We start from the raw sequence: 57043 nt of genomic DNA, 5'->3' as shown, positions 1-57043 counted from the left end.
AAGCATTTGCTAAATTGAAATTCACCTCCATAGCTTCTCCATCACATTTACAGGCGGTACATCGGTACTGTAAAATTTGCAGCCAGATGAAAGTGAGACATCAACCATAAAAAAGTCTGGGTCAATGTCAAACACTGCTCTAGCAGGTACATCCCAACAGTGGCGAAACAGTCCAACCCGTAATTTAATCTCTGCTTTCAGGGTATTAACTCTACCTAGTACTCCATAGATGCGAAAGCCAGATTCGTCAGCATTATCAGTGGTAGAGAAAAAGGCAGGTAAGGAACCGTGAGAATGGATATCTACAGCCGCTTTCTGGTGGGAAGAGTCACTCCCAGAATGAGTTGGCTGGCAGCTAGTTGGAGTTTGAATTTGTTCTGGGACTTGTAAATCCCAGCCTGCATCAGTACAGTGGAGATGAAAGAGAATTTCATGAAATTGATTGCCAGCTTGATAACTCGACCGCCACATTTCCAGTAGTAGCGGTTTGGGAATTAAGGGAGTGACTTTGAGATAAGGTGTTAGGTGAGGTAGCCCTTTGATAGTTTGGGAACACAAGCAAATAGGCATTAATACCTCTATGCCAGGACGAATGGCTCTAGCAAAGATGCCATTTCCGGCATAAAGGTACTCTAGTCCACTGCTGGTGTGTGTTGGCAGAGATGAAGTTGTGACAATTTTGTAACCAATAATACCTTCAAGCAATGGGTTCATCAAGGATTTCCTGTACAAGCATAGCGACACTTTTTTGATTGCCGATAGGCACAAGGTCAGATACAGGATAGGTTGCGCGTCTACATCTTTTGTGCAGTTTTAGGAGTTGCTGGCGAACATCCTTGCGGTATTTTTGTGATTTACTTATTGTTAAATGGTTGGTGAAAATACTGGAAATAAACAAATTCCAAGCATGGTTAATTGATACACCATTAGCAGCAGGTGGTTCGTTCACTCCCCAGCAAACCTGTCCAGAACTGTAGACATTGGGTAGTGGCACATGAAAAGCTGGTGCTTGAGGAGTAAACTCCTGTTCTTGAATTGCCCAAACCCAATATTTTAATCCCTTGCCCACAAACACCATTGCAGGTAGTGGAACGGTTAAAGATCCAAGTTCATCGCAATTGATTGTATGAGTGGCTGGTGGGATAAATTTTACCAAATATGTGTCTGTACTGCCCGTACCCCAGCGCACAATTCCTGGTTCCATCCAACCAGTATCAATTGGTTCATTGCTAAAAGCAATTCTCAGGGCTGCCGGTGAGATACATTTGTAAATATGAGCATCGGCAATTTCTTTGTCTCGGTGATGAAAGATGTAAATGCCATCCAAAAACAGCAATTCTGCTTGAATTACTGGAGATTTTCGGGGAGGGTCTGCCAAAATTGCTCGTAGAATTTCGCTGGATAGAATTGCTGTGGATGTAACGTCGATTAATGTGGTTTCAATGCTTGTTTCCATAATTTTAGTAGGATTTGAGCATGAGGTTTTAAGTCTGCTTCTAGCCAATCAATTAAGTTGGCTGCACAGTTCAGCATTCGGTTTGCTTGCTGCCATTTTCTGGTCAGTAAATCAATAGATGCTTTTGACCAAGGTAAAGAGGTGCAGTCAGGTTGGTAGTAATAATCGTCTGCGTACTCATCCAACCAAAGGTTTTTAGTTTCATGATCTAGCAGCTTTAAAGTTAAAGGCAGAAACTTTAAAGGATTATCTAAGTGATGACACTGCCGTTTGAGTTTTTTGTAGTCAATTTTGTCTGGGTGGTCGATGTCACTGTACGCAATTTCGTGAATTGCAAATTCACTATCAAACCAATCGCTACCTTCTGGGTGTATTTCATCAAGCCAACGGCGACTGTCATGGCTAAAGGGTAAAAGTAGTTGCCAACCATCTTTGAGATGTTCAATTTCTCCATCCATTGTCCAGTCAATACCCATTGGGGTAATAGGAATGCTATGCAATCTTTGTTCGTAGGCTGTTTCTACAGTCCAGTGGGATAACGGAAATAGATGAGTGTAAATCAGTACAATGAATTCCAGTTCTCTAGGACTATGGCAATCTACATCTGTCGGTGGGTAAATAGTGGCTTGGCTGGCTTTCCATTCGGTAGGGAAGTAGTGCTGATACAGTGCTAGTAAGGAGTAAATGTTGAGTTGGGTTTCCAGATATTCAAGTGATTCTGTGGCATCTAAGGTAAATTGGCACTGATAAAGACTATAAATTGCCTCTGCCATACTGAGGGGTACGAGGTAAGACATATTTTAGTGCAACTCGTTATTCATGGGGGTCGGAATTGAAAAACAAAGAGACAGAGGTAGGGTATGGGGTCTACTTCAGTCGAAATGCAAACTGCTGTAATTTGGACAATAATTTACCCCTCAAGTCAATTTCCAACCCCTTTTGTCAGCACTCAAAAACCTTCAGGGATAACGCTAGATGTGGAAGTGTAGGCTATTAGGGATTTTAGGGTTTGGTTGAGTGACTCAGAAAATTCTGTCCCAGATGCGATCGCTTCTTCAATCTGGACTGATAGTTGTCCTGCATTTTGCCAGTCAATTCCAGTGATGATCTGACGTTGACGCATTTGGTAGCACATTTGGACTGCGGGGTTGATTTCTTCAGGAGCCACTATCAGGGAATCTAGAGAAGAAGCACCTTTCTTACCGGGTTTCTTGATGATGTGAATGGGTTCTCCTGGTTGACGCTCAATGTCTGCGTTTGCCAGTTCAGCGCAAAGAGGAGTAAAGGCATCCCGTAGTAATTGGTCGTCAATGGCGATCGCTTCTGGAATCCAGTGTTGTTGACCTTCGTAGATAACAAGTAATTTGTTACTATTTGTAGTAGTCATGGCATTTAAAAAAGTGAAATTTGCGTAGTATTACTTGCTGGTTTAGTAGTATCTGATCTAGCAGTTTCAGTGCGTACTGGAGTCTGGGTAGTGGGTTTATTGGTTTTGACAGTTTTAGTCTGGGCTATATTCCGGCGAATTTGGCGATTAGGAAAATCGGCTTTCAGTTCATCCAGTAATTGAACAATTGCAGGGGGTAAATCACCGAGTTCTTCTTGATTGAGCATGGTAACTACAGGGAAATCACCGTGACTACTGGCAGCAATCATTACAGGTCTATCTCCTGTTTGTTCTGTAGGTAGTAGGGTGATAACGATTTGAACTTTGCATTGCTCGAAAATAAATGGTTCTAGTTGATTTACCTTGTTGGTAGCAGATGTTTCTATGTCATCGTCGTCTAACTCATGAGAGTCGATTTCATCTTCGGCGTAGCTATTTTCATCACTTACTGGTTCTAAAAGTTGCAAGAAGTTAGGTTTACCTGCACGCAAGCGTTCCCTGTCAAATAGCAATCCTAAAGCTTGGAACTGTTCTTCAGCAGTGGTTTTTCCCTGTTGTTCTGAAATGTAAGATTTTAAGGTTTCAGAAGTAACAGTGAGATTGGCTTTGACAATGGCCTGTTCTGGTGTTAGCCATTTTGTAGTCATAGCTTTTTTAGCCTTGTTAACTGGTGTGCAAGCGGTTGTGGCGGTAGCCAGAAGTAGAAACTGTTTTTGAGAGTAGGGTACTGCTAGACTAAAACATATCCCCTTTGCTTTTCTCGACTGAGCCATGTCTACGGTAATTACCCAATCCCTGACTCTGGAGGAGTTTCTCAAGCTACCAGAAACAAAGCCTGCAAGCGTTTACATTAATGGTGAGATTATTCAAAAACCAATGCCAAAAGGGAAGCATAGGCGATTACAGTTAAGGTTGTGCAACAGTATCAACGATGTTGCCGAAAGCCTTCATGTTGCTTATGCCTTTCCAGAACTGCGCTGTAGTTTTGGTATCCGTTCAATAGTACCTGATGTAGCGGTTTTCAACTGGTCGCGTATTCCCTTTGCTGCTGATGGGGAAGCACCCAATGATTTTTTGCTTTCTCCAGACTGGACAATTGAAATTCTTTCTCCCGAACAAAGTTCAAATCGAGTTACAGGCAATATTCTCTATTGCTTAGATCATGGTTGCCAATTAGGTTGGTTAATAGACCCAGAAGATCGTTCCATTTTGGTCTTCCGTCCAAATCAGCAACCAGAACTTTTGCAGGGTGATGAGCGTTTGCCAGTGTTAGCCGGGATAGACTTGGAGTTAAGTGTAGCTCAGGTGTTTGGTTGGCTAAAAATGAGCAGTTAGAGAAACAGCTAAAACAAGTTCTCCACAAATTTTTGATGACGTAAAAACAGGAGTTTCAGCCATCGTGAATCAGGAGTATTCACCATTGGTTTAAGAGCGTAGATGCTTATAAGGCTTGTCGCCAAACATCGCTTGCTTCTGAGCTAGGGGTATCGCCTGAAATGCTAACTAATAGGTTGTTTTGCTCCCTCTCTGTATTTACCTGAAATGTCCGCTTGTCTTGACTTCTAAAAACTTTTTGGTTGACGTAGAAGTAGCAGCCAACAAAACAGTAAAATTTCTGCTGTTGGCTGATAAATTAGTTAAAGCTATTGCTAAGTTAAAAGCGAGTCTTTGAAGTCTTGAATTGCCGTTGCTGTCAAAGCATAAATAACTCGACGCTTACGCATGATGTGAGTACCATCTACAGGAATACCTTTCTTCCAAGCAGCAATGATAGCTTTCTTGTCTGCTGAGTAAACAGTCTTTTCTCTGCGGTATTTTGGAGACAATTGTTCTGCATCTATCAGCACCTCACAACTTGGCGGATTTTCTTGAATTGTGATGCGAAGTGAATTACCAATCATTTGCTCAGGTAGAATTCCTGCGGCAGTTTGTTCTAAAATAGTTTCATCTAATTTTTGTCGCCAGCGTTCTAGTCTTAACAGTGCTGATTGATGTACAGCTTTTAGATGTTCTAGTCGTTGCTTAATAGCCGCTATTTCAGCATCCAGTTGCAATGCTAATTCTGCTTGGATATCAACAACTTCTTCTTGAACTTCCTGAGTTTCCCAAATAGCGGTGATGATAGCAGCTTCCTCTTCAGGAGTCTGGCAATTGGTTAGTTGTTCCCAGAGATGAGCAGCAGTTTGGGAAAGTCCTGCTAAGGATTGTTGAGCGAGTGCTAAATTCATGACTACCACTCCTCACAAGCTTGGTAGTATTCATATTCAGCTTCAATCTGTTCTAAGATAGCTATAGTGCCTGAATCTAAATTAGTATTGAAAGATAAATTGGAAATGACCTTTTGTGGAGGTTGAAGATTTTGATTAGCAGCAATAGTTGAGTCAGCCGAAGTTAAAGTTATTGTCAGTGTTTGCATAAATGTTGCTTGCTTAATGCCAGAAACCGTGGCGCGATAGCGCGTCTGGAGAGTGACAATATTCACACAAGGATTTTGCCCTTTTACGGACGTTTAAGCGAACAAAATTGTTGATGACCACAATTAAGAAGCAAGTTTAGCGTTGATAAAACTGAAGATTTTTTCTAATTCTAATAACCCAGCTAATTCTGCTTGTTCATCTGGATTGAGTAAGTTTTCTTTATTTTTTTCTAATAGTTCCTCTAAACCTATTTGTAATTCTTCAGTAAAAGAAAAAGGACGAAACTGATCAGAAAGATTAAGTTTTATTCCATTTGGTAGCCAAGATGAAGGCTGTTTCATTAATTCTTTCATGGGTATCTCCATTAATGGTGAATAATATTATTATGCACTTGGTCAGTAGCTGAGATGAGTTTTCTTGATTACAATTAAGGTTGATACTTGCGAATAAAAACTGTTAAACACGAGCAGCCTGATAACTACTAATGTCTACTGGCTATTACCCGGTTATTCTTTATCCACCCCTAGCAAGGCGGTTTGCTAACGGTGATCGAGGAAAGGGGTATCTAAAAGCGTTGTTTCAAGGATGCGTTGCATCCCCAGATGGGAATGGTACAGCCAAGCAAGGTGTGAGCGAAAAGGAGTTTTTTCGCCATTTACTGTGTACGTTTCTAGAGAATCTTATCTGTCAAGCGGTGGAATTTGAAATTCCTGGTTCGTCTCGACGTTACTCAGCCGATTTTATCCTTTACCATCAATCTTCTGGGTTAGCTCTCGATATTGAGATTGATGAACCTTATACTGGAGATACAGGTAAACCTCACCACTGCATTGATGTTGATGACGATAAAATCCGTAACCGTTTTTTCTTAGAGCGCAATTGGGGTGTGGTGAGATTTGCAGAAGTTCAGGTGGTGCGTCATCCTTGGAGCTGTTGTAAGACGATCGCTCAAATCATCGCTAGATTAACTGGAGATGATAGCGTGTTCATATTATTACAAAGATTGGCTGATGTCCCTTTACAAAAACAGTGGACAAAGCGTGAGGCTAGGCTGATGGCTAAGAACAATTATCGTCAGTCTTATTTACCAAAAATGGTAAAGTAAAGTCAGAAATAATTAAAACAAAAGGTAATAAGTCAGAAAGTATCATAGGATAGTTGATTTATTATGTCTTTTAAATATAATCAAGAATAAATTTCCGTATTGCTGGAATCAGGGGATGGAGTTTGATATATTGAAATCTCAAACTCCTTATCCCCTTTGCTTCTCTACGCCTCTGCATGAGATAAATTATCCCGCGATTATGCACCGCCTAAATTTCTTGTATATTTGAACTTAATGAAGTTGTCTTATCTGCTAATCTTTTGTAATTAAAGATTATGTCATTACCTGAATTATTGGAATTACCTTGTAAACCAATCAATACTTCTATTGTGTTACTATTATATCCACAATAAGTGGGAGGTTGTTGACTAAGTTTTGAGAAAATCTCCTGTAATGTTTTCCATGCAGATTGAATCCGAATCATTTTCGTTACTGATTTACCAATATGGATAACTATTAGTAATTCATACTTGTCTTGATTATCAAATTTACACATTTTTTCCCATTCATTGGGTGTAATCCGAATCACATCATTATAATTAGGATTAATTGTTTTGATTTCTACAAATAATTCACTGTTTGCTTTAACACATCGAAAATCATAACCAGTTCCATCTGGCTGTTTGGAAACAGTATAACCAAGTCTTTGGTAAAACGACTCAGCTTGATCTTCACCAAATCTACCCCAATCTTCTGGTTCGTTTCCAAGACCTTGATCTTTTTGGTAGCTTGAAATGATACTACTTGTTTCTTGATTTTCTCCAGCAGGAGCGTTATCGTCCGAATCTTTTGGAATAATTGTTGTATTAGCTTCTATGTCCGGAGATGGATCAGGAATATCAAAACCGCCTTCTCTGAGATAACTAACTATTTCATCCAGAGGATCATCTAAGAAATCTAATAACTTTTCACTACTAATTTTTTTCTCATCTAATTCCAACGCTTTGATGAGGTATTCCCCAATTCTGGTATTTTTTCTGCTATTCCACCGACCAACATAAAAAATTCCATCACTACCATAAAAATTAGAAAATGGTTCTTCATAGCCTATATCTTTGATAGAATAATAAAGCGTACTAGGATTACTAATAGTAAGTTTATCTAAAGCAATAAGAATTTTTTTGCTTTGCTCATCAACTAATTGTGGAATAGTAGAGTTCACTAAGTAAACACTAATATAGTAAACTCTCGCGCGTATTAATCGCGGTAAAATTTCACAGACTTTATTTTCATCATAATAACCCTGAGCATTTTGGATTTTTTTAACATTAAAAGTAGACAATAAATATTCAAAAGCACTATAATTACTCAAACTTTCTGGAAACTTAACCAGTCGATGATTCCGCTTATAAGGTAAACCCAGTGCTGAATCTATGTAATACAATTTATTAATAGAATGGAGTTGATCATCACAAGCAAGCAGTTTACCTGTTTTACTCCATTGATTAATCAAAACTTTATCTTCATCGTTTATTGTTTGCACAATTTTAGATAATTGTTCATAAACTAATACTAATTTTTTAGTATCTCTCTCTTGTACAAAATTAGCATTTATATTGTCTAGTATTTGCAGACACGCTTTAATATCTAGTGTTCTCTTAATTCCCAAAAATAATTCTATTTTACTCGTAAGTTCTATTGCTGATATAGGTAAATCACAGTTAATTAAATTATCTTTCAGAGACGATGAGTAAACGTCTGAAGGTTTACGACATTGTTTATCTATACAAGGAATTGATGGATATTGGGTAACTAAAAATTTGAATAAAGAAGAAACTTTTCGTGTATTGTACGAACTAATCCAAATTTTGGAGTCAGCTTCTAAATTCATCCTATCCCAATTTTGCTTTAAATATAACCATAATTTATAAGCAAAGTTATAGGTTTGAATATAATCCTCAATATCACTAACTTCAAGTAAGTTCTCCAAATCATAATTATCAGCATAATCCACTTTAATAAATCTTAAATATGCTTTACTTAAATCATCAGCAAATATAAAAGACGAGCGTTGAATATATCTCAAGACTCTAATTTCTTCTGCAACTTGAATTTTCAGAAAAAACTGTTTCCATGCTTCTGCATTGTTTTCTGTAATATACTGAGGACTAATAATTTTATAAAAGCCTGTTTGAGCAAACAAACTTTCTAAATCTTGTTTAGGATGATAAGCGTTAGATAGATAGCATTGATTTGCTGGTACAAGTTGACCGTTTTTTACTAAAGTTGGTATTTCAGATAATTTTTCAAAATCATCTTGACTTAGCTCACGATAATAATTAAATATTTCTGTAGTAATTTGAAGAACATTACTATTATTAATTAGCTCTTTATTATCTTTTATTAAAGCAATTTTTTTCTTGACCAGTTCAATTCTATTAATTTCCTGCACACCAATATTAAGTAAAAATTGTCTCCACATCTCTGGCGATTCATTATTAATACAATATTCATGGCTTACAAGATTAGGTAATTTAAACTCTTGAAGAAAATCTGATGCTTCAAAAGCATTTGTATAAAAAACTGATAAATTGCAATCTGCAACTCGTTTTAAACCATCGTTAGTCAGCAGTAAAAAATTACTAAGTTTATGTTTCATTTCAGTGTTTATTGTCTGGTTATAAAGCACACTAAACATAAATCTACCAATTTGTATAGTATTAAGATTATTAATTTGATAATTATCAATCAGAGGAATAATAAAATTTTTAATAATTTCTAAGCCATCTGGTTTAACAATATTAATTTTTAGTAAGAATTGTCTCCAAGCGGTAATATCTTTCTCATATTCACAGTAATTAGATACAATAAATTTTAAATTATGTTTTTCATTTAAATTATTAGCTATGGATTCTAAAGGGTACTTTGGCTGATAGTAATCAGACAAATAACAACCAGAGGCTACAGCAGGATAATATTTATCTACTATTCTATAAAGGAGTTTGAGATTACTGAATTTTTGATATTCAATATCCGTAAATTGATGGCGGTATTGAAAAATAAAACGAATATGATTAACATGCTCATTGATTGTATTAGTTATAGGTTCATATTTATTTTTCCTAATTCTTTCTTGAATAACTTCTATAGGATTGAAATCTTTTACTCCCAGTGACAGTAAAGAGTCACGCAGATCGCTATGTTGCTGACTGTCTTGATCTAGCTTGGGGTAAACAAAAGCAAAATTATCAAAGCTTAATAATTTTTTACATTCTAGTAATGGTTGAAAATATACAGGTTGGTCATAACTAGATGCTATTAGGTTCCCATTTTCAGCCCAAATAATTGGTAATTTTATTTCTTTTATCTTAATTCCGTATTTCTTATTTTTTAAATGAATAATAATTGTAATATATTCTTCTAAAGAATCATAATAATATCTTTTTAGCAAGGTTACGAGCTTATTAAAATCGAATATTTCAACACCTAATGATTGTAATTTATGAGAATTTTTTAATGAACTGCTTACAAACTTCTTCTGAATATTTAATATAGACTTTATCTTTTCAAGATTAATAATTTCAGTAATACCTGTATCGTCAATGATAGCTTCACTTACTTTTAGTAGTTTGTCTGTTTCATCTGATGGGATAAACGCAATATTTTCTATTCCTTGAGCCAATCCATGATTAAAACTAGTTGACAATTTTTCTGTACTATTTAATTGATGAGGTATTAAGTCAGTAATGTAGTTTTTGTACTCTGGATAAGAATTACATATCCAAGCTAACACTTCAAAAAAGTAGTAGCCTATTTGTTGAAAGACAAAACCATTCCAGTCACTATCTTTACGTATACCTTCACGATTAGCTGTTGTCAGAAAATCTGCATTAACTAATAGCGGAAATTGATAATCTTTAACATTGGTAGGTAAATAAGTAAATAATACTGATTCTTGAGAAGGTAGGGAAAGTAATTTATTACTATCCAACTTAGCAGCAAAACTTAGTTTGGTTCTGATTGCTTCCTGTAATTTTTTAGGTACTGTTTGATCAGTTTGTATTCTATTCCTGACATCTTCAGGAACAATAAATTCAAAATCTTTACTTAACCACTGACTTTTGATACTGCCATTGTATACTATTTGACTGAGATTATAATTTCTATTTAATTGAAGACTAATTTTTAATCCTGAACTTAATCCTGATACGTCAATCAAATTTATATGACGCAAAAATAGCATAAATCTAGGCTCAGAAAAAAGCTCTCTGATCCTTTCTTTATATTCCTTGATTTTATCAATTCCTACATGAAGTGCTATTGCTACAGGATTTGTATAAAAATCGCTATATTTTCTAATTTCTAGTGGTAATTCATTGTTGTCTGTCCATATTGGTTTAATTTGCCACGGCAATTCTTCAGGATTTACATAATAGTTTTTATCATATCTAAATTGATAGTTACCAGAAAATACATAAACGCAATCTGCATCTGTAAAAACAGATTTAAAACCTATTCCTTTATAACCAGTTTTCGAGGAATCATTAGATTTAGTACTATCCCCAATACTAGAAATTGCTTCAACTTCTCTTTGACTAAAATGTTTCCCATCGTGAAGAATAAGTAAATGCTCTTGTAAGATAACAAAATGAGTTTTTACTATACCTGAATCTCCTGGAAAGTCATCTGCATTCTGTAAAATTTCAAATATAAAACGCTCTGTCTCTGTATATAAATCCCCAGCAATTTTTTTCAATGCTCTAGCCAAATCTAAAGCATCTTTGGGTGTACTACCCGTATTGTTAAACAGATATTCAAGCCATTTACGAGGATTATCAATTTCAATAATTTCCTGGATTATATCCGTTTGAATCAAAAACCGATTGTTTTTATTTTGGCGTTCTTTTAGGGATGATAAACAAAATCTAAATTCATAATAAGTTCCTTCCTCTAAATCATCCCGATGGACATATACACTAACTTTACCTAATCGCTGCGGGTATAATAAAAGTTTACCGTCTTTATTTTTAACATTATTAAAAAAACCAAAAGGTTTGCTCTTAACTCTTGTATATTGTCCCATCAGTATTGGTTCTGACAATCTCCAATCTTGGAGAAGTTGTTGCATAAGATTATCATCATCTTGACTAAAGGGTGTTGTGATCTGGTTGTTTGTCATAATCTATGCTATTGGGTGAGTTATAACGGTTCCCAACCTAGTGAGGCACGTTTTCAAAGCTACTAACCTCGGTAAACAAGATTTGGGTGTACCTCAGTTGCCTAGGAAACGCTATAGTCAGAACCGATATACTGAATATAGCAAGCTTTTTGAGATAGATTTATATCTTTAAATAACCGTAAATTAAACTATAATGCCTAGAAAGGTTTAGTTGCATCCTAAGCATTGCAAGTCTTTTAGACCATGAAACAGCCCTGTATGTAAAAAGCTATTGGGTCTTTGAATTTACTAAAGAGTATCTATTTAAAACTCGCTTTAACTCATTTCCGGTTTTTTAGTACCGTTTTTTTGCTTTGCGCCGTAATTTCCACTGACGTATGCTCATAGCGATAGAGCCAAAGTCCCGACTGGCAAAGGCTGTTGTTTTATTCGCACTGTGCCAAATTGTATCCGCCTCAGTTGGTTCAAGTGGAGGTTTACAGCGATCGCAATATCGGTCAAATAGTTGGCGTGGTTCGGGATGATAAGCGATTCGGTTTCTAGTGAGTAAATTAGATGTACCTAGTAGGTTACGAGCTAATTTGTAGCCAGAATTGTTTCTGTTTCCCTCAGATTCGCCATAAGTTAGTAAAGTGCGATCGCTCAAAGTTAAACAGATAGACAAAGGAACAGACACTCCGCTAGCGCGTAGTTGTTTAAGAGATGAGCAATTATCTCTGGTTGTAGCCTGTGTTACTGTCCCTCGTCGGCAATGCAAGGTTGGGCGAGGTGCAGTAATAGAATGTTGCAGTAACGCTGTTTGTGGGTCGATAACTTCTCCATTTTTCGCTTTTGTGAGAAGCTGCACCCACTTGCGCCAACGTTGCTCAGAAAGTTCGTAGGGAAATAAGGCTGTAGAATCAAATGCGGTTTCTAGTTCTTCCAGGTTGTACTGACAGTTTGACCAATGCTCTAGGGTAATGGGTATAGTTGCACTCAATATTCCATCCACCACCCGTCTGCGAAGCATACCTGGCAGTCTCATGGAACGAGCTAAGTTGCAAATAGCTGGATCTGCGTTTTGGATAATCGTCAGTTGGCGATTGAGATACAGCCATTCAGCAGGATTCAAGAAATGGCTGCATTTAAAGTAAACGTGCAGGGATTTCCCACCTGTATAAACTACGGCGGCGGGTTCCAAGTTGATTTCGTCCTTTAAGCGATCTACAGCTTGTCGCTGCTTACTCAATGCCAAATCATCAATTTCGTAGAATAAACATTGGCATTGACTAACGTGCTGATTGCTGATTCCCTTGTCTGGTTGGTTGGGGTAAAAGCTGACTGTAGCACCAAGAGATGACATTTTAAATGCCAATGCCCAACCATCAGCATAGCGTTTAGGTGTCAATCGCCAGCAAGTGTTGCCCTGTTTGTCTCGACCTCCATAAGTGCAACAGTAGAGTTGAAATCCTTGCTGGGTGATTTTACCGCAGAGAATGTAGTGGGAGTAGACAAATTGACCATTGCGACAGTAGTTATTCCAGTCTTTAGGTATCATTTCTGGGGGCAAGTCCCAAGAAATCCTGAGCCAAATTTTGGTTCCGGTGGTAAAGCCTATTTGTCTAAGAAATTTAATCGTTGTTTCTCTGGGATTTAAGGTCATGGCAGTTACGCCTAGAGAGTTTATCCCTCTCTAAGTGGCGTTAGCTGCGCTAGAACTAACTTTTCCACATTTTACTTACATAAATTTTCGCCTGAAACCTTTGATTGGCTTGGGTCACTCAGAAAAATTAGATTTGCTGCTGATGAGCAATAAGTTCCTCTAGTTGAGTTATTCTCGCTTGCAATGCCGCCACTTCTTGTTCAGAATAGCGAATAGGAATGTGCTGTGGACAGTTCCAATTCCAAGCTTCAATGTGAAACAGAATCACTCGTTCCACTTCTGCTTCATAGTTAGGAAGTTTCAGGCTTTCAATTAGTTCGCTATCATCTTCTACATACATAGCCCGCCCCCAAATTTTCAACCGTCGGCGATGGCGATAATCCATCAAAAACAAAAAAGCTTTATCATTTTCGTCAAGATTACCAACGGTAACATATTGAACATTGCCTTTGAAGTCAGCAAATCCTAAAGTCTTTTCATCTACAGCTTTCAAAAACCCAGGTTGTCCACCACGAAATTGAATGTAGGGATAACCATTAGAACCGACGGTTCCCAAATAAAAACCATCCATTTGGGCGATAAATTCCTCAATTTCTGGTGTGATGGTATCGTTAGAAGGCCCATTTTGCTCAAATCGAGCATAGGTCTGCCGTGAGCCACGTTGTTCTTGAGCAACTTTGACAGCAGGCGTGAAAGCAATTTGCGTAAATTTACGTGCCATATAACTCTTTATTTTTACATATCTAAAAACAGGGGAAGATAGAGAAAAGACAGAGGAGAAGAGAAGGGAAAAAATTCCTCTGACTCTCTACCTTCTCCATCTAAACTGGGTGTTATTTGCCTATACCAAGGCAGGTGCTGCAATTCCTTGCATTCCTATAAAACCGGGAAGGGTCTTAACTCGCTCAATCCATGCCAGAATATGAGGATAAGAGTCAAGAACAATTTTGCCATCTGGTGCTAAGGCAACATAGGGGAATACTGCTATATCTGCAATAGTTATCCGCTCGAACTCTAACCATTGGCGATCGCGCAAATGTTGGTTAAGTTGTGTAAGAATAAACTCTGCTTTTTGGTTAGCTCTGTCAATATCAATACTGGTGGCATTAAACAGATAGTACAAACGAGCCGATTCTGGCCCCTGACGCACTTCACCCGCAGTTGTAGATAGCCAACGTACAACCTGACTAAGTGAGACAGCATCCAGTGGCAACCATTGTTCACCACCATAAAAACGAGCCAAATAAACCAAAATTGCCTGTGCGTCTTTTATAATTGTGTCGCCATCCACTAATACGGGAACTTGACCGAAGGGATTAAGCGACTGAAATTCAGAGGCTTTGTGTTCCCCCTTCAGCAAATCGACCTTAATCCATTCATGTTCAATGCCCAATAGTGATAGCAAGAGCTTGACCTTATAGCTGTTACCAGAGAGTTCGTGACCATAAAGCTTAATCATTGGTTAATCCTCAATATTCTGTAAAAAGAAGCACTGTTAGGTTAAAAATTAGCGGTCTAACGGGAATAAGAACGACAGCAATCAGAGATAGTCACGGCAAGTTGATTTCTCCCGTTGTCAACTGACACCTCTTGCGATTCGAGATGCTGCATAGACATCCCTGCAAATTAAGGAATTGGTACAGTTATTTTGTACCAAGCGTTCGGTACAAAATAACTGTACCAATCGTTCGGTATAATGTCAAGAGATGAGATTTCAATTTCTGTAAATGGCAAAAGATACTTATATTCCCTGCTTGCTACAACTGTTTCGACAGTATGGTTACGATGGGGCGACTTTATCGAAAATTTCACAAGCGACAGGTTTGGGGAAAGCCAGTCTTTACCATCACTTCCCCGGTGGGAAGGATGAAATGGTGACGGCGGTGTTGGATTTTATGGAATGTTGGTTGGAGGAACACATTTTACAGATACTTCGCGGTGGAGGGGATGGGCTCACTCGGTTGACTAAGATGTGTGAGCAGATTAACGAGCTATATGAAGGCGGACAACAACCCTGTATGTGTGCCATATTGTTGATGGGGTCAGCACGAGATATCTTTCATACCAAGGTGCAAACACTATTACGAACCTGGATTGATGAAATAGCAACTGTTTTGAGGGTAGCCGGATTAGATGAGACGCTGGCTCATGAGCGTGGGGAAGATGCTGCTATTGCCATTCAAGGCGCTCTGATTGTGGCGCAGGGTTTGGATGATGTGGCTCCTTTTGTCCGTGTGATGAAACAATTGCCACAACAACTGTGCCAAGATTTGTAGGAGAGTACCTGCGGGTGCTGGCTGTTCCTTAGTCGATGGGATGGTGTTTCTTTTAATGATAACTGATATCAAAGTTCCCAACCTTGAAGCTCTGGGATTCGCCTTTGGTTGGGTTGCAAGTGATTGTTAGTTAGCATCCCATTCCAACCAGCTTCACCGGGAGAAACTTGTTTGGCTTGGGGTAGTTCAGCCAGTATCTCAGCTATCAAGTCCTCAACTTTCTCATTATCTTTAAAAGCGATGACTACTGCATCGATCGCTCGCAAAAATTCTAGAGGTATTTGCTGGCTATCGCCTACACTCCAATACAATGTAGGTTTGCGCTTTTCTTTGTCAACAGTTGATTCTAAGGCAATGACAGAGAGAACTTCAATCGGGTCACTTAGTAGCACTGCTCTTTCTAGTGTGGCATCTGTAGCAATCCAAAAACTACCATTTTTCGTAGCTTCAGAGTTCAGGGGAATAGCGCTGAAGTTACCTGTTGGTTCTAGCTGCTTGGCAAGAGTTGGAAGATCATCGAGTGTGCGTTCCACAAATATTGCTTGACCTGTTTGACTTGCATAGAGCCAACCCTTTTCATACAGTTCTGTGAGCAGAGAATTGGGTAAATTGTACTGCTGGCTTAACTTTAGGCGTATTTGCTCCCAGTTTGTTGGTTCTGGTATAGGCAAGGAGTTTGTTTGAGTAACTGCTGGTATAGGATTTTCAACAGTTTGCTCCATGAGTTTCTGGATACGTTTGTCATCCTGTTTTGGAGGTACTGCTGGTATAGGATTTTCAACAGCTTGTTCCATGAGTTTCTGGATGCGTTTGTCATCCCGCTTGGGACTGTAGTTTACACCTCGATGCTTTTGTAAACCAGGAAAGGTGTATGCTTTACCCAGATGCGTACCACTAAAAGCCACACCATCAAGTTGATAACTAATGCCTTTGACAATGCCTGTGCGAGTATAACCAACACGGACATTAATACCTTGTTGTTGCGTTTGCTCTATTAACTCTGGCATAGTGGGATGGTCGTGTGTTGCTTGGTCGAGCGATCGCTGAAGTTTGACCCTAACGCTTTCCTCTCCAGTTCTGGCAATGTGCCTACGTTCGCCAGTAGTTGGACTATGCTTATCTTTTTCCCAACTTGGTTGCACCGATTGTAAATTGTATTCGTGCTCCAACTTACGAATTACCGTTTCACTTCTGCGATCGTCCCAGCTATCAGAAACTGTAGTCCCATCTAATTGAATGCGACTGGCAGCAATATGTATGTGTTCATGAGTCCGGTCAGTATGCCGCACTACGACATATTGGTTCATATCAAAACCCATTGCTTGCAGATACTTATGGGCGATTTCATCCCAAGTATCATCATCTAAACTCTCTTTATGGGCCAAACTGAGAGAAGCGTGATAAACAGCCCTGCTCACCTTCGGGTTTAATCTTCGAGATATACCAAATTCAGCTGCTAGTTCGCGTGGGTTTGTTCCTTCCATATTCCCACCGATTTGTCTTGCTCCATCTTTGCCAAAGAGGTAGTTTAGCAGTCCCCGAAAACTTTTACCTTTGATGTGCTTGCCAATCATCCTTCATCTTGTAAATCAGTGATTAAATCAATTTCAGCAATCTCTCGCCGTACCTGTTTCACCAAATCTCTTACCTGTGACAACAATGCTCTATCTACGACTACAGGTTCTCCCATGAGTACTGAAGTATTGATTGCTTTAGCTATTTGGTTGAGATTGTTACCTATTTTCCCCAACTCCCAGTAAGTTTGGCCTGCAACTTTGGTGACACGCCTGGGCAATCTATTTTTCAGAGTCTTGGCACGAAACAACTCACTCATAGTGAGATTATTTTCATCTGCCATTAGCTGTGCTTTCTCGTATTCTGCCAAAGTCAGTCTAATGTCTATCCTGTGTGAGCGTTTTTGTCGCATTATTGATGCATTAGTCATTAGCTGTTTTAAGTTTGACGACTGCACTATCATTTGTCATTGACCAAGCGGTTACTTCCGATTCTGGTTCGATGCCAAGATGCGACGCAAGATAATGGAATACGCTGCAATAGCTTTGGTTGAGTACTAAGGAAGTCAAGATAGCGCTAGGGGCATCTCGATATAGCGAAAGCGATCGCCTACGGCAAGGCGTAGCACATCCCGCAATTAAAAAGCTAATCCGCCCAAACCTTGCAGAAATTTTCTAGGCTAAACTTTTACAGAGAATTTTCGTATCGTCTTCCCCTCTGTCACGGTGGTTGACCTACTGAGGTAGGGGAACCGTGAAAGGAGGGCAAGTTTGTTGCCGCACCTGGGGGGTGCGTTTTTTCTCAAGAGAAAAAATGTCCGGACAGCAACATAGCTTGCTACTCACCAAAGGTTTTTTTGGGCTACTCGAATCAACTGTTAGATGAATATGTAATGGATCGCTGATGGATTTGTATTGGATCTCTCATGGCATAATCTTTGTCAATTGTTAAGCATTGTTGCAAATAAAAATTATACTTACAATACGTATGTCAGACAAATGGATCTGTATTGGATCAATATTGTCACTGTAATGGATCTGCAATGGCTCGTTCGTGGATCTGGCATGGATCTGTTATGGCACACTTTTCTAAATCGAATTTCTTAGCAGAAAAGTAACGACTTAATTAACAGCAGCGAAAAAAGAATAACCAACTGGATAAAATTTGCCTTCAATAAAATGGTCAGTAGAGTGATGTTCACAGCCAATATTTGCATTTAAGTTAAAAGCAGCTTTTATGGATAATCACAACCACAGTCAATGTCAAACTTGATAGTCAGTTTTGACCCTGGTGCTTCCTTGACCAAGATTGTTTACGAACTAGCAACTGAAGGCAAACCACATTTGATGACAATGGAACCAGAGATGCTGAAGTTGCCTCAAAGTTCGATTGACGCTTATATGTCGAGTCGCAAGGGTCTAGAATCTCCTAAACCAGCAGATGAAGCCTGGGTGTCAAGTCCTGCAAATGGTGATACACAATGTACGGTAGTTGGATTCCTGGCACGGCAGTTTTCAGCATCTGCCAGACTCGATAAGCTCAAGTACGAAACCTCAATTCACAAAGCCTTAGCGGTTATTGGTGCGATCGCTCAACACAACAAATTGCCTAACAGGTTTTCACTATCACTGACCTCACTACTGCCCTATGGTGAATATCAAAATCGCCAAGCATTTGAGCAACAGTTACAATCTGCACTCAAGGATTTTAGGTTTCGGGGTCAAAGATTGCGAGTGAAACTGGAGAAATTCGAGTGCTTACCCGAAGGTGCGGGATTGGCAATGATTCGCCAACGCCAGAATGGTAAAGAATGGTTCAATGCCCAAACCATCGCAGTGCTAATGTTCGGGCATCGCAATACCAGTCTTCTATTATTTGAACGGGGTAAGATGACGGCGGGTTACACCAATGGGCTGGGCTTTCACCAAATGGTAAAGCGAGTGATTGAGCGCACATCTGGACAGGATGCCACTGCTTTGACCTCTGCCTCTATGCAGCCGGTTCAGATATCACGGCTGATAACCAAGCAATTCGCACTCTAGTCAAAAGCAGAGAACCTAAAAATCTTGATTATGAATTGCAGATGATTGTTAATGCCATTGCTACTGCTAAAGCTGAGTATTGGTCTAGGCTTTACGATTGGCTGGAATCAACTTTACCTGCGGTGAACGAGGTGATTTTGAGTGGTGGCGCAGCATTGTACTTAGAGCAAGAGTTACAAGATTGTTTTCAAGAAATTTCAACTTATTGGGGTGCTGACTTACAGCAACAGGTACAAGAAGTATTCAAGGATAAAAGTAATGATTATTGCCGTACTTTCCGAGAGCAGGAAGCTTTGTCGTTTAGGTTGATTGATGCGTTTGGTTTGTTTATGCGGTTTAGAGCGCAAATGGAGAAGGTAGCATGACTACAAATAAAAAACAATCCAAAAATAATGACAATAATAGACAGCCCAATAGTAGCGGTAGTCGCAGGCTATCTGAAGGAACTGATACTAACAGACAAAGACAATATAAAAATTTGACTCTTCGGCTTCGTGCTTACTCAAATACTGTTGATGCAAAGCTAATTATATATTTGCAAAAAGGAAATGGAGTTAGTACTAGAAAAGAGATCGTGTTACAGGCATTACGAATGTGTTGGTTGCCTTTAGCATATCAAGCTCAAGCAAATGCGGATGTACAAATTAGTGATAAAGAGGTGCGTCAGGTAGGGTTAATTTGTTGTCATGCCCTGGAGCAACATTTGGCTTATTTGCGAATGGAACTAGGATTACCGCATAAATCAAGTGATGTTTTGCCTGTACCTCTCAGCACTATGACCAATCCTCAAACGCTTGCTACTATGTTCGGGCTAGAAATTGGTAATAGCGGTGGTATTGATGATCAGAATAATAGTAATGCTAGCGCTAAAGGTAAAACTAAAGGCAATGGCAGTAGTAATAGTGACAACCAGCCAAAACACAAAATAGATTCTGATTCCTTCATTCCTGGTGAGGGGTCTTTCTATGATGACACAGACAATATGTTTGAGAATATTTAAGTATTCATTAATGCACATTTAGTAAAATTACAAAGGAGATTTCAGATGGCAGCAATTCATTTCATGGATGGTGAAAAAGGTGGAGTTGGCAAGTCTTTGTTTGCACGCGTTATGGTGCAATACTGCATTGACAATCAACTATCTTATGAGTTGGTAGAAGCAGATCAAAGTAATCCAGATGTGGGCGCATTTTACCCAGATAATCATAAAACAGCAGTTTTTAGTGAATCAGAACGTAAAGCTTACGATGCTGATGAAATTTTTAATTTAGCACTAACAACTTCTGTCATTGTCAATTTACCTGCTCAAGTATACCCAGCAGTCACTGATTGGATTGAGCGGAATCAAATCCTAGAACTTACTGGGAAAAATAAGGTCAAAATATATAAGTGGTTTGTTTGTAGTGGTGGATATGACAGCGTTCAATTATTTATGCAATCTCTCGAACGCTTTGAGAACAAGATTAAGCACATATTTGTACGCAATTATGGTTTATGCGATGACTGGAAACATGTAGATGGACGTAAGAATTTACAGGAATTAATCAAAGCTTATAAAGTAGCTGTCATCAATTTTCCCAAATTCAGCTATCGAGAGCGGGATATCCTTGATGCAAATCAGATAAATTTTTCTGCGGCTAGAGATTATGGAGAGTTAGGTGTATTGGGTAAGCAGCGATTACACAATTTTCTCAAAAGAACTTCTGAGGAAATTGAGAAAGCTAAAATTTGGAACCCTCCGGCAGCTTCAATTACTTCCCCCATAGAAAAAGTTGATGATGCTAATGTTAACGGCAAAGTTACTACCAAGAAGTAATCTAATTCAGGAGTGCTGTTCATGGATAGCGGGGCGTTTAGCCCGTGCAATTAATTTTACTTTTTTACTCAACACTCGTTACTCAGCACTCAGCACTGTTTCAGTGACATCTCCCACCATCAAATCAAATTACCAAATGAGCGTATGGTACGAGGGCGCAAATTAGCTAAAAGCAAATACAGATATGAGTAATTCTCACACTGAAGAACTTGATTTAGACGATGAGTTTTTGGATTCAGTAGCTGCTAGAGGCAAAGGACTGAGCCAAATTCCTTACCCAACTTTACTAGATTTAGCCATTCGAGGTAAAGATGATTCATTTAAAGCTAGGGTTTGGGAAATTGTAGTCCAAACCGGACTAGACCCTGATGACCCAGCATTTCTGATGATGATTGCTACTGGCAGGCTACAAGTGCTATTGGAAGACAATCCCAAAGAAATGGAAGCAATGTTTGACCTGTGGCAAACGCAGCTTTATGACCATCTCCAGACATATGAAAAGGCAGCAGTAAAAGGTCAGCAAAAAGCGATCGCTCAGGCTGTGACGGGATTAATTAGGCGTACTGAATTTGAGCGTGCTATTCATTCAGTTCCCTCTTTAATTGCTGCGGGAATACTGCTATTAATTGCAGCTGGAGTAGGCGGACTGGTAAGTGTAGGTGGAATATCCTGGTATCAATCTAGTCATCTAGATCCTGCTGGGCCACGCCAACTCACACAAGCCCAAGCCAATGCTTTGGAATGGGCAACCAGTAATGAAGGTAAGTTTGCTCACAACCTAATGCAATGGAATCAAGATTTGCTGAGTCGTGACCAAAACGGTCAACTTACTTGTGCTAAAGATGTCAAGCGTTTGGGGGTAACACTGGAAATTGGAGCAAGTAGCAGAAAAGCCTCATCCGGGTTCTGCACGTTATGGACATCACCTAGCAATCAGCGCAAGTTTGTATCTAAGTTAAAAAATTAGTTGTCAATTTCTCAATCGTAGAAGAGGATTCAGCAGATGTTTACCCGCAAAGTTAACTGGCTTTGGCTGCTGGTAATAGGAGGTATAGTTACAGCTTGTACCCCTACTACTGTAAATGTCAGTGGCAAGGATGAGAGGAATACGACTCAAGCTCAAGCTCAAACTGTGCCTAATTATCCACCGATGTATGATGTGGATGTTAAAGTTTGTGGCAACATCATTGCCCCGCTAAAAGATGGAAAACGTTGTGTCAATCAACAATTGCGTTTGTGGGGGCCAGTAGGAGAGGCAAAATTAGTTCGTGCTGGTATTTCTCTGCCATCAGTTTCTAGCGTAGAGCATAAATTAGCGATCGCCTCGAAAGGCTGTTATCCTGTTTATTCCCAACCTGACCAACAGCAGTTTTATTGGGCTAATTCCATTATTCAAGTCAACAGGGGAGATACTGCACCCACAGTCGAAGTCAAGCCAACTCAACTTTCAAACCAGCAGATTTATGAGTTAATGACTAGTAAACTTTCCAGTCGGACAATTACAACATTTGGTGGAGTGGGGTGCGAAGCTGCATCTTTGGTCAAATAAAGCTTTTACGGTTAAGGGTGGGCGGGCAAAAAAGTTACCCCACATTTTAGTGGGGCTACTGTGAGAACCAGCAGGTAATTATGAAGCTTCAGCCCATCTAGCTGTACGTTGTTGTTTATGAGCTTTGCGCCGCTCCCGTACTGCATCCAAATCTTTCAGTCCATACAGACGTTTGGCGTATGCTAGTAGTTCATTGATGGGAGTTTCGCTATAATCCTGGCGAAACTGAATGTTATGTTCGTTCCAATCAAACTCTTGCTGATTAAAACGTGCTTGAGCAGCAAGTTCTCTGCCTGATTCCTCACGTAAAACTTCTAGTACCATTAATCGCACTTTATCCTGATATCCTATTACTTGATCCAACGCTTTTGTTTGTTGCTGATTACGAGTCATTTGATTATCCTTTGATTAACGAATTAATACATCTCACCTAGACAGCATCGACAGATGCCTTCTGAGTTAGAGTTCACTTTTAAATCTCTTGAATTCAGCAGCAATCGCTGCCTTCAATTCTGTTTTTTGTCTGCGGGTGGGCGGGAAATAAAAATGCCCCGAATTAGATAATTCAGGGCATTGTAATTAATCGTCAATTTCTATATCTTCGTCATCTTCATCTTGTTCAAAATCGTCATTTATCAAGTCATCAGAGTTGCTACTTAAACCATTGAGTCCGTCCATGCGTTTAGACCGAGCAGCTTTATGAGAAGCACGTCTATCTCGAATTTCATCAAGATTATTCAAGCCGTAAAGTTTGCGGGCATAATTCACCAGTTCTTTTAATGGTGTATTTACATAGTCCTTACGGAATTGGGAATTGTGTTTGTCCCAATCAAACTCTTGTTCGTTAAATCTCGCTGCTGCTGCTAATTCTCTTCCTGATTCTTCCCGCAATACTTCAATTACCATCAGGTGTACTTTTTCCTGATAAGTCATTACTCGTTCTAAAGCAGGAATATGCCTTTCAATTTTGCGTGATGCTTTAGCAGTTTTGCGAACGTTAGCGTTAACCATGAGAATTACTCCTTGATATTTAGTATTTTTCTCATATAAACAGCATCGAAAGATGCAATTCGCTCCAATTTTAATTCTTTATTCGGCAAAAAAATAACCTGTATTGTTTGAGGCAATACAGGGTTGTTTTGGGTTATTATTCTGTCAATTACTGAGAATAATTCGGAATTATTTACTCGTCTTCATCTTCTTCATCTAATTCGTCATCTTCATCTAAATCTTCGTCTAGTTCATCTTCGATATCCTCCTCATCTTCATCCACGTCTTCGTCTAGTTCATCATCTAAATCGTCAAGTTCTTCCTCTTCTTGTTCTTGGAAAGAATTACGACGTTCCAGAGATGCGCGGTTGAATTCAACTAAATCTGCTATTGCTTGCTCTGGGTCAGTGCTGATAGTGTCATACAGCATACTCATGAAAATTGCCACTACTTCTGGTGCATATTTGAGTGCATCTGGTTGTCCAAATAATTTAGTAAATAATTTGGTATTCCATTTCTGCCAATCAAACTTTTTGTTACCACCTTTCTTTTTGACTTGGGCTGCAATATCAAGTCCGAGTTTTTCACGCGCTGCATGACCGATTTTTGTGGAAACACGCGAATCCCGTAGTTGTAATTTAACGCCGTATTCCTTGAAGATTAGGTTCCGCAATTCCTTCAACAATGCTAATGCCTCTTCTTGCGGTGAAGCATTCGCTACCTTTGATTTAGTTGTAGCGGATGTGCCATTGGTTTTGGCAGATGTTTTGGCATTAGCTACGTTGCGATTGTTGTTATTGGTTCTAGCTTTAGCGATTCCTTCGGAGCGTTTTGCGTAAGCCATTTTACAGCTTCCTTTAATAAAGTGAATTTTTCACCTCCTTGCCGCAATCGCGGCTTTCACATCCATTTCATTTCAATTTTTTTGCGATTTCAAACCTGTCTTTGCTGCGACGATAAATTTATGCTTTTAAGAGATAAAGAAGCGGACTAGGAGCAGTTTCCGAAATTAACGCTGTGATGGAGGCGATGCCTGCGGCGGGCGTAGCCATCGCTCTTTTTCACGTCAGAAATATAGCCAACCCGTGAGTGATAACTATCCATGTGGCTAAAGCACCAGTAATAAATTTGCTCTACAAGGGGAAAGTAAGTTGTTAAAGTAAGGTTTATGAAATTGATAACAGACTGGCCTGCTCTAGCTAACCAAAATACTCCAATTGTGGCTGTGGAGTATCATACGCCTGACATAATCCAGATATTGCAGCAGTTTTACCATTGGGGTCAAGAGCGTTCTTTGTCAGTCTTTGTTTGGAATCCTGGTTACTGTGGACTACAGCAATTAATTAAGCATCAAGGTCAGTACATCTTACAGCCAACTGACAGGGGTAAAGACGGAGATATTATTCAGTATCTTCTGGAGGAATATCAACCAGGCATTTATTTACTAGAGGGAGTTCTAAATGAGGGTGATGGTAGCAAAATAAGTCAAAAATTTAGCTATCAATTACTAAATGCCTGTCATCAAGCTCTCTGGAGTCAACAACATCATTACTGGGTGTTATTAGAAACTTACGTTCAACTATCTCTAGAATTACAGCCTTTTATTCCTGTGCTATCAAATCCACTTCCAGATCAACAGCAGGTGCAGATAGTTGTGGAGCAGTTTTGTGATACCTGGGTTGGGCGTAGTCATCCCCGGCTTCAGCAGTTTGCTGAGTGCGATCTGCTGAAAGCAGCAGCGCTTCGCTATCGCCTACGCCGCGCCGTAACCGATCGCAATTCTTGGTTAAAGACAACAGAAAAAACATCAGCGCTGCAATTGCTCTTTCGTGCCTGTCAGGGTTTACCCATAGGCGAGATCAATATGCTACTACAGCAATGTTTAGGTTTTGCAGAGCAGCTTGAGGAAATCGCCCAATTAGTCCTAGAGCATAAAGTTAGTAAACTGCGGGGTCGGGGTTTAGAGTACATTGCTCAACCGGATGTACCTTCAGCCGGGGGATTAGATTTATTGGAGAAAAGGTTGGAAACTATTACCTGTCTACTTCAACCTAAAGCAAAGCAATATGGATTAAAGTTTCCCACTGGGATGCTCTTATGGGGGCCACCGGGTACTGGTAAAAGTCTCTCTGCCAAGTTAGCAGCTAAGAAAATGGGATTGCCATTGTTAGCTGCTAATTGGGGTGTACTACTGGGCGATCGTCATCCCGACAGAGCATTAAAGGAGTTTATTGCTTTGGTGACTTCCCTTTCTCCCTGCGTACTCTACTGGGACGACTTTGATAAAGGCTTTGCTGGCTGGGACTCCAATACAGATGGAGGTGTGGCACGGCGGCTATCTGCTGCTTTGTTGACTTGGATGCAAGAGCATCAAGAGCCAGTTTATACCATTGCTACTGTCAATCGCTTGTCAATGCTACCTGCGGAATTAGTTCGCCGTTTTGATGATATCTTTTTTGTGGACTTACCCCATGAAGGGGCAAGATATGAAGTTTTCAATCTACATCTAGCTAAGTATTTTCCAGCGTTTCGAGACAATAACTCACCTTGGAGCGATGAGCAATGGCGTAGACTGTTGGCTGAATATCGCATTTGCAGTCCGGCAGAAATTGGTAATGCAGTCCGTCGTTGTGCTGAAGAGGCTTTTTATCAAGGTAGACCAGGGGAAATTGAGTTTGAGGATTTGCTGAAACAGCGACAAGAATTTACACCAGCTATGGAGCGAGAGTCAGAACAGATGCAGGCAATTCGCAATCAGGCTATTTATGCTAAACCTGTAGCTAGTCAGGATGTTTCTCGATTTGCTTATCAGCATCGGGAGTTATTTGGGTGAGTCGAATGTAATTTTTGAAATTCAGCTTGTGTCGGATTTTAAAATGCCGATGGTAGAAGTATGGTTGGGATTATTGCTGGGTGGGTTTACATTAGAACAACGTGGTAATTTTTATCACAACAAAAATGTCTTGGTGAAAAGCTCTCTAACTTCGACTGGTGACATCCTTGGGCGCTGACTCTAAGACTACAGCACGAGCTGATCAACCTCACGGGAGCCCTATATTTCCCTTACAAATCAAAATCAAGACTGAAGGTTTGGTCATCAGAATCCTCTGGTTTAGAGTCTGTAGATAGCTCTTTAGTCGGCTGAATAAGTTGGTTTGACTCAGTATTAATCGGGGTGAAAGCTACTTGTTGGGTAGGGAATGTACCCTTTCTGAAAGCAAAATAACAATCAATGATAAAGTAAAGCGTCTCCAGGTAACTTTTACCTAATTGCTGTGATTCTGCAAATATCCGCTCCCGGTAGCTATCTTTGATCCGAACTTTTTCCGGTGTCAAGTCAAGTTTTTCTGTCATTGTTATAGCTTCCCAGATGTGGTTATTGGATTCTTGCTCATAATGGTTTTTGCCATTTCTAGAAGCCCAAAAACATTAGCTTCCACTGGATTGTCCAAAATTTTGAAACCGTTCTTTTCTAAAAGCTTCTTAAATCCTGGTAACAGACACCCTCCACCTATCGCCCAAATTTCATCCCCTTGGTGCTTGGCATCAAGTGTCAAATTCACCACTTTCTTCAAGTATTTTTCATACCAATCTTTCAAACAAGCACTATATATATCTTTAATATCGATGTCACGGCTGTACTTGGTATGTCCCATTTCCAGACAAAATCGGATTTTGGAGGCATCCCCGATTTTTCCCCCATTTAGATGTTTCATTTTTTGAGAAATATCATCGATGAGAACTTCTACACCGATGGGATAGGCGGTGTGAACTTCTCGTTTACCCTGGTTGTAACGAGAATACAAAGTCGTACCATTGCCAAAGTCTAAAATGGTTAATTTTTTCGGTAGTTGATGCCCAAACAATGCACCCATCCCCTCTAGCACAACTTTCAGCACTTCTACTTTCACTTCTGATTGTTTACCAGCAAGTATCGGCTGATATTCTCCATTTAGTACTTTTTGCAATTCATCAGCCAGGCCAACATCATGTAAGCTGACAACTAATTTTAAGTGCCAAGCCTTACGGTGTGGCAGATGTGCCAACGCACCGAATAATGTCAGCAACGCATTATTGACTTTGTTTTCATTGTTATCCGTGTTGCGGTCAAAATGATAACCTGTGCGGAAAGCTGATTCTCCAACTGTGTAAGCAGTACCGTTAAAAAGTATTCGTCCGGGTACATCTTCCATCTCGGCTGTGGAAATATAGCTGGGGACACGAACTACTTCAAAGCCATCGACTAAAAGTTTTAGGCTTCCATAACCGTTATCAAAGCCAGCAGGAAAAATTTTTTGTAACGTGTGAATGTTTGACATAGGGATCAAGTCAATACGTTTTGATTTGTGAAAGTTATCTGTTCAGATTATCTAGGGGAGCAGGAAAGCAGGGGAGAGAAGAATAACTTGCTATGAGTCTTTCCCCAGAACTCTGCCCCTTCCTTCTCTAACCTCAAGAGCTTATCATAACCCCTTGGGGGCTAAGTGGGGTACATTTGGTTGGATGACACTTTATACCCCATATAGAACCCATATAGCACCTATATAGGTGTCAAATTTTCATAGAAGTTCTAATCTATCTTTGGGGTATATATAGCCCCCATATAGCCCCCACCAGCAATTTGTAAAATCTTTTCTATCAACGCAGTAGAAATTAACTTACAAAAAAATAGAGAAGAAGGAATAAAAAACTTTAGTTGTGGATCTAAGCCCACTTAAAAAAATATTTATTTCGAGACGCATAACGCGAAATACAAAGCGTCCTTGCTTCAATCCCGCGTTTCAAAACGTTGGTTCCCTACACCCTCTAAAATGGTTGACTGTTTGATTTATACTCTACTGTCAATGTCTTTGTTATTAAATTAGCTTCCCGCAAGATGTCTAGCCCTAGCTCTGATACAGATGGAATTTATCTACGAGAAATTGGTCGCTTTCCGAGGCTATTGCCGAGTAAGAGATTGTCTACACAAGACTTGTAAGGTCAATGCAAAACTTGATAAGCAAAACAATTCTCAAGTGCAACGACTAGAGCGTTCCCCAACTAGGGCTGAACTAGCTGCCGAGGTAAATAAAACAGAAGCACAGTTAACCCAAATTCAAAAGCTTGGTCAACTGGCTAAACATTTAATGATTACCACTAACCGGAGGTTGGCGGTTGCGGTAGCTAAAAAATGTCGCTGGAGTAACCTGGAATTTCTGGATCTGATTGAAGAGGGAGCAATAGGTTCGCTTTCATGCTGTGGAGAAGTTTGATCCCAATCGGGGATATAACTTCTCTACCTGTGCATCTGGTGGATTCCGCAACCAGTTACAAGAGCAGTTGCAGGACAATCGCGCACAATTCGCTTACCTCATGATCTGACCAAAAGATTGATACCAATCAAAAAATCACACATAAAACTTTTTCAAAGCTTGGGGTGAAAGCCCACAATTACAGAAATTGCTGAGGCTGTTAACGCATTCCCTAAGCAAATTTACGAATGCCTAAGCGCATTTCGTCCTCTAGCTTTTTTAGAGCTAGGAATCTCAGAGGAGCGATAAACTCAACTGCAAAAGATATTATCTCGGCACAAGAGTACGTTGCCTTAGAATGTCTACGGTCAGATTTGGAGAATTCGTTAGCTCCCTTGAGTCTAGAAATCTCACATGCTGAAACCGTTCGGCTGATAATTCTGGTTTGACTCTGCGGGATTTAGGCGAAAGCCATTTGAGTAGTTATAGATAGGCACTCATAGATTACATGGACATCTCCGGTTCAGTAAACTAAGTCGGACGAAATAGTATTAGTCCAACTTTTTCCGAATCTCTTTTGCCTTAGCTTCTAATACAGCCAATAAATCTCTCAGTTGCTCTTGCTGGATATCTTCGACCTTAGTTGCTGAGACATCTCGAATTAGAGAACTGATTTGGTGACTTGGTTTAGGTTTTGTTTCAGGAGCATGTTCACCAATAGTTTGGGCAACTAGAAAACGAGTTTGAGCGACTGTTAACCTTTCTTGCAAAACTTGTGATGTAGCATCTTGTCGGATTTTAAGAGCTTTAGTTTCTTCAACTTTTAAATTTTTAGAATTTAGTTTTTGGAGTGACCGGGCATGGTTTGCACCAAGTCCTGATTGTCTAATCGCAATTTTTAAGTCTTCTGAAAGCCGTAAGCAAGGAAAGATATTTGCATCTACTGATGCTGGATTTTGTTGAAAACGTAGTAATAACAGAAGAATACTTTGTTCTATTTCGTCTAAATTAAATGCTTTAATGCCTTCTGACTGCTCTTTTCTAGTTAAAATAACCAATTCAGTTAATTGGGGCAAAAGTTTTTTTGCGTTTAATCTAGCTATTGCTCTCCTAAGTGCTCTAACTACTTCTTCCTGTTCAAATTCCAAAGCTAACTTAGCCTGTTGAATCAAACCTTCGGCTAAATCTAGCTCATTCAAGCCTTCTCGGTGAAGACTAGTTAATAAAGTGCGTGCATGTAATTCCTCTTCAGAAAGTTCTTTTAGAAGCATCACTGCATCAAGTGTTTCAATTTCTGGCTGTAACTCTTCTGCAACGGATCTCCATCTCCGTTCTCCATCAAAAATGAGATTTCCCGGTAGTAAAATAATCGGCTGTTGTTGCCCTGACTCTCTAATGGAAACAGCCATACTCCGAATACTATCCGAAGTAAATGTTTGCCTTGCTTGTTTTGGATTGGGTCTTACTTCACTATAGTGAATTTTAAAAATTCCAGATGCTTTCAAATGTTCTCGTAGGTCTTCAATAGTTTGATTGAGGAGTGTACGTTCTTCTTCAGCAAGCTTTCCCTGTGCTTCTTCATCTTTTAATCTTGTAATCTCTGCCTGTAAATCTTCTACTCGTTCTTCAAGCTCAAATATCTGTTGTGAATCAGCAGCAGAAGCAAACATTCCAAGTACACTCGGTTTGTTTAATTTTGTCATCGATTAACCTCTTATTAGCTTAAGTTCTTGAACTAGTGCATCAACAATTGGCATAAAATCTCCTCTTGCCTCTTTGCCTGGTCTATAAATTCCCAGAGGTAGCCCTCTACCAGAAGCATTAAGAATATCCGCTGATTCTCGAATTGGGCTAAAATACTGAATTCCCAAATTTTTACAGACTAGGGGAAGTTCCTCAACAATACTTCTATGCGCTCCCCAATCACTTTTCCAACGAGTAGGAACTATACCTAATATTTTCGGAGTCGGTTTCAATCTCAGCCGCTTGCAGTTGAAATAGTACCACTCAATCATCGCCGCAGCACTTTGAGAAGCCTTGTATTCAGGTTGAATGGGAATTAATACGTGGCTAGAAGCTGCAAGAGCAGTCAGTGGTAAAGGCTCCAATGTTGCAGGACAATCGATAATTATAAAATCATGAGATAAGGGGTAATCACTCAACCGATCTGCAAGAGTATAAGCTCCACGCAGATCCTTTGAAACTTCCCGAATTGTTTCGTGTAATTCTTTTCCGCCTTTACAAACTTGAATTTTGTCAATCTTACCTTGCCAAGCTGTAACTAAAGGCCAGTTCCCATTGAAGTCTGGATGGTAAACATTAGCCATTGTTCCCTGTGTTTTAAATTCTCCTAATCCGCAAAATAATGTCAATGATTCGTTAGGATCGATGTCTAATAGTGCCACTGAATAGCCACGAACACCCAACTCATACGCAAGATTGTATGAAATAGTACTTTTTGCCACTCCTCCAGCGTTTGTCTCAATCGAAAGGGTCAAATTGGCAGGCATAATTTTTTCTCTTTCTTGATTACTATATTTCCGACTCCCAGTCATGAGATAACGTTATATCAGTTTTGGCGAATAATTTTGAGATAATGTTATATCATTTTTCTAATTTCTCTAACAAGGATTGCTATCAAAACAGACTGGACTTTGGACTAAAAGGCTAGAGAAAAGCAGTCAGCAGTAACACTGACTGCCGTAAAGTCAATGAAAGTAATCGATAAATCATTGACGCGATGATCCTGACACAACTAGAAAAATTCCGCCAAGCTGTCTATGATTGTTTAGGGAAGGCCAAAGATCCAGTATTTGAATTGATGAATGCAGTATTGACAAGTCCTTCTATTCCATCATTTGTAAGCTTGTCACAAAGCCCAGTATTTCGACGGCAATGGTCAAGCATTTATGCAGCACTGCATGATAGTCGTCCACCGATAATGTTGCTGATGAAGCTGCTGGTACAGGAGGTAGGGACGGATGAACAGCCATTTCTGGCAGGAGATCATAGCTTTTGGGCACGGACAGAAGCAAAGACACTAAAAGAAAGAACTTTTCATGGGGATAGAGGGGGGAGCATAGGCATCGGACTTTCGTTACAGTACATTAGCGAATGGGAGTTGGGCATTGCCGTTAAAACATGAACGGATAACCAGCTTTGAAACGCCCACTAATTTTAGCCGCATTCCAACTAAAACTTGTAACCCGTGAGTTAGGAAAAAGACCACTTGCCGCTTATGACCGAGGCTACGGCAATGCCAAATTTGTCCAAGCCACGGAGGAGATTAACGCAGACCTGTTAGTCTACGTCCTAATCTTCATGGCTATAGCTATATTGCCAAGCGATCGCCTACGGTGAAAAAATATCCCACTACCCTCAGAAGCTGCATCATAACGAAGCATTTTTACCCGCATCTTACCTGCTGGTGTATCAAATCCTCGAAACGCATCCTTCAACCGCACTTGTAACTGTTCTTTGTCTTGCATTTCACCGGGCGGCAGCAGGATGCTCCGCTGGTAACTGAGCGCGGCCGTTGTGCAGGCTGTTCGGTATCACATTTTCCCTTTAAGAGTATCTCATCGCTACCATGCCAAAAAACGAACTAAAGGCATAAGCTTGTTAGCCCCACTCCTCCTCTAAAAATTAACCCGCTCCCTCTGTCTTATCTTCTGAGGAATTCTGGGAAGAAATTTTTTTGGCGATCGCATCCAATATCGTTGATATCTGATCGGGACTATTTAAATTAACTTGGTATACATTCGTAGCATGAACTTGATTACTCCCTATTACCACTTGTAACCCAGGTTCACCCAGCAGATGCTTAATTAACTTAGCTTTTCCCTCGGCATCCAAGTGATCGCAGTTTTCCATTAATTTTTCTAAAAAATCATCCTCACCCTTATTTACCACAATAAGCGCCTAAGTGTATATCAAAAATTTCTCAGGCTATCATACTGCTACTTGCAGGTCTATAGTATCCGTATTTTTTCCAGATATGGCCCCTGGTTGTAATACCCAAGCGGCAATCGCTTGTAGTATTTCAGCCTTTTCTTTCGGTGTGGCAGATTCAATTAGTTGAATAGGCGTTAACTCAACTACTCCTATTCTCGCTAGTGCTGGAATTCTACAATTTTCTGGCAGGGCATGAAGGATTTTGAAGTAATTACCAGCTTTTAGGTCGTTTTTGCCATCAAGAAACTTACTAATAGTACTCTCGTGGACACCAGCCCTAACAGAAATCTCTCTTGCTGTTAAGCAACTTTCCCTAATTGCTGTAATTAATATTTCTTGATGTTTATCCATATTGCCACTACTTGCTTTTTTTCAAGTTATTGAATACTATCAAATCTGTCTAGAAAATACAATTTAGCAAAAATCACACTGGCTTAATGGTGCTAGGGTGACAGTTTTGTGAAATTTTAGCGACTTTTACAACAAACTAGCTCTACTTGCATATGCGGGTAAGGGCAAAACTCGTTTTATCCATATTATGACAGACACAAAGATTCAGGGGAAGTTCTACCCGCTTAAACATGAAGAATGGCTAAGAGCCTGCCGGGAATTAACCCCAGCACAGAGGGATGTACTCTACTACCTTCGCACTCTCGACCCATACAGCACCGGAATGGAAGTATCACCCTCAAGGATTGCCAAGGATTTATCTACCGCAGAAAAGCCAGTTCACCGCAGCACTGTAGGGCGTGCCCTCAAAGCGTTGGATGAAAAGGGATTTGTCGATATGGAGCTTCTTAAGGTTAAGGTTCACGTTCTCACCAAAGGCTTGCACTGTTGCGATGAGGCAACAAGTTGCGATGAGACAACAAGTTGCGATGAGACAACAGGTTGCGATGAGGCAACAAGTTGCGATGAGACAACTTTGTTGCCTGACCGCAACTTAGGTGATCATGACGCAACTTGCGCGATCGCTACGCAACTTGCGCGATCGCCACGCAACAAGCACGAGCCAGAAGTATTACCAGATAAAGATTCCAGCACACCTAAGATTAATAAGACTTATTTAGAATTTATAGACTCTCTCTCAGAAACCGAGCGAGCGAATTTTTTAAATTTTTGTGAGGAAAAGACAAAGAATCTTAGCCAGCCAGTGAATGACATTGAGGCTTGGTTAGCTCACACTACTAAAGCTGGACAGAACCGTTGGGAAGTTTATTACAAAAAATTTGTGACGTACCAACAAGCCGAGTCCAAAAAATCTCAAAGTAGCCGTAGCAGTCAAATGAAAAAGTTTCAAGAGGAACTTGAGCAACAACGACAACAAGCTATGTCCATGTACGGCAACACAAATGAATCAATGGAAGCTTTGCCCAATTCAATCTAAAGTTTCAAGTTGCTTATGACTGAACAACTAAGTTTCCAAGGTGATGGTAGCGATCGCCTGCCACCCCAAAATATTGAGGCGGAAGAGGCGATTTTAGGCGGTATCATGCTTGACCCAGAAGCAATAAGTAGAGTGAGCGATTCTTTGATTCCAGAAGCTTTTTACATCAGCGCTCACAAAGATATCTATCAAGCAGCTCTTAGGCTCTACAGTCAAAGTAAACCCACGGACTTGCTTACAGTCACCAGTTGGCTGACTGACCATGATTTACTTACCCGCATTGGTGGGAGAAATAAATTAGCAACTCTGGTAGACCGCACGGTATCAGCTGTGAACATCGACGCTTTGGCAGGGTTAGTAATAGAAAAATACCTGCGGCGGCAGTTAATCAAGGCTGGCAATGAAATTGTGCATCTGGGTTACGAAACTGAAACTGAGTTACCCAAAATCCTTGATCAATCGCAACAGAAAGTATTCCAGCTTTCTAACCAAAGCTTTGGTTCAAACACCGAACACAACAGCACAATTAGTATTGCTGCTTACAAGGAATTAGATTCAGGAAGCCCTATCTACTCTACAGGACTTGATGAACTCGATAATTTAATGGTCGGATTTGAAGGCGGTACGCTCACCATAGTTGCGGGTAGACCGTCAATGGGAAAGTCCCAGATTTCGTTGCAACTAGCTCTCAAGATGATATTGCTCCACGATTTACCTGTGGCTATCTTCTCGCTGGAGATGACAAAGAAACAATTAGAGTACAGGCTGTGGAGTTTAATTAGCGTCACCAATGCCTACAAACATTTAGGATTAACGCCACTGAAGAGCGATCGCATCCGCAGACATCGAGCCAAATTTCAACCTTTAGCAGATTGGGAATTCACGCTTATTGCAAAAATCGTTGATATTGCCTCAGAACTGCCGCTTTATATGAATGATTCAAGGGGCATCACCGTTTCACAAATTGCATCAGAATGCCGCCAAATTAAGGCTAAAGAGGGAAAACTTGGGTTAGTTGTCGTTGATTACCTGCAAATGATGGCAGAGGATTCAGGGGGCAACCGCAGCTATGAACTGGGAGATGTAGCCAGGGGACTTTACAAAATGGCAGGGGAACTAGATGTACCTGTGCTAGCACTGTCGCAAATCTCTAGGGGAGTTGAGGGCAGACAGAATAAGCGCCCAATGATGAGCGACCTCAGCCAATCGGGAATTTTAGAAATGGTGGCAGACAATATTATTCTTGCTTACCGAGATGAGTACTACAACCCAGACACTACAGAGCAAGGAATATTAGAGCTAATCATGGCTAAAGCACGGCACGGTGAAACAGGCACAGCAACGGTATTTTTTGACAAGTCCTATGGAATTATCCAGAATTTGCGGTGATGGAATATCGGAGTCCTCAAACTCCTGTCAAAATCATCCGCCTCCTGTATCGGAACTTTTACTGGGGGGTATTGATAATAGCCCTAGTAAAAACTCTGAACAAATAGAGATATCCCTAAGTATTGACAACCCTAGTAAAAAGCCTGAACAAATAGAGATATCCCCCAGTAAAGATAGCCCTAGTAAAAAGCGCAGAAATTGGGGCGAGGGTAACGGCACTATTCATTGGCGCACCATTACTAGGGGTGGAAAGGACTATCCCCAGGCTTATTATCATTGGCAGGAACAAGGGAGAAAGAAGACCAAGTACATTCCCAAGCATTTACTTGGGGATATTCAAGAAGCAGAGTTCAAGAAGCGCCCAATTAGAGAAATTTTGACATTACTGGGTGTTGTGCCTAGCCCTAGTAAAAACACATTACTGGGGGATATGGAAAACAGCCCTAGTAACGATGTCGAACAGTCAAATATATCCCCCAGTAAAAACAGCCCTAGTAATGATATCGAACAGTCAAATATATCCCCCAGTAAAGATAGCCCTAGTAAAACTAGACGACACAAAGGATTAGGTAGTGGCTCCATTCAGTGGAAAACCATTACCCTTCACGGCAAAGATTATCCCCAAGCTTGGTATCACTACGAGTTTTGGAAAGATGGCGATCGCCTGGTTAAAAAGTGCAAGTATATTCCAAAACGACTATTAGAGAGAATAGAGAAGCTAGAAGCAGATAAAGCCCCAGTTAGAGAGATTTTGTCAATATTGCGAGTAAAATTGTAGAAAAGGCTGTTGGTTAAAATACTTGCCATCCTATTCACCTGACCAAAACACAAAATTGAGTGATACTGGTCATGGTTGAAAAGTCAAATTTGTAAACAACTAATTCAATTTGACTGTCTTTGTGATGGTATAGAAGATGTGCTTCGCACAGTGTCCTAACCACCTTGATGATTGCAAGTAACATTCCTAGTTGTAGCGATCGCATCGCCCACGAAGTTTAAAGTCTGGCATCCGCTATGATCAACCCAAGACGATGTGCAATAAGTTGTAATTGCTGTACATCGCGCTCAGTAAAATTGGACTCACGACCTCTACTGCTGACACATTATTAACCATCATCGGCTCCACACTGGCGGCAATATGACCAGCAATGCCCTGCCCGATAGGGATACGGATTTGTTATGTAATTTCTTCCTCTAGTCCAATGGTTGTTTGTACAGCTAAACTCTGTAGGTCTGCAACTGGAAGTACGAGTGTAACAGTATCTACGGATATATAATCTCGCAACCACTCAAGCAGCCTATTAAATGTTGCATTCATATAGATTTGAGTAGTGCGACAGCAAAAATAAAATCAGAAGAGCCGCTAACAAATACCCACCTTCAAGCAGTACAAGATGTCACAAGTTTTGTACAGCTACTGCACATATCTATCTTTAGATATAGAAAAATTTCATTCTGATTTCATTTTTTTACGAAAAGCTATGAATAGGGTGAACGGTAAAACATTTCAGACATTTATATACCTTCATTGGTGACAAGTGATTGCTAAAAATATGTTAGCCAGGGGTAAAATTCTCTGGTTGAGGCTTTCCCGTCAACTGCTTCAACCGAGGCGCTTGGCTTTCGTGGAAGCTTGCCTGATTGGTCTAGTTTCTGGGTTAGCGGCAGTTCTGTTAGGACAGGCAGTGGATTGGGCAGGCGCATTGCGAGTGCGTATTTCTTACCATTGGCCTGCCTATTTGGTGCTACCAAGTATTGGACTAGTAGGGGGACTTTTAGCTGGTTGGCTAGTAGAGCGTTTTGCACCGGAAGCATCAGGTAGTGGGATGTCGGAAGTGAAAGCGGTATTGGCTCGCGTACCGATGCCGTTAAATCTGCGGATTGCTTTGGTGAAGTTGATCAGCGCTACGTTAGTGTTGGGTTCGGGAATGCCTTTGGGACGGGAAGGGCCAACTGTCCAAATTGGGGCAGCCTTGGCAAATCAACTTAGTAACTGGGTACCGACTTCACCAGAGCATCGTCGCCAACTCATCGCCGCCGGAGCCGGGGCTGGGTTAGCTGCGGCTTTTAATGCACCGATCGCAGGTGTGCTTTTTGTAGTGGAAGAATTACTCCAAGATGTGTCAGGTATCACTCTTGGTACTGCGATTTTGGCTTCTTTCATCGCTTCAGTCATCTCCCGGCTTTATGGTAGCCACAACCTGGATCTAAATCATCTAAATTTAGGTCTTCCCGATACAACTTTCTTCGCTCAGGAAATCCCTTTCTACTTGATTTTGGGTGTGCTGGCGGGACTTCTAGGCATTCTATTTAATAAAGGTATCCTTGGGAGTCTAGCAATTAACCGCCGCCTGCTACATGTGAGTTTACCTTGGCGAATTGGAATTGCTGGGTTAGTCAGTGGTTTGGCGATCGCCTTTTTACCTGCTGCCTTTCGCGATCATGCTGGGCTGAGAGAAATTTTGCTTGCGGGTAGTGCTAACTGGTCATTTGCCGCGATCGCTCTTTTAGTTCAGTTTACCCTAATTATTTTTACCTACGGCTCTGGAGCGCCAGGGGGTTTACTAGTTCCCACCTTAGTCTTGGGAGCTGCCCTTGGTTACTTAGTGGGTGCTGTCGAATACAGTTTACTGGGAATGAGTGCTGCGACAGTCTATGCTCATGTCGGCATGGCTGCCTTTTTTAGCGCCGTCTCCAAGGTACCAATTACAGCAGTCGTCATTGTATTTGAGATGACAACAGATTTCAATCTGGTGCTACCGCTAATGATTGCGTCTGTGGTTGCCTATTTAGTAGCAGAAAAAATTGACCATCGATCGCTCTACGACCTTCTACTAGAGTGGAAAGGGATTCACATCACCAAGGAGCCTAGCACAGAGGGACTTCTGGCGCAACTGAGTGCCGTAGATGTGATGCAACGGCGTGTGGAAACCCTCTCTAGCCAAATGAGTACTGATGAAGCAGTACAGGCATTTTCTCACTCTCACCATCGCAACTTCCCAGTTTTAGAGAATGGTAAAGTTGTTGGGATTGTCACTCAGAAAGATTTAGTTAATATTGCTTCCCAACAGTTAAGTGGAGATACAACTATTAGCGAGATTATGACACCAGAGCCAGTGACAGTAAATCCCACAGCTACACTAGCTCATGTACTGCATATACTCAATCGTTATCACCTCAGCTGCTTGCCTGTTACAGAAGGTCGGAAGTTAATAGGAATTATTACTCGTAGTGATATTATCCGTGTAGAAGCAGAGCAACTCAGTGGTAATAGCGAACAAATAGAACGTAAATCAGCACCTTCTTATGTGGTTTACCAAACTCGCGCTCCGGCTACAGGCAAAGGAAGATTGTTAGTACCACTTTCACATCCTCAGACAGCCGAGACTTTATTGGAAATGGCAGTTGCGATCGCCAAAGATCGCAATTACGAAATAGAATGTCTACAAGTGATTATCGTTCCATCTGGCCGTATCCCATCGGAAACACCAGTACAAACCGCCAAAAGTCTTCAACTTTTGCAACGGGCAATATTATTAGGAGAGAAATGGCGGATTCCCATTCACACCCAAATCCGAGTTACACATAATGTTGCTGGAGCAATTTTAGAGACTGTCAAAGATAGACATATAGACTTGGTGCTGATGGGATGGAAAGGCAGTACATCAACTCCTGGTAGAGTTTTTAGCCGAGTGGTGGATACCATAATTCGACAGGCAGGTTGTGATGTTATCTTGGCTAAATTAGATGATAAAAGATCCTTTGACCGTTGGTTGTTGCCAATGGCAGGTGGCCCTAATTCCAGCCAAGCAATTAAGTTATTACCTGCTCTGGCTTCTTTAAGTAAATCACCCCAAATCAAGCTATGTCAGGTTTTCCAGGCGACTAACTCCATTCCTGACACAACATTATTAGATAAATCTGTTCACTTTCTGCAACGCCGAGTTAGCGGTAAAGTGACAGCTACTCCAGTTAGTGCCAATTCTGTTTCTGAGGCTGTCCTGAAGTGTGCAGAACTTGACAACAGTGATGTGATTGTTCTGGGAGCTAGCCGTGAAAGTCTACTGCAACAAGCGATTCAAGGAAACATTGCCGAGAATATTTCTCGCAAAAGCAATTGCACAGTTATCATGGTAAAAACTTAATTGCGTAGGCGCAACCCTACCCGTAGAGTATTACGAATGACGAATGACAAATTACGAATTACGAATAGACCTAACCCCCTAACCCCCTTCCCGAATCGGGAAGGGGGAACAATTCAAAGCCTCTCTCCTAAAAGGCTACGGTGTACACACAAGTACTATCTAAGAGGGTTTCAGGCATTATAGACCCCTTAAATTGTCATTACGAGCGCAGTGATAACGGAGCGTTCGCGAAGCGTCTCGTAGAGAAGTAATCACATAATCCCATAGTTAAAGCGATTGCTTGTCTACGACACGCTGCGCGAACGTCGTTCCTCCTTGCAATGACAAGCTTCCAGAGCGATCGCACAATCCTATTGCTAGAGGACGAAACCAAGTGTCAGGTGGAATTTCACGACTTGTGTGTACACCGTAGCCTAAAAGGAGAGAGGTCAAAATTGTACCTCACTGTGTCGAGAACCGCTATACGAATTACGAATTATCGGCAAGTATATAGTAAAAGTTGCCCCTTGATTTGCTGTGCTACTGGCGATGATACTGCCTTGATGGGCTTCAATAATCCGCTTGGAAATTGCTAACCCCAGACCATTGCCACTACCTTTGCGTGCGGGGTCTGTTGTATAAAATTGCTCAAAGATTCGGGGTAAATCACCGTCTTTTATGCCTTTTCCCTGGTCTTGAATTTGAATAATAGCTTGTTTGCCTTGGCTGTATGCAGAAATGAATACTTGAGAATTGGCTGGTGAGTGCTTAATCGCATTATCCAACAAATTAAGGATCGCTTGTAATAGTCGCTCTGGATCGCCCTGAATTATTAGGTTTCCGACGTTAACCTGTGTAGAAATTCCCAAAGATAGCATTCGCGGTTCTAGTGCATTAACAGCACGGTTAATTAATCCATGCAGCGAGATGGGTTGCTTTTCTAATTCAAAAACTCCTGCTTCCAAACGTCCTAAATCTAGCAAGTCATGAATCAATCGTGATAAACGCTTGATTTCGTTTTCGATAGTTTGAAAAAAGCGATCGCGTAATTCTGGTTCTTCAGATGCTCCTGCTTTGAGTGCGTCTACTGTCACCTGAACGTTACTGATAGGGGTACGCAGTTCATGGGAGACATTGGCTAAAAACACGCGTCGTTCTTTGTCTAAGGAAGCTAACCGCTCGCTCATCCGGTTGAGTTCTGCTGCCAATTGATCCAACTCATTGTTCTCATGGATCGTCAGCTTATCGCCAAAATGACCGCCACCCAAGCGAATAGCAAAGTTCCGCATAATCTCAATTGGTTTTGAAAGACTGCGAGCAAACCGACTGCTAATTAACGCACATAGTAGAATCGTTATTGCTAGCGTTCCCAAAATACTCCAAATTACCCTAGCAAACTGTCGCTGAAGCTGCTCCAAAGTCATAGACATTCGGATTACGCCCAACAATTGACCGTTACGCTCAATAGGTCTGGTAATATAGAGGCGATCGTCGTTTGATAAAACGCCTTTGGCAATTCCTTGTTTTACATGATTTTGTAGAGCTTCCCGCATTCCTGGAACTTGATACCAATCTTTAACTTGGCTGTCTAACTTGGGGTCAGAAGTGGCTAATAAACTGCCTTGTTGACTAAAAACACGTAGCGTTACAGTTTGTGGTGCGCCATACCGTTGCACTAGTAAATTTACCTGTTTAATATCTTTTTCTTCTAGTGCATCTGCAACACTTTCGCTTAACGCACTTGTCCAGTTATCCAAATCTACTTGTCGCGATCGCATAAAATAATCATGGAACGACCAAAGGATATAACCTGCCATCAAAGACGTTCCAAAAGCTGTTAGCATCAGGTATGTGCCTAACAGCTTGGCATAAATTGTATTTAATTTAATCCCTGGTATCCAGCCTCTCATGAAGGCTGCTCCCCAGAACGACGACGCAATACTGCTTTGATGCGTGCTAGTAGTTCGCGGGTGTTGAAAGGTTTAGTAATATAATCATCTGCACCTGCTTCTAACCCCCAAATTTTATCAATATCCTCATCTTTAGCTGTGAGCATGACGATAGGTACATTGGAAAATGCCCGAATCCGCCAGCAAACTTCCATACCGTCAACTTCTGGTAACATCAAGTCAAGCAAAATTACATCTGGTACTTGCTTGTGAAATTGTTTGATTGCACTATGTCCATCGGCGGCTGTAGTCACCGTGTAACCTTCTTTTTGTAGTGTATAGGTGAGACTGTCGCAAAGAGCCGCTTCATCATCTACAAGTAATACGTGTGGCATTGTTCATTCTAAATTGACGTTAGTTTTTTCTAATTATATTGTGTATGAATAGATGTATTTTTGACATCTATCTCTTGAAAGTAATTTGTTAAATAGTAAGGATGAAAACCTTATAACCAAAAGGTTTAAGTTTAATCATAACTGCTTAATTTACTCTTGACTATTACTGTTCCTGGTTGGTGAAATTTGATCGTAAAACTTGTTCCACCTCCTACTTCGCTATCTACATAAATTTCTCCATGATGTATTTCTAAACACTTTTTAACCACAGCAAGTCCTAGTCCGCTGCCAACAATCTTGCCTACATTATTAGCACGATGAAAAGGCTCAAATAAATGCTCTTGAAATTCGCCAGGAATCCCTATCCCATTATCTTTAACTTGGAAAAATATTGCTGATGATTCACAACTAAGAATTAAGAAAATACTTCCCTCTGGAGGTGAATATTTAATTGCATTTGAGAGTAAGTTACTCAGAACCGAATAAAGTATATTCTCGTCTAATTTGGCATGAGTACAGTTACCTTGGCTGATAAATTTAATAGTATGCTGTTGTTGATTAGAAAATTGGAGGTCTTCTATCAAATTAATGCAAAAGGCTTCCAAATCTATCAGTTCTGGATGAAATTCTAATTTCCCAGCTTCTGCCCTAGTCAAAGTTAAAATATCGGTTAGTAACTGGTTCATTGACCTAGCTGAAGATTGAATGCGATACAGATTTTTAAGTTTCTTCTCTTCCGTCCACTGCTGATTACTTTGAGCCAATAGTTGAGCCGACCCCAATATAATACTCAATGGTGTACGAAATTCATGGGATACCATTGAAAAAAAGCGTAACTTCAATTCGCTAAGTTCTTTTTCTTGAGCTAAAGTCTGTTGAATAGCTTCTGCTTCTTGGCGCTTAACTAATTGTTGATAAAGCAAGGCATAAACGCCTAATAAAATGGCAAAACTCAAGAAAGTACCGAGGAATTCAATCAACATCCGGTTGCGGATATTCTCTTGGGAATGTCTGACCGAGATTTGTAGTAACTGTTCTTCCCTAGCTTGCATTTGGGTAAGCGTTTCGCGGATTTGATTGCGGTTTTGGTTGCTTTGAGTAACTAGAGGTGCTTGAATAGCAAAGCTTGATTTACCTGCTTCTCTGAGGTTAATCGACTGTTTAGATAATTGAACTCTTTGAGCAATTAGGAATTTCAGCTTCGTTATTTGCTGCTGTTGATAAGAGTCATCAGCAAGTTGTTGCTGCAACTTTTTGACTTTGGCATCCAGGCTTTGCATTGCCTGATAGTAACGTTTGAGTTCTGATTGCTCTCTATAAAGAATATAACCCCTGCGTCCGGCTTCTGCATCGGTTAGTGTAGCGAAGATGTCAATAACATTTTTCATTACCTCATGTGTGTCCTTCACTTGATTGCTACTTTCAATTAACTGAGTAGCATTTTGGTAAGAAATAAGACTAGCTGTACCCATTAATAATAAGCTCAAGCCGAAGCCAGAGGCAATCCATTTCCTTTCCAGTGACCATTTCATAGAAAAAATCAATTAATGGTTCAGAGTCCATATCTTATCCAAGACCTTACATCAAAGTAAAGATTTTTCCAATATTAAGCTTAGTTCAATAATTTTATTACTAACCGATTTCTACCCGATTTTTACCTTAAATCTCCACAAAGAGGTATTAAACTTCTACTTAAATTCAAGCTCCTTTGCACTAAAATATCTCCAAACAAATAAATTTAATTGTTTGTTTGGAGAATTTTAGTTTTATATATCAGGACTCATATTTGATTTTTGAAAAACTCATTGCCATTCAAAAAGCTTTCTTCTCTATTGGCTATGTAAATACCCACTAAATCCAATAAATTCTCTAAATCAAAAGATATTCCTATATTGTCATTAAATAAACTGTGATTGTTCTATTATCTCATCTCTAATTCATGCGAATTATATTGAAAATTTAGAATTAATCAATATTCTTGCTTTTACTACCCGATTTTTACCCGAATTCTACCCAACTTTTAGACTTTTAAGGTGTAGCGTTAGGAAAATACAAAATGAGGTATTGGAATATTATTTCCGGGCTTGGTAAATTATCATGCCTCACTGTTCAGTGAATATTGTCAATAAATATCGTTCATCATAATGAGCAAGTAGAGTGAAATTACAGAGTTCCCAGAATCCCGTAGTTACAAAGCGAGAGAGGGTTTTTAGACAAAATAAAAAGAAAAAAATTACTACCCATACACCAAACACAATACTAAACACTAGACACAGACTTTTTTTAGTATGGTGTATTTTAATGGCAGCAGTTTTAGGACTGGTTATCAACTTGTATAAATTACAAATTGTAGAGGGAGCAAAGCTAACAGAGAAAGCACGAAATCAGCAGATGGTAACTTTACAGCCTTTTATACCTCGCCGAATGGTGGTGGATCGTAATCATAATATCTTGGCTTGTGACCGTCTTGTATATATTCTGTACGCCCATCCAAAACTGTTTAAACAATCTGATGAACAAGTAGCACAAAAACTTGCCCCAATACTTAACAAAAATGCTAATGAATTAGTGAAAATTTTTCAAAGTCAAAAAAGTGGTATTTTACTTGCTTCTGCGCTACCAGAAGAAACTGTTACTCATGTAACTGCATTGCACTTCAATGGTTTGGAGTTAACTCAAAAGTACTTGCGATTCTACCCAGAGAACGATTTAGTTGCAGATGTAGTAGGTTACATCAATACAGACCGTAACGGTCAAGCAGGTGTGGAATACAGCCAAGAAGATTTGCTGAAACGTTCTGTGCAAAATGTACGGCTCAGTCAAACAGGTAACGGCGCATTGATGCCAGATTATGCTCCTGTGGGATTGCTGGATTTTGATGATTTGCAACTACAGTTAACTATTGATAGTCGCCTACAACGAAGCGCCCGTATAGCTCTGAAGCAACAAATGGAGAAATTTAGGGCAAAACGGGGAGCGGTAATTGTAATGGATGCTTTGGATGGTTCCTTGCTGGCTTTAGTATCTGTGCCAACATATAACTCCAACGAATACTCTAAAGCTGATATTTCACTGTTTAAAAATTGGACAGTAGCAGATACTTATGAACCAGGCTCAACATTTAAGCCTTTGAATGTAGCGATCGCTTTAGAAAATGGCGTTATTAAATCAGATGATGTATTTAAAGATCCTGGTTTTATTAAAGTAGCCAACTACACTATTAAAAATGCTGAGGAAAACAATTATCGAAAAATTAGTGTTACTCAAATACTACAATACTCTAGCAATGTTGGCATGGTGGAAATTATGCAGCGATTGCGTCCTTCAATTTATTACAACTGGCTACAACGCTTAGGAATAGGGCAAACTGTTGATACAGATTTGCCATTTGCAGTTAGCGGACAGTTGAAAAGTCAAGAAAAATTTGTTGCTTCACCCATTGAACCAGCAACTACCTCTTTTGGCCAAGGCTTTTCTCTCACACCGTTACAACTAGTGCAATTACACGCAGCTTTAGCTAACGGTGGGAAATTAGTTACACCTCATGTAGTCCGGGGACTAATTGATAGCAAAGGACAGATACATTACTCACCAACTTTCACAACACAACGTCAAATTTTCTCACGCACTACAACCAAAAAGGTGATTAAAATGATGGAAACTGTGGTTGAAGAAGGAACTGGAAAAGCTTCACAAATCTCCGGTTATCACATAGCTGGCAAAACTGGTACAGCTCAAAAAGCAAGTTCCACTGGCGGTTATAAAAAAGGCGCTTACATCACGAGCTTTTTGGGTATATTACCAGTGGAGTCTCCCCGTTATGTAGTTTTGGCAGTGGTAGATGAGCCGAAAGGAGAAAATGTTTATGGTGGTACTGTCGCCGCACCAATTGTTAAATCTGTGATGGAAGCACTTATTCCTCTTGAGGAGATTCCACCAAGTCAGGTAATGAATTAAGGGTTAAATACTATATAGAATAGGAAGAAAATAACTGTATAAAAAGTCAATATTTTATACATACTTATATCTTTTTTGAGTCAATTATGAGAGTTATAAAAGATATCAGAACTTACGAGAACTAACGGCACTTAAACATTTTTGAGGGATAAACAAGCCTCAAACCCATGCAGGGTAAGGGAAATACACCAAATGCTCAAAAACGGCTCAAACCCAGATATATCAATCAACCGAGTAAAACGATGTCAAAGTCTCTCTGTATATAGATTTGAGGCTTTTTTATGGGTGTTTTTTGTCTAAGTCCCACTAAACAATTTGTAGTTAAATTTATAAATTAGGAAATCCAATTGCCGTGTCTTCATTTAAAACTTTTGAAGAGAAACAATCAAAAATTCAGACTTTACCTAATTTTGAGTTTTTCAAAAGAGTCGGTCAAGTAACTGGTGGCACACTCTTATCAATTACTATGCTATCAAGTTCTGTGCTGGCTGGAGGACTAGTAGGTTTAGCTATTAGTTTCCGCGATTTACCAGATGTTAGACAACTACGAAACTTTGTACCTTCAGAAACAACTTATATCTATGATATTAAAGGCAAGCTTTTAACACGTATACATGGGGAAGCTAATCGCCAAGTAGTGCCTTTAGATCAAATTTCCCCCAATTTAATACGAGCGGTATTAGCTAGTGAAGATAGTCGCTTCTACGAGCATCATGGTATTAATCCCGGTGGTATTGGACGTGCTGCATTAGTCAATTTTGCATCTGGGGAAGTGCGAGAGGGTGGTTCTACAATCACCATGCAGTTAGTAAAAAATATTTTCTTATCTCAAAAACGCGCTTTTACCCGAAAAATAGTAGAAGCAGTATTAGCAATTCGCTTAGAGCAAGTTATCAGTAAAGACGAAATATTAGAGATGTACCTCAATCAAGTTTATTGGGGTCACAATAACTATGGTGTTCAAACAGCAGCACGCACTTACTTTAAAAAATCAGCGCAAAATTTGACTTTGGGCGAATCAGCAATGATGGCGGGTTTGATTCAAGCTCCAGAAGAATTTAGCCCGTTTGTCAGCATGAAGTTGGCAAAACAAAAACAAAAAGAAGTATTGGGGCGAATGTTGGAACTCAATTGGATTACTCAACAAGAGTATAATGATGCTCTCAAACAACAAATTAAACTTGGTGAAATCAAGTCATTTCAAGGTAGCGCTTTGCCTTATGTTACCAATACTGTAGCCCAGGAATTAATTAAAAAGTTTGGGCGTGAAACGTTGCTCAAAGGAGGAATGCATGTACAAACCACAGTAGATGCAGGTTTCCAAATGATGGCAGAAGAAACCATCAAGAAGTGGCATAAAACCCTTGAAAATGAGGGATTAAACAATAATCAAATGGCTTTAGTGGCAATTGATCCTCGCACACATTTTGTCAAAGCACTAGTGGGTGGTGTAGATTCAAAAACTAGCGAATTTAACCGAGCAACTCAAGCCCACCGTCAGCCAGGATCTTCTTTTAAACCGTTTGTTTACTATACTGCCTTTGCTAGTGGTAAATTTACACCAAATACAACAATCCTAGATACTCCAGTTAGTTATCGTGATGGTAACGGTTGGTATTATCCCCGAAACTACGATAATACATTTATGGGAGCAATACCGATTCGTACAGCCCTAGCCCAGTCTCGTAATGTTCCCGCAGTCAAAATTGGCAAAGCTGTGGGTATGAATAAAGTAATTGAAACTTGCCGTACTTTGGGAATTATGAGTCCGATGGAACCGGTGAGTTCTTTGCCACTAGGTGCGATCGGTGTGACACCATTAGAAATGGCTAGCGCTTATGCAACTTTTGCTAATTACGGGTGGCAATCACCTCCAACGATTATTGCCCGTGTTACTGACGGTAGTGGCAATGTGTTAATAGATAATACTCCTAAACCTCAGCGAGTTCTTGACCCTTGGGCATCAGCAGCAATTTTAGACGTAATGCAAACGGTAGTTAAAGAAGGAACTGGTAGAGGTGCAGATATAGGTCGTCCAGTTGCAGGAAAAACAGGTACAACATCCTCAGAGAAAGATATTTGGTTTATTGGTACGGTACCGCAGTTAACAACTGCCATTTGGGTAGGGAGGGACAACAACCGACAATTATCTAGCCACGCGACAGGCGGAGGTATGGTTGCTCCTATTTGGCGTGATTTTATGCAGAAGGCACTTAAGGATGTACCAGTAGAAAAGTTTCAGCCACCTTCTAATTTTCCTCGTCCGAAATCAAATTGAAAATGTTCTAAGCTGAGACGGATTTAATTTTTCCAGATGAAAACCTCACAGCAAGTCTTTCAGGCTCCAAAAAGTATAATTTAGAGCGCCACATATTATATCTAGGGCGTGTCATCAATTAGATAAACTGGAATCAGGGATTCTTAGGATAAGCCAAATGGTGCAATTTATTTAGCTGCTTCTGTTATCTGCTTAAATTGATGACACGCTCTAGTCCATCAGAAGGGGCAGTTGATAGTCAACCAGTGGAAGCAGCAACGATGATTTCCATCGATGTAGGCTATAATAGCATCAAAAAAATACATGGACGCAAACAACATCTGAGTGTAAGCAAGGAAGTTACCCTCCTCACCCAGAAGCTACTACTGTCTTGCTGCTTAAGTGCCGCATCGCTAGATTACCAATTAATTAAGAACTTTATACCTCATTGCTTCACTACTAGGTATTCTCAACTTTTGATAAACGCCACTCAGTTGAACACGTTCTGGTGGTTGATGGAAGGTTGCACAGCATCTTTGCACTGCCGCTTGATATTCACGCCATTGCTTACGAATGGCTATACTAGTGACATCATTACCTAAGTCTTCAAATTTTAGCCCAGCCCGACTAAGCCAAATTTCCACGTCAGTTGTTTCACCAAAAGGTTCGGAAAAAAGATTATTGTTAAACATTGTTACAATATTTACCTTTTTATATATAGTACATAAGTTCCCTTTGTTGACGTTTAGACCGTCTTTCCCAAAGGTCTTGGAGTGAATGCTTTTGGAAAACTAAGTTAGCTGATTGACAGGCTTCTTGCCAAACCTCCTCCACTATGCCCGATTCCATAGTTTCAATAGTTGTATTGTTGGCAGGTGCATCAATCTCTACTCCCTCTATAGCAGTCAAAACATCTAAAACTGTGATTTTTCGGGGGTCATGCGCTAAGATGTAGCCGCCCTTAGCGCCACGTATGCTATTAATTAAACCTCGACCTCTTAATGTTGCCAGTAGTTGTTCTAAGTAGCGATTTTGTATACCTTTTAGCTCTGCTATTTGTTTAATTTGCATTGGATCGCCATTCTGGTAGGAATCTACCAATGCCAACATCGCTAGAAGTGAGTATTCAAATTTATTTGGTAGTCTCATCAGGCTAGATACTATACAAGCTTTTAAACTTGTAATTCTATCTAAACTCTAAACTCTAAAGTAATAAAGTAATATGAGCTATTTCGATTTTTTTTCAAAAAGATAAACAAGAATGATTGACAAAATAGTAATTTAAAGGTATATGTGTGAGTTTTCAACTTCTAACACTGTTCTAATAAACTCTTGAGGCTCTTAAAGAAAGTATTAGTATTGTACTAACTATTATTTTTTCCTTGCACCCTTCGCCTTCTGCTCCCTCGGCTCCAACAGCTTGTGATAAGAGAGACAGGAGTATGTATTCTTTGTATAAGAGTCACATAAGTAATACTAAGCCAACTTAGACCTATCTAAGAATTTTCTCCAATAAGACTGTAAATCAGCCCAGTCAGTACAATTAGAGTCACAATTACATAGGTATAATCTTTGAGTCGAACAAAGGCTAACAGAGAAAAAAACACTCTCATAACTGGAGTAGCAATCAGTAGCAGTAGTCCTAGTTGAATAATGCCTCGGTTACGACCTGATAATATTGATGTTTTTACCCCGGCTGGAGTGCGAAACTCTGCTGGTTCTCCCCGAAAAAACTGGTAATTAGGAACCTCTGTCCCGTGGCGAATTAAGTACAAAATTCCACCCGTTAGAACCAGAACGCTAGCAAGGATGACCCCGACTCTTAACAGATTGCCAATAAATTGCTCAAAACGCTGCTCAAACTTAGTACGTCTGTTTAGAACCATTTTAAAGCCTCCCAGTTAGACCTTTGTAGATCATTTCCAGCGCCAGTACCAAAATCACACCACTGAAAATATTTCGCAAAAGTTGTACCCTGGCTCTGACAAGTACTCGCGCCCCCAATACAGCACCACACAGTACTCCCAACATCACTGGCATTGCTAATCCGGGGTCGATATAACCTCGGTTTAGATATATTCCCGCACTAGCAGCTGCTGTTACTCCAATCATGAAATTGCTGGTAGTTGTGGAAACTTTGAATGGAATATGCATTATTTGATCCATTGCCAGCACCTTGAGCGCTCCCGAACCAATACCTAGCAAGCCGGAAAGTACACCAGCTATAAACATTAGCCCAAATCCAAAGGGAACACCACGCACGTTGTAAGATTGTTCTCCCGTAGAAGTTGGATAAGTACTATTTAGCTTCAAGCGTGTTGCCAGGGGATCTGGCGGTAAATTATCGATGTTTTCGGAGTAGGGTTTACGAGATAGGTATGCACTATAAAGTAAAACAATCCCAAACACAATAGCGATCGCTCCAGTAGAAATCTTCGCTGCCACAACCGCTCCAGCTACAGCGCCAAAGGTTGTTGCTATTTCTAGGAACATCCCTAGCCGCATATTGGTGTAACCTTCCTTTACATAAGCAGAAGCTGCTCCACTAGATGTAGCAATCACAGATACTAAAGAAGCACCAATCGCATAGTGGAGATCCACTCCACAAATTACAGATAGGAAAGGAACAATTACTACGCCACCACCCAAGCCTGTCAAGGCTCCTAAAAATCCAGCGCTCAAGGAGCCAAACCATATTAATAGCGAAAAATCCAGAGTATTCAAGGTTTATTCTCCACTATTTGGTTTTATGGGTTAATACACCGATTAGTTTCACACTGGTTAGTTGGTTTTACTTTATATTTTTTCAATTATAAAAACAAATATTTTTTCTTATTAATTTAATAAAAGTTTTTAATCATATTGTATATATAAGCATTGAAAAAACTGTCAAAATTACAAATTGTTTATGATCTATTCCACTAATTTTTTATCAAATTTATAAAACAGATATTTCACCAGCTAAACTACTGTAAAACCAGCAAAATATAGTAGTTTTGTGAACGTCACATTTATGCCATAACTTGGTCATAATTCTGTCATAACTCTGTCACAGATGGCTGTTATCTTGTGGATGTTTTCTTAACAGATATTCTCTATATTCAATTGAATATGCTCTTTTTTATAGTCTTAAGTACAGTTTGCAGTAAAGCTGGTGAAGTAAATATAAGTAAAAGTTTCTGACCGATCGCATCTTACTTGATGAGGCTGATTCATAAGAATTGACAAGTCGAATTATAAGACTGAAGAATTTAGCATAGCAAATAACGTAATCCCATATTAGAGAGAATAAATTATGCTTGAGTTATTAGGTTCAGGCTTAGTAACGCTGTGGCTACAAAAAGCTGGAATTCAAATCAATTATTTAGATGCTTTAGATGCACTAGCTTGGCAAATTAGTCCTAGCTTGGTTCTTGCCTCAGATCCAAATCCATCTGGAAACACTACAGTGCAAGAATATCTCAAGGAGCTAATCACATCAAAACTGATAGCACAGAATTTGAAAGAAAACCAAGGGATTTGGATACAGTCAGGGCCAATGCTTATGGCTAATCACCAAGGTACAACACCTCTGCCAGCTGCCTCTTTAACTAAAATTGCTACCTCATTAGTTGCTTTTAAAACCTGGGGGCCAGACCACCAATTTGAGACTTTGGTAAGTGCCACTGGGCCGGTAGTAAATGGGGTATTGGAAGGTGATTTAGTTATAGCTGGTGGTGGAGATCCAATGTTTGTTTGGCAGGAAGGAATAGCTTTAGGAAATACTCTCAATCAAATAGGCATCAAACAAGTAAAAGGAAATTTGGTAATTACTGGTAACTTCGCCATGAATTTCCAGCGTTATCCATTCTTGGCAGGGCAAATGCTCAAACAAGCACTAAATTATGCCACATGGAACCGCTCTGTTATTTTCCAATATTCAACTATGCCCAAGGGAACATTAAAGCCACAAGTCATAATTACGGGTACTGTTAAAGTAGAGGCACAATCCACTACTCAACAAACTTTGTTAGTACGTCACCGATCTTTGCCTTTACAACAACTGATCAAGGAGATGAACGTTTTCAGTAATAATGACATGGCAGAGATGTTAGCAGAGTCAGTGGGAGGGTTTAGTGTAGTCCAATCAACAGCCGCTAATATGGCTGGAGTACCACTGTCCGAAATTCAATTAATCAATGGTTCTGGACTAGGCCCAGAAAATCGCATTTCTCCTAGAGCAATTTGTGCAATGTTCATGGCGCTAGAGCGGGAAGCAGTCGCTCATCAGATGAATTTGGCTGACTTATTTCTCACTTCTGGGTTGGATCATCGGGGGACAATTCACCGCAGACATATTCCTCTTGCGACTGTAATTAAAACTGGGACATTACATGATGTTAGTAGTTTAGCTGGTGTGATGCCTACACGCGATCGCGGTTTGGTCTGGTTTGCAATCCTCAATCGTGGCACCAACCCAGCAGGTTTCCGTTCTGAACAAGATAAACTGTTGCAAAATTTGATCAAACAGTTGCAACTACCTCAAGTAGTTCCTAGTATCTTAACTCCACACTTAGCGATGAACTCTTTACCTCAAATCGGTGTAGACAGTCGTAATGAAATTTTATTCAGAAACTAGCCTTTTCAAAAACTAAAGCTGGAGTATGAGTGTGAACTAACCTTTTTCAAGGTATAATCTACCAATAAATAATCAATAATGTGAACGCTTTTAGTACTAAGTACAGGGTAAAAATAATTGATTATTAATTTTGAATATGGTAGATAAATTTATATCGAATTCTTATAAAAATGTCATAGCTTATTCATAACAATGACAAACTTTTATCAAATATTTTTTCTAGCCTAGAGAAAGTAAATGTTTTAATCTTTTGTAGCAAATCAAGGATTTTCAAAGCTATGGATAACATTTTACTTTGTCTAATTTTGGGACTAATTGCAGGAATAGTAAGCGGAATAACCGGAATTGGCGGCGGCATAATTATTCTGCCTGCCTTAATTTTTCTGTTTGGCTTATCTCAACACCAAGCTCAGGGTACAACATTAGCTTTGCTTGTTCCTCCGATTGATATTTTGGCTGCATGGACTTACTACAAGCAAGGATATGTAGACTTTAAAATAGCAGGATTGCTCTGCTTGGGTTTTGTATTAGGTGGATGGGTGGGTGCCAAAATAGGAACAGGATTATCTAATGTGATATTGGCGAGAATATTTGGAGTTTTACTGCTTGTTAGTGCTATCAGAGTACTGTTTACAAATGTAGGTGATCCCACTTTGTAACTCAGCAATTGTGTTCAAGAACATCAAAAAATACATCTTATTTACTCCTTGTCATTGTCATTGTCATTGTCATATTTAGGGATTCTTACTTGTAAAAGTTGTTTCCCTATCTAACTCACTTTATTATAAGAAACCTGATTGGAAAGTTATTTTTCTAAAAAAATATAGTATTATCTATTTTTTAATACAGAAATATTATCACAATGCGTATTTTGGTAGTCGAAGATGATGTTCAGTTAGCAGAGATGTTGATGGAAGCCCTGACTGACCGTCAATATGTGGTAGATATAGCCCAAGATGGAGAGGAAGCATGGGATTGCATCAAAGTGTTGGAATATGATTTGGTGGTACTAGATATTACTTTACCTAAGTTAGATGGTGTAAGTTTTTGTCAACGCTTGCGATCGCCTACATCAAGGCATACCTTATCGCGCAACATTACAATACCTGTACTCATGTTAACAGCACGCGATACCCTTGGTGACAAAATTACCGGGTTGGATGCTGGGGCAGATGATTATATGGTCAAACCTTTTGAAATGCCAGAGTTAATGGCTCGTGTTCGCGCTCTGTTGCGCCGCAATAGTGCCGCAACATCTTCTTCAGATTTTGGTTGGGGTAATCTGCGCTTAAATTCTAGCACTTATGAAGCCACATACTCTGACAAGCTTTTACACCTAACACCTAAAGAATTTGCTCTTTTAGAATTAATGGTTTCTAGCGGTCGGCGGGTGCTAAGTCGAGCCGGAATTATTGAGCGCATCTGGTCGCTTGATGACCCTCCTAGCGAAGAAACTGTTAAGTCTCACATTAAGAGTTTACGGTATAAACTTAAAGACGTAGGTGCTGCCGATGATTTTATTGAGACAGTTCATGGATTGGGCTATCGCTTAAAGCAGCTTTAGGAAAATACCCGATTTCTACCCGATATTTACCTCTTATCTTTACAACTGATTGTTAGACTACAATTACATTACTGAAGTTAACCTCTTCTTTTACACTAGAACACTATTATTCTCCAAATCAATTTAATTATTGACTTGGGGAATTTTAATTTTTATCTAAAAGCAATTAGTAAACTGTTAGCTACTACAAGACGAGTAAACCATTTGCGATCGCCGATCTTGTAGGTTAAGTGCGATCGCCTAAAAGACTCACAGGAATAGCGATCGCAAAGCCTTTAGCAGTTAGATAATTGAGGCGATCAAAATCGAGCCTACGACATAGTTCTCTTTTTTATCTTTTTGGCGAGAGCCGCCAATCTTATGGAAATTATTGCTAAAATATCCTACAAATATATACTAAAGTGGATACACTAAAGTGGCTTTACAAGTTCCAGTTCAATAGCATTTCACAGACATGAATTCAGAGAGTAAGCGAAGACACATTTTTATCAGTCATCACCATGCTGATGATGCCGAGGTTGACAACCTAACATCCCTTTTATCTCGAAGGGGTCACGATATCCGCAACAGTTCGATCAGGGCTAAACCAGCAAACCAGAGGCGCTTGGATAAAGGATTGGTGAGTGATGAAACGATCCGACGCTTGCTTCGCAGAAAAATTTCTTGGGCTGGGACAGTTGTAGTATTGATCGGAAAAGAAACTCATTCAAGACCTTGGGTAAATTGGGAAATTGAACAAGCGAATAAGCAGGGTAAAAGAATAGTTGGAGTCTATATTCGAGGAGGGACAGAGATTGATAAACCTGCTGCTCTTGAAAAGTATGCCTCAGCGATCGTAAGTTGGAATTCCCAATCTATAATAGCTGCAATAGATGGTACTGAGAACCCATTTCAGAACCCAGATGGTTCTCCAAGGCAACCCACTCACACTCGAACATCAGGGACTTGTTAATTGATGAGTAATATTTATATGTATGTAGTAGACCGTGACTTCGGATTCGCCCCGAACCCTTTTCATGGCTACTGCACCTTGGCAACGTGTAAATGGAAAATACGAAACAGCGCTGAGGTAGAAGATTGGGTTATTGGTATGGGTGGCTCTACGTTGAAAGCTACTGGTAAATGTATCTTTGCAATGCGTGTCACTGAAAAAATCACATTCAACGAGTATTGGACAATTCCAACATTTCTTGACAAAAAGCCTGTAAGAAACGGAAGTCAGAAGATGATGGTGGGAGATAATATTTACTACCATGACTCATCTAGTAATAAATGGAGCCAAGCAGATTCACATCACAGTAACGCTGATGGGAGTGTTAACTTAGATAACTTAAACAAAGATACAAGTTCTAGCAATGTTCTAATTTCTAAGCACTTTCTTTATTTCGGAAGAGAAGCACCAGTCGTTCCACATGAGTTATTAAACACTATTGGATATCAAAACAGAATAGATCATCGAGTCTTTAACGAAAATACCACTAATGGGGTTCGCCCCCTTATCGAGTGGCTGCACAGCCAAGGATCACTTAACCAAGTGATAAGTGATCCTTTTAATTTTAGCGACAGTGAAAAGCGCTATTCTGTTAATAACAATAAAGTTTCCTAATTCCCGTTATTTTAATTTCGCTAAAAGTTGGCAGACAGGCAGTATAGGGTTAGAGCATCAAGGAAAAGCAAGTCCATCTAACCCGCTTTGCTTATTCTGGTCTGTTTGCTGGGCAATGATCTCAATTATTAAGGGTAACTAATACCCCGCCGTTCTTTGTGTTATTCATGGTCATTTAATCTTGATCATTACTTTTAACAGGCTCGTCCATAAACCGACTGATTTCTGAAACTCCAGCAATCTTGCCTAACCCCTCTGCTCTACCTCGAATCTGAGTTTGTAAAAACTTTAAATCGCTTCGGAATGCCGTGTGTCGATCCCAACTGAAGCAGTCAGCATCAGGATTTGCTTTCCGCCAAGCATCCCAGATCGGATGCCATTTCGACAGAAACGGACGAAGATCCTGGTTGAGCATGGCAAGCGCATAGGTTTCAACTGTGTCAAAACTTTTTTTGCGAGATGGCAGCATACTTGCGGGTTTAATCTCGGTAATACTCTTGCGGGTATATTGGAAAAGATCGTAAAGCGACTTGAGCGCAATGCCGTTGTCACCATCTGCATCAGACATAGACTGTGTGGCAATTCGCGTAACTATTTCTACAAAGAGTGACCATGCCACACGCTTCTGCGTACCGCTATTAGCGAGTTTCCACTTCTGCCCAAGTGTTTTAATTTCGATTTCAGTTACCTGCCAATCCTCCGAATGAAACCGCATCCATAGAGTCACAAAAGTTTGCCAGAAGAGGCTAATTAATCCGCCGATAAGCGCCCCAGTGAATACGAACAGCCACAAACCTTTCAATTCTGTTACCCAGTAAACACATACTCCAAGTAGACTGCCACAAAGCAGACCGACCATAAAACGAATGATCAAGCATGACCAATCTGTCCCTTTTTGAGAATATTGGTAACTGTTAGACATAATTTAAATCTTTTGTGGAATCAGGCAGTTCTATTACCTTGAATTATACTGTTGTAAATGTCCAGTGCGATCACTGATCTTGTAGGCTAAGTGCGATCACCTAAAAATTACGACTCACAGAAATAGCGATCGCCTAACTCCTCAAATCGCCAATATAAGTCCCAATTTGTTTAAGTCCCTGCAAAACTTGGATACGTTCTGATGTATTTTCAAGTAACCGATAAGTATGGGATCTAGTATATTGAGGGACATTTTGGTGGCGATCGCATTTCAAAAACAATACTTCTCTTCCGTTTGTAACCATTGCATAACAACTTGACTGTAAGTTGGGAGCGCTCAATAAATAAGTAAGTGCTTGGGGAATTCCCGCCGTAACGTCTAGTCTTGCAGGCTTTGACTCGATTACCAAAATCCAAAAACTATCTTGAATCACCAA

The 57043-nt window shown here is 40.0% G+C and carries 59 protein-coding genes and 2 pseudogenes (1 of these 61 cut by a window edge); 25 read left to right on the top strand and 36 right to left on the bottom strand.

Annotated elements, in window-relative coordinates:
- From V7K50_RS08920 to V7K50_RS08895, 6 genes are all read right to left on the bottom strand, one after another.
- Positions 1-31, bottom strand: partial view of a ThiF family adenylyltransferase gene (locus V7K50_RS08920; RefSeq protein ID WP_334959180.1) — the 5' portion only. It extends 878 nt beyond the left edge of the window; 31 of the gene's 909 nt are visible here — the first part of the coding sequence; the start codon lies at positions 29-31; the stop codon falls past the left edge of the window.
- A complete protein-coding gene (locus V7K50_RS08915) occupies positions 22-714 on the bottom strand; it encodes a hypothetical protein (RefSeq protein ID WP_334959178.1) in 693 nt (230 codons plus the stop codon). Before V7K50_RS08915 ends, V7K50_RS08920 begins: the two co-directional genes overlap by 10 nt.
- Positions 698-1456, bottom strand: coding sequence for a hypothetical protein (locus V7K50_RS08910; RefSeq protein ID WP_334959176.1), 759 nt, complete (start codon positions 1454-1456; stop codon positions 698-700). The genes V7K50_RS08915 and V7K50_RS08910 overlap by 17 nt, the downstream gene beginning before the upstream one ends.
- Positions 1429-2253: a hypothetical protein gene (locus V7K50_RS08905; protein WP_334959175.1), complete on the bottom strand. Its 825-nt coding sequence runs from the start codon at positions 2251-2253 to the stop codon at positions 1429-1431. Before V7K50_RS08905 ends, V7K50_RS08910 begins: the two co-directional genes overlap by 28 nt.
- 152 nt (positions 2254-2405) lie before the next feature.
- Complete coding sequence (locus V7K50_RS08900; protein ID WP_334959173.1) at positions 2406-2843, bottom strand: hypothetical protein; 438 nt, start codon at positions 2841-2843, stop codon at positions 2406-2408.
- A 5-nt stretch (positions 2844-2848) separates the two neighbouring features.
- Positions 2849-3490, bottom strand: coding sequence for a hypothetical protein (locus V7K50_RS08895; RefSeq protein WP_334959171.1), 642 nt, complete (start codon positions 3488-3490; stop codon positions 2849-2851).
- A gap of 124 nt (positions 3491-3614) precedes the next feature.
- Here V7K50_RS08895 and V7K50_RS08890 point away from each other — a divergent pair, with 124 nt between their 5' ends.
- Positions 3615-4178: a Uma2 family endonuclease gene (locus V7K50_RS08890; protein ID WP_334959169.1), complete on the top strand. Its 564-nt coding sequence runs from the start codon at positions 3615-3617 to the stop codon at positions 4176-4178.
- Between the two features lie 314 nt (positions 4179-4492).
- Here the strand turns inward: V7K50_RS08890 and V7K50_RS08885 are convergent, their stop codons facing one another.
- From V7K50_RS08885 to V7K50_RS08875, 3 genes are read right to left on the bottom strand one after another with little or no spacing between them, the layout of a single operon-like run.
- The gene (locus V7K50_RS08885; protein WP_334959167.1) at positions 4493-5071 is read right to left on the bottom strand and encodes a siphovirus Gp157 family protein; all 579 of its coding nucleotides are present in this window, start codon (positions 5069-5071) and stop codon (positions 4493-4495) included.
- A gap of 2 nt (positions 5072-5073) precedes the next feature.
- On the bottom strand, positions 5074-5325 hold the full coding sequence (locus V7K50_RS08880) for a hypothetical protein (protein ID WP_334959165.1): 252 nt from the start codon (positions 5323-5325) through the stop codon (positions 5074-5076).
- A gap of 57 nt (positions 5326-5382) precedes the next feature.
- Positions 5383-5613, bottom strand: a complete 231-nt coding sequence (locus tag V7K50_RS08875; RefSeq protein ID WP_334959163.1) for a hypothetical protein — start codon at positions 5611-5613, stop codon at positions 5383-5385.
- A 131-nt stretch (positions 5614-5744) separates the two neighbouring features.
- Between V7K50_RS08875 and V7K50_RS08870 the strand changes: the two genes are divergently transcribed.
- Positions 5745-6365 (top strand): hypothetical protein, encoded by a 621-nt coding sequence (locus V7K50_RS08870; RefSeq protein ID WP_334959161.1) that lies wholly within the window; start codon positions 5745-5747, stop codon positions 6363-6365.
- A 208-nt stretch (positions 6366-6573) separates the two neighbouring features.
- On the opposite strand, the gene V7K50_RS08865 is transcribed toward V7K50_RS08870, so the two are convergent.
- The 4 genes from V7K50_RS08865 to V7K50_RS08850 all read right to left on the bottom strand — a co-directional run bounded on the left by V7K50_RS08865 (position 6574) and on the right by V7K50_RS08850 (position 14585).
- Complete coding sequence (locus V7K50_RS08865; RefSeq protein ID WP_334959159.1) at positions 6574-11484, bottom strand: DUF3883 domain-containing protein; 4911 nt, start codon at positions 11482-11484, stop codon at positions 6574-6576.
- Positions 11485-11818: 334 nt separating this feature from the next.
- A complete protein-coding gene (locus V7K50_RS08860; protein ID WP_334959157.1) occupies positions 11819-13126 on the bottom strand; it encodes a hypothetical protein in 1308 nt (435 codons plus the stop codon).
- A gap of 127 nt (positions 13127-13253) precedes the next feature.
- Positions 13254-13847, bottom strand: a complete 594-nt coding sequence (locus tag V7K50_RS08855; protein ID WP_334959155.1) for a pyridoxamine 5'-phosphate oxidase family protein — start codon at positions 13845-13847, stop codon at positions 13254-13256.
- A gap of 120 nt (positions 13848-13967) precedes the next feature.
- Positions 13968-14585 (bottom strand): glutathione S-transferase family protein, encoded by a 618-nt coding sequence (locus V7K50_RS08850; RefSeq protein ID WP_334959153.1) that lies wholly within the window; start codon positions 14583-14585, stop codon positions 13968-13970.
- Between the two features lie 268 nt (positions 14586-14853).
- On the opposite strand from V7K50_RS08850, the gene V7K50_RS08845 reads away from it, so the two are divergent.
- Positions 14854-15402, top strand: coding sequence for a TetR/AcrR family transcriptional regulator (locus tag V7K50_RS08845; RefSeq protein ID WP_334959151.1), 549 nt, complete (start codon positions 14854-14856; stop codon positions 15400-15402).
- 68 nt (positions 15403-15470) lie between these two features.
- Here V7K50_RS08845 and V7K50_RS08840 read toward each other — a convergent pair whose 3' ends face one another.
- Positions 15471-16976 (bottom strand): relaxase/mobilization nuclease domain-containing protein, encoded by a 1506-nt coding sequence (locus tag V7K50_RS08840; RefSeq protein ID WP_334959149.1) that lies wholly within the window; start codon positions 16974-16976, stop codon positions 15471-15473.
- Positions 16973-17347 carry a plasmid mobilization protein gene (locus V7K50_RS08835; RefSeq protein ID WP_223265518.1) on the bottom strand — a complete coding sequence of 125 codons (375 nt, stop codon included), beginning with the start codon at positions 17345-17347 and terminating at the stop codon, positions 16973-16975. The genes V7K50_RS08840 and V7K50_RS08835 overlap by 4 nt, the downstream gene beginning before the upstream one ends.
- A gap of 119 nt (positions 17348-17466) precedes the next feature.
- Between V7K50_RS08835 and V7K50_RS08830 the strand changes: the two genes are divergently transcribed.
- From V7K50_RS08830 to V7K50_RS08800, 7 genes are all read left to right on the top strand, one after another.
- Positions 17467-17595 (top strand): hypothetical protein, encoded by a 129-nt coding sequence (locus V7K50_RS08830; protein WP_334959146.1) that lies wholly within the window; start codon positions 17467-17469, stop codon positions 17593-17595.
- 581 nt (positions 17596-18176) lie between these two features.
- Entirely contained in the window at positions 18177-18959 is a 783-nt protein-coding gene (locus tag V7K50_RS08825) for a ParM/StbA family protein (protein WP_334959144.1), read from the top strand.
- 41 nt (positions 18960-19000) lie between these two features.
- A complete protein-coding gene (locus tag V7K50_RS08820) occupies positions 19001-19324 on the top strand; it encodes a hypothetical protein (RefSeq protein ID WP_334959142.1) in 324 nt (107 codons plus the stop codon).
- Positions 19321-19959, top strand: a complete 639-nt coding sequence (locus V7K50_RS08815; RefSeq protein ID WP_334959140.1) for a hypothetical protein — start codon at positions 19321-19323, stop codon at positions 19957-19959. Before V7K50_RS08820 ends, V7K50_RS08815 begins: the two co-directional genes overlap by 4 nt.
- A gap of 45 nt (positions 19960-20004) precedes the next feature.
- On the top strand, positions 20005-20775 hold the full coding sequence (locus tag V7K50_RS08810; RefSeq protein ID WP_334959138.1) for a mobilization protein: 771 nt from the start codon (positions 20005-20007) through the stop codon (positions 20773-20775).
- A gap of 184 nt (positions 20776-20959) precedes the next feature.
- On the top strand, positions 20960-21742 hold the full coding sequence (locus tag V7K50_RS08805) for a DUF6753 family protein (RefSeq protein WP_334959136.1): 783 nt from the start codon (positions 20960-20962) through the stop codon (positions 21740-21742).
- A gap of 36 nt (positions 21743-21778) precedes the next feature.
- Positions 21779-22324, top strand: coding sequence for a hypothetical protein (locus tag V7K50_RS08800; protein ID WP_334959134.1), 546 nt, complete (start codon positions 21779-21781; stop codon positions 22322-22324).
- Positions 22325-22402: 78 nt separating this feature from the next.
- Here the strand turns inward: V7K50_RS08800 and V7K50_RS08795 are convergent, their stop codons facing one another.
- The 3 genes from V7K50_RS08795 to V7K50_RS08785 form a co-directional block, all read right to left on the bottom strand.
- The gene (locus tag V7K50_RS08795; protein WP_292792833.1) at positions 22403-22717 is read right to left on the bottom strand and encodes a hypothetical protein; all 315 of its coding nucleotides are present in this window, start codon (positions 22715-22717) and stop codon (positions 22403-22405) included.
- 186 nt (positions 22718-22903) lie between these two features.
- Positions 22904-23335, bottom strand: coding sequence for a hypothetical protein (locus V7K50_RS08790; RefSeq protein ID WP_334959132.1), 432 nt, complete (start codon positions 23333-23335; stop codon positions 22904-22906).
- A gap of 172 nt (positions 23336-23507) precedes the next feature.
- Positions 23508-24158 (bottom strand): primosomal protein, encoded by a 651-nt coding sequence (locus tag V7K50_RS08785; protein ID WP_334959130.1) that lies wholly within the window; start codon positions 24156-24158, stop codon positions 23508-23510.
- 324 nt (positions 24159-24482) lie between these two features.
- Here V7K50_RS08785 and V7K50_RS08780 point away from each other — a divergent pair, with 324 nt between their 5' ends.
- Positions 24483-26147: an ATP-binding protein gene (locus V7K50_RS08780; RefSeq protein WP_334959128.1), complete on the top strand. Its 1665-nt coding sequence runs from the start codon at positions 24483-24485 to the stop codon at positions 26145-26147.
- A 28-nt stretch (positions 26148-26175) separates the two neighbouring features.
- Entirely contained in the window at positions 26176-26325 is a 150-nt protein-coding gene (locus V7K50_RS08775) for a hypothetical protein (RefSeq protein ID WP_334959126.1), read from the top strand.
- A 52-nt stretch (positions 26326-26377) separates the two neighbouring features.
- Here the strand turns inward: V7K50_RS08775 and V7K50_RS08770 are convergent, their stop codons facing one another.
- A complete protein-coding gene (locus V7K50_RS08770) occupies positions 26378-26668 on the bottom strand; it encodes a hypothetical protein (protein WP_094346684.1) in 291 nt (96 codons plus the stop codon).
- 2 nt (positions 26669-26670) lie between these two features.
- Positions 26671-27633: a ParM/StbA family protein gene (locus V7K50_RS08765; protein WP_334959123.1), complete on the bottom strand. Its 963-nt coding sequence runs from the start codon at positions 27631-27633 to the stop codon at positions 26671-26673.
- 696 nt (positions 27634-28329) lie between these two features.
- Here V7K50_RS08765 and V7K50_RS08760 point away from each other — a divergent pair.
- The gene (locus V7K50_RS08760) at positions 28330-28566 is read left to right on the top strand and encodes a hypothetical protein (RefSeq protein ID WP_334959121.1); all 237 of its coding nucleotides are present in this window, start codon (positions 28330-28332) and stop codon (positions 28564-28566) included.
- A gap of 530 nt (positions 28567-29096) precedes the next feature.
- Here V7K50_RS08760 and V7K50_RS08755 read toward each other — a convergent pair.
- Both V7K50_RS08755 and V7K50_RS08750 read right to left on the bottom strand, forming a co-directional pair.
- Positions 29097-30248 (bottom strand): ParB/RepB/Spo0J family partition protein, encoded by a 1152-nt coding sequence (locus V7K50_RS08755; RefSeq protein ID WP_334959119.1) that lies wholly within the window; start codon positions 30246-30248, stop codon positions 29097-29099.
- A 3-nt stretch (positions 30249-30251) separates the two neighbouring features.
- Positions 30252-31055 (bottom strand): ParA family protein, encoded by an 804-nt coding sequence (locus V7K50_RS08750; protein ID WP_334959117.1) that lies wholly within the window; start codon positions 31053-31055, stop codon positions 30252-30254.
- Between the two features lie 230 nt (positions 31056-31285).
- Between V7K50_RS08750 and V7K50_RS08745 the strand changes: the two are divergent.
- Positions 31286-31851: pseudogene (locus V7K50_RS08745) on the top strand (NF041680 family putative transposase); the annotation flags it as partial.
- On the opposite strand, the gene V7K50_RS08740 reads toward V7K50_RS08745, so the two are convergent.
- The 3 genes from V7K50_RS08740 to V7K50_RS08730 form a co-directional block, all read right to left on the bottom strand.
- Complete coding sequence (locus V7K50_RS08740) at positions 31851-32033, bottom strand: hypothetical protein (protein ID WP_334959115.1); 183 nt, start codon at positions 32031-32033, stop codon at positions 31851-31853. The pseudogene V7K50_RS08745 and the gene V7K50_RS08740 sit on opposite strands and share 1 nt — an antisense overlap.
- A gap of 157 nt (positions 32034-32190) precedes the next feature.
- The gene (locus V7K50_RS08735; protein ID WP_104900786.1) at positions 32191-32457 is read right to left on the bottom strand and encodes a hypothetical protein; all 267 of its coding nucleotides are present in this window, start codon (positions 32455-32457) and stop codon (positions 32191-32193) included.
- Between the two features lie 39 nt (positions 32458-32496).
- Complete coding sequence (locus V7K50_RS08730; protein WP_334959113.1) at positions 32497-32850, bottom strand: hypothetical protein; 354 nt, start codon at positions 32848-32850, stop codon at positions 32497-32499.
- 187 nt (positions 32851-33037) lie between these two features.
- Between V7K50_RS08730 and V7K50_RS08725 the strand changes: the two genes are divergently transcribed.
- From V7K50_RS08725 to V7K50_RS08715, 3 genes are read left to right on the top strand one after another with little or no spacing between them, the layout of a single operon-like run.
- Positions 33038-33886, top strand: a complete 849-nt coding sequence (locus V7K50_RS08725; RefSeq protein ID WP_334959111.1) for a MarR family transcriptional regulator — start codon at positions 33038-33040, stop codon at positions 33884-33886.
- A 15-nt stretch (positions 33887-33901) separates the two neighbouring features.
- Entirely contained in the window at positions 33902-35275 is a 1374-nt protein-coding gene (dnaB, locus tag V7K50_RS08720; RefSeq protein ID WP_334959109.1) for a replicative DNA helicase, read from the top strand.
- Complete coding sequence (locus tag V7K50_RS08715; RefSeq protein WP_334959107.1) at positions 35250-36053, top strand: hypothetical protein; 804 nt, start codon at positions 35250-35252, stop codon at positions 36051-36053. The genes dnaB and V7K50_RS08715 overlap by 26 nt, the downstream gene beginning before the upstream one ends.
- A gap of 399 nt (positions 36054-36452) precedes the next feature.
- Here the strand turns inward: V7K50_RS08715 and V7K50_RS08710 are convergent, their stop codons facing one another.
- Positions 36453-36593 carry a hypothetical protein gene (locus tag V7K50_RS08710; protein WP_334959105.1) on the bottom strand — a complete coding sequence of 47 codons (141 nt, stop codon included), beginning with the start codon at positions 36591-36593 and terminating at the stop codon, positions 36453-36455.
- Between the two features lie 235 nt (positions 36594-36828).
- On the opposite strand from V7K50_RS08710, the gene V7K50_RS08705 reads away from it, so the two are divergent.
- Positions 36829-39420 (top strand): chloride channel protein, encoded by a 2592-nt coding sequence (locus tag V7K50_RS08705; RefSeq protein WP_334959406.1) that lies wholly within the window; start codon positions 36829-36831, stop codon positions 39418-39420.
- 267 nt (positions 39421-39687) lie between these two features.
- Here V7K50_RS08705 and V7K50_RS08700 read toward each other — a convergent pair whose 3' ends face one another.
- The 4 genes from V7K50_RS08700 to V7K50_RS08685 all read right to left on the bottom strand — a co-directional run bounded on the left by V7K50_RS08700 (position 39688) and on the right by V7K50_RS08685 (position 43215).
- Positions 39688-39852: a hypothetical protein gene (locus tag V7K50_RS08700; RefSeq protein ID WP_334959103.1), complete on the bottom strand. Its 165-nt coding sequence runs from the start codon at positions 39850-39852 to the stop codon at positions 39688-39690.
- Complete coding sequence (locus V7K50_RS08695) at positions 39849-41309, bottom strand: sensor histidine kinase (protein ID WP_334959101.1); 1461 nt, start codon at positions 41307-41309, stop codon at positions 39849-39851. Before V7K50_RS08695 ends, V7K50_RS08700 begins: the two co-directional genes overlap by 4 nt.
- Positions 41306-41683, bottom strand: coding sequence for a response regulator transcription factor (locus tag V7K50_RS08690; RefSeq protein ID WP_152591568.1), 378 nt, complete (start codon positions 41681-41683; stop codon positions 41306-41308). Before V7K50_RS08690 ends, V7K50_RS08695 begins: the two co-directional genes overlap by 4 nt.
- A gap of 131 nt (positions 41684-41814) precedes the next feature.
- On the bottom strand, positions 41815-43215 hold the full coding sequence (locus V7K50_RS08685; protein ID WP_334959099.1) for a sensor histidine kinase: 1401 nt from the start codon (positions 43213-43215) through the stop codon (positions 41815-41817).
- A gap of 769 nt (positions 43216-43984) precedes the next feature.
- Here V7K50_RS08685 and V7K50_RS08680 point away from each other — a divergent pair.
- Together V7K50_RS08680 and V7K50_RS08675 are read left to right on the top strand one after the other, a co-directional pair.
- On the top strand, positions 43985-45640 hold the full coding sequence (locus V7K50_RS08680; RefSeq protein WP_334959097.1) for a peptidoglycan D,D-transpeptidase FtsI family protein: 1656 nt from the start codon (positions 43985-43987) through the stop codon (positions 45638-45640).
- Between the two features lie 352 nt (positions 45641-45992).
- On the top strand, positions 45993-47918 hold the full coding sequence (locus V7K50_RS08675; RefSeq protein WP_334959095.1) for a transglycosylase domain-containing protein: 1926 nt from the start codon (positions 45993-45995) through the stop codon (positions 47916-47918).
- 404 nt (positions 47919-48322) lie between these two features.
- Here V7K50_RS08675 and V7K50_RS08670 read toward each other — a convergent pair whose 3' ends face one another.
- The 4 genes from V7K50_RS08670 to V7K50_RS08655 all read right to left on the bottom strand — a co-directional run bounded on the left by V7K50_RS08670 (position 48323) and on the right by V7K50_RS08655 (position 50621).
- On the bottom strand, positions 48323-48589 hold the full coding sequence (locus tag V7K50_RS08670; protein ID WP_265277997.1) for a YbjN domain-containing protein: 267 nt from the start codon (positions 48587-48589) through the stop codon (positions 48323-48325).
- A gap of 19 nt (positions 48590-48608) precedes the next feature.
- Positions 48609-49046, bottom strand: coding sequence for an RrF2 family transcriptional regulator (locus tag V7K50_RS08665; RefSeq protein WP_334959092.1), 438 nt, complete (start codon positions 49044-49046; stop codon positions 48609-48611).
- A gap of 347 nt (positions 49047-49393) precedes the next feature.
- Positions 49394-49783 carry a DUF1634 domain-containing protein gene (locus V7K50_RS08660; RefSeq protein ID WP_334959090.1) on the bottom strand — a complete coding sequence of 130 codons (390 nt, stop codon included), beginning with the start codon at positions 49781-49783 and terminating at the stop codon, positions 49394-49396.
- Between the two features lies 1 nt (position 49784).
- Complete coding sequence (locus tag V7K50_RS08655) at positions 49785-50621, bottom strand: sulfite exporter TauE/SafE family protein (RefSeq protein ID WP_265277994.1); 837 nt, start codon at positions 50619-50621, stop codon at positions 49785-49787.
- Positions 50622-51192: 571 nt separating this feature from the next.
- On the opposite strand from V7K50_RS08655, the gene V7K50_RS08650 reads away from it, so the two are divergent.
- The 5 genes from V7K50_RS08650 (at position 51193) to V7K50_RS08630 (ending at position 55685) form a co-directional block, all read left to right on the top strand.
- Positions 51193-52515 (top strand): D-alanyl-D-alanine carboxypeptidase, encoded by a 1323-nt coding sequence (locus tag V7K50_RS08650; protein WP_334959087.1) that lies wholly within the window; start codon positions 51193-51195, stop codon positions 52513-52515.
- 278 nt (positions 52516-52793) lie between these two features.
- Entirely contained in the window at positions 52794-53174 is a 381-nt protein-coding gene (locus V7K50_RS08645) for a sulfite exporter TauE/SafE family protein (protein WP_334959085.1), read from the top strand.
- 203 nt (positions 53175-53377) lie between these two features.
- Positions 53378-54079 carry a response regulator transcription factor gene (locus tag V7K50_RS08640; RefSeq protein ID WP_334959083.1) on the top strand — a complete coding sequence of 234 codons (702 nt, stop codon included), beginning with the start codon at positions 53378-53380 and terminating at the stop codon, positions 54077-54079.
- 454 nt (positions 54080-54533) lie between these two features.
- Positions 54534-55031, top strand: a complete 498-nt coding sequence (locus V7K50_RS08635; protein WP_334959081.1) for a TIR domain-containing protein — start codon at positions 54534-54536, stop codon at positions 55029-55031.
- 3 nt (positions 55032-55034) lie between these two features.
- Entirely contained in the window at positions 55035-55685 is a 651-nt protein-coding gene (locus V7K50_RS08630) for a hypothetical protein (RefSeq protein ID WP_334959079.1), read from the top strand.
- A gap of 175 nt (positions 55686-55860) precedes the next feature.
- Here the strand turns inward: V7K50_RS08630 and V7K50_RS08625 are convergent, their stop codons facing one another.
- Both V7K50_RS08625 and V7K50_RS08620 read right to left on the bottom strand, forming a co-directional pair.
- Positions 55861-56607 carry a hypothetical protein gene (locus tag V7K50_RS08625; RefSeq protein ID WP_334959077.1) on the bottom strand — a complete coding sequence of 249 codons (747 nt, stop codon included), beginning with the start codon at positions 56605-56607 and terminating at the stop codon, positions 55861-55863.
- A gap of 133 nt (positions 56608-56740) precedes the next feature.
- Positions 56741-57043, bottom strand: a pseudogene (locus V7K50_RS08620) (type I restriction endonuclease subunit R); the annotation flags it as partial.

Source organism: Nostoc sp. (genome assembly GCF_036917135.1).
Taxonomy (GTDB): domain Bacteria; phylum Cyanobacteriota; class Cyanobacteriia; order Cyanobacteriales; family Nostocaceae; genus Nostoc.
This window is presented reverse-complemented; position numbering and strand designations above follow the sequence as displayed.

Excerpts from the sequence above, each read along its gene's own strand:
- V7K50_RS08715 (WP_334959107.1), top strand. The coding sequence starts at position 35,250 with ATGGAATTATCCAGAATTTGCGGTGATGGAATATCGGAGTCCTCAAAC.
- V7K50_RS08815 (WP_334959140.1), top strand. The coding sequence starts at position 19,321 with ATGACTACAAATAAAAAACAATCCAAAAATAATGACAATAATAGACAG.
- V7K50_RS08805 (WP_334959136.1), top strand. The coding sequence starts at position 20,960 with ATGAGTAATTCTCACACTGAAGAACTTGATTTAGACGATGAGTTTTTG.
- V7K50_RS08785 (WP_334959130.1), bottom strand. The coding sequence starts at position 24,158 with ATGGCTTACGCAAAACGCTCCGAAGGAATCGCTAAAGCTAGAACCAAT.
- V7K50_RS08670 (WP_265277997.1), bottom strand. The coding sequence starts at position 48,589 with ATGTTTAACAATAATCTTTTTTCCGAACCTTTTGGTGAAACAACTGAC.
- V7K50_RS08765 (WP_334959123.1), bottom strand. The coding sequence starts at position 27,633 with ATGTCAAACATTCACACGTTACAAAAAATTTTTCCTGCTGGCTTTGAT.
- V7K50_RS08660 (WP_334959090.1), bottom strand. The coding sequence starts at position 49,783 with ATGGTTCTAAACAGACGTACTAAGTTTGAGCAGCGTTTTGAGCAATTT.
- V7K50_RS08825 (WP_334959144.1), top strand. The coding sequence starts at position 18,177 with ATGTCAAACTTGATAGTCAGTTTTGACCCTGGTGCTTCCTTGACCAAG.
- V7K50_RS08865 (WP_334959159.1), bottom strand. The coding sequence starts at position 11,484 with ATGACAAACAACCAGATCACAACACCCTTTAGTCAAGATGATGATAAT.
- V7K50_RS08725 (WP_334959111.1), top strand. The coding sequence starts at position 33,038 with ATGACAGACACAAAGATTCAGGGGAAGTTCTACCCGCTTAAACATGAA.
- V7K50_RS08640 (WP_334959083.1), top strand. The coding sequence starts at position 53,378 with ATGCGTATTTTGGTAGTCGAAGATGATGTTCAGTTAGCAGAGATGTTG.
- V7K50_RS08910 (WP_334959176.1), bottom strand. The coding sequence starts at position 1,456 with ATGGAAACAAGCATTGAAACCACATTAATCGACGTTACATCCACAGCA.
- V7K50_RS08840 (WP_334959149.1), bottom strand. The coding sequence starts at position 16,976 with ATGATTGGCAAGCACATCAAAGGTAAAAGTTTTCGGGGACTGCTAAAC.
- V7K50_RS08795 (WP_292792833.1), bottom strand. The coding sequence starts at position 22,717 with ATGACTCGTAATCAGCAACAAACAAAAGCGTTGGATCAAGTAATAGGA.
- V7K50_RS08690 (WP_152591568.1), bottom strand. The coding sequence starts at position 41,683 with ATGCCACACGTATTACTTGTAGATGATGAAGCGGCTCTTTGCGACAGT.
- V7K50_RS08915 (WP_334959178.1), bottom strand. The coding sequence starts at position 714 with ATGAACCCATTGCTTGAAGGTATTATTGGTTACAAAATTGTCACAACT.
- dnaB (WP_334959109.1), top strand. The coding sequence starts at position 33,902 with ATGACTGAACAACTAAGTTTCCAAGGTGATGGTAGCGATCGCCTGCCA.
- V7K50_RS08705 (WP_334959406.1), top strand. The coding sequence starts at position 36,829 with ATGTTAGCCAGGGGTAAAATTCTCTGGTTGAGGCTTTCCCGTCAACTG.
- V7K50_RS08885 (WP_334959167.1), bottom strand. The coding sequence starts at position 5,071 with ATGAATTTAGCACTCGCTCAACAATCCTTAGCAGGACTTTCCCAAACT.
- V7K50_RS08800 (WP_334959134.1), top strand. The coding sequence starts at position 21,779 with ATGTTTACCCGCAAAGTTAACTGGCTTTGGCTGCTGGTAATAGGAGGT.
- V7K50_RS08820 (WP_334959142.1), top strand. The coding sequence starts at position 19,001 with ATGATTGTTAATGCCATTGCTACTGCTAAAGCTGAGTATTGGTCTAGG.
- V7K50_RS08625 (WP_334959077.1), bottom strand. The coding sequence starts at position 56,607 with ATGTCTAACAGTTACCAATATTCTCAAAAAGGGACAGATTGGTCATGC.
- V7K50_RS08770 (WP_094346684.1), bottom strand. The coding sequence starts at position 26,668 with ATGACAGAAAAACTTGACTTGACACCGGAAAAAGTTCGGATCAAAGAT.
- V7K50_RS08755 (WP_334959119.1), bottom strand. The coding sequence starts at position 30,248 with ATGACAAAATTAAACAAACCGAGTGTACTTGGAATGTTTGCTTCTGCT.
- V7K50_RS08790 (WP_334959132.1), bottom strand. The coding sequence starts at position 23,335 with ATGGTTAACGCTAACGTTCGCAAAACTGCTAAAGCATCACGCAAAATT.
- V7K50_RS08845 (WP_334959151.1), top strand. The coding sequence starts at position 14,854 with ATGGCAAAAGATACTTATATTCCCTGCTTGCTACAACTGTTTCGACAG.
- V7K50_RS08695 (WP_334959101.1), bottom strand. The coding sequence starts at position 41,309 with ATGAGAGGCTGGATACCAGGGATTAAATTAAATACAATTTATGCCAAG.
- V7K50_RS08780 (WP_334959128.1), top strand. The coding sequence starts at position 24,483 with ATGAAATTGATAACAGACTGGCCTGCTCTAGCTAACCAAAATACTCCA.
- V7K50_RS08855 (WP_334959155.1), bottom strand. The coding sequence starts at position 13,847 with ATGGCACGTAAATTTACGCAAATTGCTTTCACGCCTGCTGTCAAAGTT.
- V7K50_RS08680 (WP_334959097.1), top strand. The coding sequence starts at position 43,985 with ATGGCAGCAGTTTTAGGACTGGTTATCAACTTGTATAAATTACAAATT.
- V7K50_RS08710 (WP_334959105.1), bottom strand. The coding sequence starts at position 36,593 with ATGAATGCAACATTTAATAGGCTGCTTGAGTGGTTGCGAGATTATATA.
- V7K50_RS08870 (WP_334959161.1), top strand. The coding sequence starts at position 5,745 with ATGTCTACTGGCTATTACCCGGTTATTCTTTATCCACCCCTAGCAAGG.
- V7K50_RS08630 (WP_334959079.1), top strand. The coding sequence starts at position 55,035 with ATGAGTAATATTTATATGTATGTAGTAGACCGTGACTTCGGATTCGCC.
- V7K50_RS08850 (WP_334959153.1), bottom strand. The coding sequence starts at position 14,585 with ATGATTAAGCTTTATGGTCACGAACTCTCTGGTAACAGCTATAAGGTC.
- V7K50_RS08900 (WP_334959173.1), bottom strand. The coding sequence starts at position 2,843 with ATGACTACTACAAATAGTAACAAATTACTTGTTATCTACGAAGGTCAA.
- V7K50_RS08650 (WP_334959087.1), top strand. The coding sequence starts at position 51,193 with ATGCTTGAGTTATTAGGTTCAGGCTTAGTAACGCTGTGGCTACAAAAA.
- V7K50_RS08905 (WP_334959175.1), bottom strand. The coding sequence starts at position 2,253 with ATGTCTTACCTCGTACCCCTCAGTATGGCAGAGGCAATTTATAGTCTT.
- V7K50_RS08730 (WP_334959113.1), bottom strand. The coding sequence starts at position 32,850 with ATGGATAAACATCAAGAAATATTAATTACAGCAATTAGGGAAAGTTGC.
- V7K50_RS08895 (WP_334959171.1), bottom strand. The coding sequence starts at position 3,490 with ATGACTACAAAATGGCTAACACCAGAACAGGCCATTGTCAAAGCCAAT.
- V7K50_RS08685 (WP_334959099.1), bottom strand. The coding sequence starts at position 43,215 with ATGAAATGGTCACTGGAAAGGAAATGGATTGCCTCTGGCTTCGGCTTG.
- V7K50_RS08875 (WP_334959163.1), bottom strand. The coding sequence starts at position 5,613 with ATGAAAGAATTAATGAAACAGCCTTCATCTTGGCTACCAAATGGAATA.
- V7K50_RS08635 (WP_334959081.1), top strand. The coding sequence starts at position 54,534 with ATGAATTCAGAGAGTAAGCGAAGACACATTTTTATCAGTCATCACCAT.
- V7K50_RS08835 (WP_223265518.1), bottom strand. The coding sequence starts at position 17,347 with ATGACTAATGCATCAATAATGCGACAAAAACGCTCACACAGGATAGAC.
- V7K50_RS08860 (WP_334959157.1), bottom strand. The coding sequence starts at position 13,126 with ATGACCTTAAATCCCAGAGAAACAACGATTAAATTTCTTAGACAAATA.
- V7K50_RS08645 (WP_334959085.1), top strand. The coding sequence starts at position 52,794 with ATGGATAACATTTTACTTTGTCTAATTTTGGGACTAATTGCAGGAATA.
- V7K50_RS08810 (WP_334959138.1), top strand. The coding sequence starts at position 20,005 with ATGGCAGCAATTCATTTCATGGATGGTGAAAAAGGTGGAGTTGGCAAG.
- V7K50_RS08890 (WP_334959169.1), top strand. The coding sequence starts at position 3,615 with ATGTCTACGGTAATTACCCAATCCCTGACTCTGGAGGAGTTTCTCAAG.
- V7K50_RS08665 (WP_334959092.1), bottom strand. The coding sequence starts at position 49,046 with ATGAGACTACCAAATAAATTTGAATACTCACTTCTAGCGATGTTGGCA.
- V7K50_RS08750 (WP_334959117.1), bottom strand. The coding sequence starts at position 31,055 with ATGCCTGCCAATTTGACCCTTTCGATTGAGACAAACGCTGGAGGAGTG.
- V7K50_RS08740 (WP_334959115.1), bottom strand. The coding sequence starts at position 32,033 with ATGCAAGACAAAGAACAGTTACAAGTGCGGTTGAAGGATGCGTTTCGA.